The following is a 57,671-nucleotide window of genomic DNA, read 5'->3' on the forward strand; positions in this document are numbered from 1 at the left end:
CAACCATGTTCACATCCTTCATCGGCTCGATTGTCTGAGCATGAAGTCCGAGAGCGAGAAGCGACACCGCACAGGCTAATATATGTTTCATCGGCTCGTCAATTAAAAATCATTTTATTGTTGTACCACGGAATTTGGAGCCTTTCTTCAAGTCGGGGCCGAAATAGAAGCCGGTGCCCGTGGGCTGGTTGTAGGCGACATTCTGGTTTGCGATGCTCACACGATACACCGGATCCTCAAGGAATGTGTGGAATCTATACTCGGTGGGTATTGTCGTCACATATAGCCGCAGGTTTTGGTTGTCGTCGGTGCGCATAAGCACCTCTTCGCGCCAGTCGCCCACGATGTCACCTTGCAGACACGGGTTGGCCTTGGTGCCGTTGTTCCATGTGCAGCCCTCCATCGTCATTAACGTGTCGCAATTTCCGTTTCCCCAGTTGTATTTGCTTATCTCATTTCGGTCGAGCAACTCACGCAACAGGTCGCCGTCCCACCACACAGCCATGTTGACCGGCACCGAAGCCTTAGTTTCGCCTATGAACTCGCTTTGAGGTGAAATCAAGGAGCCGTCAAAGGCTCGCACGCCCTCGGTGTTGGGCGACCACAATTCCACTCCTTCGTGATTGGGGTCGATGTCGGCGGCCATGCAACGGCCTATGTCCTTGTCGCTCGGGAACTGAAACACCACCTTGCCGGTGCGTGCGTCACGTAGCGAAGTTCCGTCCTTGCGGTTTTCGTGACATCCCCACACGTAATATTTTTCATTGTCGACATCGCTCACGAGGTGCAAGGCGTCACCATGGTACATGCCTGTGGAGTAAAGCCCTTTGCCGTCATTGTCGACAGTCATCTGTCCGTATATGATCTCGTCACATCCGTCACCGTCCACATCGGCCACCCGCAGGTTGTGGTTGCCTTGTCCGGCATAAGCCTCACATCCGGGGTCGTTTGAGTCAAATGTCCATCGGTTCTTAAGCTCCTTACCGTCCCAGTCAAATGCGGCAAGCACGGTGCGGGCGTAGTAACCGCGACACATCACGACACTCGGATGAATCCCGTCAAGATAGGCAGTGGCGGCAAGATAACGCTCCGAACGGTTGGCGTAACTGTCGCCCCAATCCTTCAATTGGCCTCGCTGTGGCACATAGTCCACAGTCGCCATGGCCTCTCCGGTCTTTCCGTTGAATACCGTGAGATACTCGGGACCGGCGATTATGCGACCCTTTAGATTGCGGAAGTCGGCTCGGCGGTCACCTATCACCTTCCCTTGACCGTCCATGGTGCCGTCGGCGGTTTTCATTACGATTTCAGCGCATCCGTCGCCGTCGAGGTCATATACCATGAACTGTGTATAGTGAGCGCCCGAGCGAATGTTGTCGCCCATGTCGATGCGCCAGAGGCGAGTGCCGTCGAGTTTGTAGCAGTCAAACAGGGTAGGCCCGGTCCATCCGTCATGTGCGTTGTCATGTGAATTGGTGGGATTCCACTTCAGGATTATCTCATATTCTCCGTCACCGTCCACATCGCCTATCGAAGCGTCATTTGCGTTGTAGAAATACTCCCTGCCGTTGGGGTCGACACCGAGGTCGGGGCGGTCAAGGGCGATGTTGATGTAACCGCACGGAGCATTGGCGGGGAGCGTAAACTCACCTGCGCGGTCGCCTTTGGCGGGCTTGACTGTGTACACCGCCTGTGAATCCGATGTATTTTTGTCCTTGAAGAAGGTGCCTTCGGTTATCGGCTTGCTATTTACTTTCTTACCGTTGCGATACACATCAAAAGCCTGATTCTCGGGGTCGGACGACAGATAACGCCACGACACCATTACCGTGGAAGGGTTCTCGCGCACGGCAACAACACCGCGGCCAAGTGACTCACGCTGCAGGCGTGAATAGTCGTAGGCTCCTTGTGCCGAAGCAAGCGTAACGGCTCCCAGTGCCATAAGTGACAGCAAATTTTTTAATTTCATGGCTGTGAATGGATAATGATTTGTTTATGGATGCGTAAAGTTAATAATTTTTGATGTAACGGCATATAAAATAACACAAAAGCCACGGCAAGGAGCTACAATAACCCTTACCGTGGCCTTTGTGATATATGTCTACTTATTGCGTTACTTCAAAACTGGTTGACAGAGTGCAGTCGCTGTCGCCCCCGATCCATAACGTGAAGTCGCCGGGCTCGACCTTGCGCTCCATTTCAAGGCCGTAGAAGGCAAGCTCGCTGACGGGAAGCTCAAATGTCACTTGTGTCGATTCGCCGGGAGCCAAGGTAACTCGCTTGAAGCCCTTGAGTTCCTTAACCGGACGGGTTACCGAACCCACCATGTCACGCACGTAAAGCTGAGCCACTTCGGTAGCCTCGCGCTTTCCGTTGTTGGAGAGGGTGACGGTGGCTTTTATAGTGTCGTCAACACCGTAGGATGATTTGTCTATGGCAAGGTCGGAATAGGAGAAATCGCCATAGCTCAATCCGTAACCGAAGGGGAAGAGCGGTCCGAATCCGGCATCAAGATAGTAGGAGGTGCATCCGAGCGATGTCTGACCGGCCTCGGCGGGTATGTCGTTCAAAAGCGTTTCATGACCCGATGCCGGGCGGCCGGTGTTTTTCTCGCTATAGTAAACCGGTATCTGTCCTACGCTCTTGGGGAATGTAACGGGAAGTTTTCCGCTCGGGCTGACAACGCCGAAGAGCAGGTCGGCTATTGCCGGGCCACCCATTGTGCCGGGATGGAAGGAGTAAAGCACGGCATCCGACTCCTCGACCTGCTTGGCGATGGTGAGCGGTCGGCCGGCGATGAACACCGTCACGAGCGGCTTGCCTGTGCGCGACAACGCCTCGATGAGTTCGCCCTGTGCACCTAAAAGGTTGATGTCGGCAAGGCTGTGCGCCTCGCCCGAGAGGATAGCCTCTTCGCCTACTACCGCAATTACGGCATCGGCATTTCTTGCGGCATTTACCGCCTTGGCGATTCCTGCGGTGTTTTTGTCACGACTGTATCCAAGTCCGGGTTCGTAGATTATCTGCATCTTGTCGCCGTAGATGTCACGCAGGGCATCGAGTACGGTGACTGTGCTGTCCTTCTCTCCGTCAAACGCCCACGTGCCGAGCTGGTCATGCGGAGCATCGGCCATGGGGCCGGTAACCAGGATGCGCTTTATGTCGGCCGACAGAGGCAGTGTGCCATTGTCATTCTTAAGCATCACCGTTCCTTCGGCAGCCGATTGACGAGCTGCGGCAAGATGCGCCTTGTCATACTTGACCGACTGCGGGGTTCCGGTATAGGGATTCTCAAACAATCCGAGCTTGAACTTCACGCGCAATATATTGGCAACCGAACGGTCGATGTCGTCGATGCTCACCTTTCCCTCCTCGACAAGCTCCTTAAGATAGCGTATATAGGTTCCGCTCACCATCTCCATATCCAAGCCTGCTGTAAGACCCTTCATTGCTGCATCCTTGGGGTCGGAGCAGAATCCGTGGCTCACCATTTCGTTGACACTCGCCCAGTCGGATACGACAAAACCGTCAAATCCCCAGTCGCCGCGCAGAATATCGGTTAGCAGATGCTTGTTGCCCGATGACGGCACACCGTCATTGTCGTTGAACGATGACATGTAGGTGAGGCAACCGGCCTTGCAAGCCTCCTCAAACGGCGGGAGATACACGTTGCGCAGCTGTCGCTCGGTAATGTAGGTGGAGTTGTAGTCACGCCCGGCCTCGCTCGCGCCGTAACCGGCAAAGTGCTTGGCGCAGGCTGCTATCGATGAGGGCGATGTGAGGTCGTCGCCCTGAAATCCGTCGACCATGGCCTTTGCCATGACGCTTGTGAGGTAGACATCCTCACCGCAACCTTCGGCAATGCGTCCCCAACGAGGGTCACGTGCTATGTCGATCATGGGAGCAAATGTCCACCTGATGCCGTCGCTCGACGCCTCGGTGGCGGCAATGCGTGCGCCAAGTTTTACAAGCGCCGTGTCGAATGTGGCGGCCTGTCCCAGCGGAATCGGGAATACTGTCTTATAGCCGTGGATTACATCGCGAGCCAGCAACAGAGGTATTCCAAGACGGGAACTGTCCATTGCCACTCGCTGAAGGCTGTCGGACAGGGCAGCTGTGGGCACATTGAGCAGCGAGCCCACCTCGCCTCGTGACACAGCGTCACACAGATTCTCAAAAGCGCCCTCGCCATAGGGCATCGACAACTGGTTGAGTTGTCCTATCTTTTCCTCTAAGGTCATTTGCGACAACAGGTTATTCACTCTTGCCTCAACGGGTTGTGACGGGTCGCGATAGAGTGAGTCGACATCGCCCGACTTGCCACACGACTGCGTCATAAGAATTGTTGCCACAAGTGCCGGCAACATTACCATTGCAAAAGCGGCTTTTGAAGAAATGAATTTCATGATCGGTATAATTTAATAACGGTTATTGTAAACAAAAATAGCAAATTTATCACAGAATCCCTATAATCACTCTATAAAATGGGAATGGGCCTGTTATTCATTGACCCAAGGCTCATCAAGCATCTTTCTTGAGCGTGTAACGGTAAATGAGCATTCTTGCAAATCAGCTTTAACATACATATTCGAGGTACACAGATTGGTGCGCTCTGCATCCAAATGCATAATGCCCTTGGTCGATAAATATTGGCTTTTATATTTCGCTATTGCCTTTTCTCCAATCTTTTCAAAGTCGACTAAATCATTGGATTTCACATCAAATATGTCGGCAACATGATTGATAATATTTTTTAATTTATGATATCCTTCATCATTCAATTTCCGATTATCTTTATCATAATTCTGATTTTTATCAATATACATGTCTTTATATTTAGCCAAATCGTTAAGACAATCTACAAGTTGTCCCACAAATCGATTTCGGACATCGGGATCTTTTAAAGTTCTGGAAATTTCATTGACAATCTCTTTCCCCTCTTTATTGTCGACATTCCTGAATGTTATATTACCTTCATTCAATGGTATTATAGCTTCGGCTTTTCCATGCTTCTTACACGCTTTATTAAAACGCTTATGGAGGTGCAAACCACGATCATCAATATCTATGGCTTGACCTGCCGAATGGTTGTCGATTTTAATTGTTTCTCCTTTTATCAATCCTTTTATTGACATAACGGTTATTGTTAATGTGAATTTTCTAATAATCGAGCAGTCGGCCGCAATCGTTCCAATCGCCAATCATGACGCACCGCTCGCTTGCCTCAATAAGCTTCATGAGGCGACTTTCAAAAAGCTCCCGACTGGTCTTTTTGCGCTGAATGTTGTCGATTCGCACCCGTTGATAGAGCGGATGGAATGAACGGAAATTACTCCATGCCACAGGATTGGCCATGAAAGCATCCAATATATCACGGTCTATCACAAATTCCTTATCAAGGTCGGGGCACACCTTTCGTCCGCTGTCGGTCATCATTCCAAGTGATTCAAGCCGTCGACACCGCTCCTTGTTCAGTTCGGTCCAGCATCCGCTATTGCGCCTTGGCCCGAAACGTTGCAGGGCTACGCCGTTGACACACTTAAGCGTGGAGTCAATCCATCCGAAACATAAGGCCTCCTCCACGGCATCGAGATACCACAGGGCGTCATCAGGAGGAGTTTTGCCTCGCTTGACAGCTATCCAGCACTCGCGTTCAACTGAATGGTTGTTTTCAAGCCATTTGCGAAACTCATTTCGGGAGGTGATCGGTAGAATCTCCTTAACTGTCATCGCTTGGACTGTCTGATGATTATTTGCGTTTCATGGTCTGGCATTTAAGGAGTGCCATCTCTTCGGCGAATGCCTTTTCACCATGCTCCTTGATGTAACGGATGCAAGCGGGGCGGTCGGACTTGAACAGCAGCGCAAACACTTTTGAAATGAAATTGGAGTAGGTCTTGCACTCTTCAACCGCCGTGGCACACTCGGCGCAGGTGTTATATCCGTGTTTACTGACACATTTACGAATCTTGCACCATGACGCTTTCTCATTACGATGACATCCAGGACACTTGTCGGTCAGATACTTGCGACATGCACCGCAGTAAAGTCCGCATGACGCTATCAATTGAGGATTGGCTTCTATTGCTTTCATATTTTTCAAATTGCAAAAAGTTACTTGGTTGAGCAGCTGGTGATGAATTGAGCTATGGATTCAAGCACCTCGGGAGAAATTGTTTCACGAATGTCGCCGTATTCACCGGCATCGCCTGTAACGGCATGTTGCATCAGATGATTCAACCCGGGCATAAGCTTGATTTGGGCTTGCGGGACAAGCTCTTGTATCACCGACAGATTGTCGGGGTAGACCTGAGTGTCCTTATCGCCGTTGATTGCCAACAGGGGGCGTTTGACCTGTTTGAGATAAGTGCGCGGATTTAATCCGATGAAGGCATCAATCCAAGGGCTTCGTTGTTGCTGAGTCATTTTGAGCGATGATGCGATAAGAGGATTTACAGTCAATCCTGACTCTTTCACTATCGAGTCAATGTCGATTGCCGTTGACACTCCCTTTAGGTTCTGCTCGTGCATCGTGTCAAACACACGGCCAATGAGCGTGAGGATGCTCTCCTTGTCATCATCGCCAATCGCCGTCTGGTCAAGCCGGCGACCGTTTTGTCGAAGAAGTGTTTCCTTACCAGAGATTGCCATTCCGGCCAGTGAAATCATGAAATCGGGCACATTCTCGGCACCGAGCATGAAAGCGATTGTGCCGCCTTCGGAGTGTCCGAGCACGCCTACTTTCCCAATACGGTCAAGAGTGTGCAGGAAGGCTATGCCGCTCTTGGCATCGTCCTTTAGCGTATAGGTTGTGGCGGTGAGGAAATTTCCGGTTGATTGTCCTGTGCCTCGGTCGTCATAACGCAACGAGGCGATGCCGTTGCGTGCAAGATAGTCGGCAATTACGGCAAACGGGCGATGATCCATTAACTCTTCATCGCGATTCTGCGGCCCGCTGCCGCTCACCATCAGTACGGCGGGAACCTTATTGCCCGACAACCGCTCGGGCATAGTCAATGTAGCGCTCATTACAGCACCGTCGGGGGCCACAAATGTCGTGTCGATGACTTCATAAGGGAATGGCGGGCGTGGTGTCTGCGGACGACGCTCTTCAATCGGGGCTTCAGGCAACAGATCGAGTGGAAACGAGTAACCGCGCTGGCTGAATGACCCTTTAATCGCATCATGCATAATCCGTCCACTGTAGGATGCTCCGATGGCGTTGCAAGTTAGCGATATGGAGTCGGATGTGCAATATGCTACCGTGGCGGGAATGCCTTTGGCACCCTGTGCCGGGGAGTCGAGTGTGCACTGAGTGGAGCCGTCGCCGCTTTCCGAGAAATTGAATACAATCGGAAGTTTTGTCGCACCCAATGTGAGTTCACCTTTCCAGGAGCCGGTCAATCCATAAGCTTGAAATGAGAATAATGAAGCTATCGCCACCATGGCAAACAGCAATTTCAATCGACTGTTCATAACGGATGTAGTTTGTATATTAAAAGCCGGCTGATACCAGTTGACGGCATAGGCGCAAATGTACAAAATAATTTCAAAATTGCGGTCTTATTTCAGCATTTCAATGCCGGTATATGTATTTATCAGAGTGGGGGATATAATTACATGGATTGTCCTGAACAAGCCCGTCTGAATTTGGGTTCTAAATGGTATAATTAATCATCAATATGGACATTAAAAATCTTTTCGACCTTTCAGGAAAGGTCGCAGTTGTTACAGGAGGTGGCGACGGCATAGGTAAGGGCTGCTGCGAAATACTGGCTGCAGCAGGCGCATCGGTAGTAGTGAGCGATATCAGCGCCGATAAAGCCAAGGCTGTCGCTGATGGAATAGTTGCTGCCGGAGGAAAAGCCATATCAATGGTTTGCAACGTACTTGAGGATGCCGATTTGGTAAAACTTATTGACACGACAGTTAAGACATTCGGCACAGTCAATATACTTGTAAATAACGCGGGTCTTGGAGGCGGTGGCCGCGAGAATCCGTTTAAGATAGACATGAATTATGTAGATCGCATCTATCGTATAAATGTTTTCGCTCCGCTGCGTCTGAGCCAGCTTGCAGTGCCCGGAATGGGCAAATCGGGCTACGGAAGCATTGTCAACATCACATCGATGAGCTCGATCGACAAAGAAGCCAACATGTGTGTCTATTCGTCATCCAAGGCCGCGCTTAATCACTTGGCCGCCAATCTGGCCTACGATTTCGGTCCTTACGGAGTGCGCATCAATAACGTTGGCCCGGGTGCGACAAAGACCGCAGCCCTTGCATCGATTCTTACTCCCGAATTGCAGGAGAAGATGCTGAAACACACCCCGATAAATCGACTCGGCGAGGTGTCGGATATAGCTCAGGCAGTGTTGTTCTTCGCGTCGCCGGCATCGGCATGGATCAGCGGACAAGTAATATTTGTCAATGGAGGCGGAAACCAGACATTGGACTGATAATGTAATGAATTTTAATAGAATACAATAATGAATCCAGCAAATGAACTGTATGACTTTTCAGGGAAAGTCATACTTATAACCGGGGCTGCAGGTGCCATAGGCAGCGAGGCGGCTCGCCAATTCGCGATGCTTGGCGCCAATGTTGCCCTCACCGATATAAATGAAGAAAAGGTAAAAGCTGTAGCTGCAAAGATACAGCAGGAAACCGGCAGCGAATGCATAGGCATAAAGGCTGATGCTACCAACGAAGCCGATCTCAAGAGCCTTGTAGAACAGGTAGTGGCCAAATTCGGCAAAATCTCAGGCCTTGTCAATAATGTGGGCTGGGGTAAGGCGACACCGCTATGGGGTTCGGATACGGAGGCGATGGTAGCTTCCTACAAGCTTAATACGATCAGCGCCTATAACGTGACGAAGTACTGTATGCCTTATCTGCGCAAGGAGCCAAATGCCTCGGTGGTCTTCTCCGGCTCGATGGTCGGTGTCACTCCGTCGCCTGAATTTATCGAATACAGTACGGCTAAGGCCGGCTTAATAAACATGGCCCACAGCATGGCCGTCGCTTCTGGACCTGAAGTGCGCTTCAATGTTGTTGTTATCGGTTCGGTCGATAACGGCGATGCCACGCTTGAGGCCGGTTATGACCCCGCCATGCTGAAAAAGATATCTGACGCGATTGTCATGAAGCGTCGCGGCACTCCTGCCGACATAGCTCACGCTTTCGTGTTTCTCATGAGCAATGCTGCGTCATGGATTACCGGCATCAACCTCATGATGGACGGCGGCGGAATGTATGAAAGCAAAATGCCGAGCTAACCTAAACATTACTAAACAACTATGGGGCTGCGCCAATTTTGACACAGCCCCATAGCTATTTTAGCGCGGTTAATGTAATCGTAGGGAATATGGTCGATATCTGAGATTTTGGGAGGATTACCGAGCAAGCTCCATTGGCTATTTTCATCTTGACAACAGGTGTGGACAGAACCCGTCCATTTATGCTTATTGCAATGCGCTTTTCAATATTGCGCTCGGTTATTTCGGCATACTTTGCTGTATCAGAAAGGTTGAATGGAATAGTTATTCCGTCATCTCCGGGATAATGAATCAATTCAGAAACATGTACAGTATCTTCCAAAAGGCATGGCGAAATGGCCTCGACAGTATCTCCATTATCGATTGTAGGATAAATGGCGACTATGATATCCTCGTCAACATTGATTTTGGATGGATTTTGAGCATTGCCGGAGCATGCGATGGCACAAATCGCGACAAGATTTGCCAACAGAACTGAAAATAGGGAATTTAGTGCTTTCATATATTTGGTGTTTAAATTGTTAGCAGTACGAATATTGCCGGGAGATTATTGAAGATGTGCATTGCAACGCCCCACCAAAAGCCAAGATTTACGCGATAGTAGGTAATGGCGCATCCTGCCGCAAATGGCACCGTGACAACACACAGCATGTATGGCACGAGCATGAGGCTATAATGGGTAAAAGCAATAAGATGTATCAAGCCGAATGCTATTGCCGTGCCCCATACTGCGAATCGGAAATACTTTTGTTTCAGCTTTTGCCAATAGGATTCAGTTGTCAGTGAATATATTAAGATGAACGCGGCAACAATGGCAACAATGTACATCGTGACCGAGAATGCGGTCAGTGAGGTGAATCGTTGCCAAAGAATATATGCGGGGATGGAAGCCACGGCAAGCGCTATTTGCCATTTTTTGAAAGATAATCCGAGTCGAAAGATGCACTCTTCAAGCAACGGAGCGACGATGCATACCGTTATCAACACATAGGTCAGGGAACCAATATTTTTTGCCGTTTCCGGGCTGCCTGCGAATCCGGTCATGGATTCCGGGTTGATGCCGAATGCGTTATAGACAGCCACACACCCGACAACCAGCAACATTGCGAATATACGGCTTACTATCCAGAACAGCAATCCATACCCTACGATCCATTTCTTGGAATGGATCTCACGGTCATCAGTACGCGAAAGAATGAATTTCATACTCATTACTCCTTTTCCCAATTTACAAGATTATTTAATTGTTTTATGTTATTACGATACCATAAGTATTCAAGGCTGAATGCCAACACGGTAATACCCCATGTGAAAAACATTCTCCAGCTATGGATAAACATCGGTGTAAGTGAGAGCCATATTAACAATGGGATTAAAACTATTGCAGTGGCAAGTTCAACATTGCGATATAGTCTTTTGACCGACAAAATGACTTTCAATATCTCATTGTTTGAGTCTTCCCATAGATTAATTGCCCTAATGGAGCGGTAAATCCTGATGCCATATAGATTAGTAACAATAATGGTTGAACAAAACACCGCAAGCCACCAGTACGGGAATTTCATGGGCGACCAAAATGGACTTAAAGTCATAAGAATAAGACAAATCACTGTGATTATCCCTTCCCAAATTGCTCTTTTCAAAAGTCTTGATTTTATGTCACTTCTTTTTGAAAGTACCCCGTTTGCCACATCATCATTGATTTGCGAGTCAATATGAGGCTTAACTGACTGCCAAGTTGTTTTCAAATCTTCAAGTTCCATATTCAAACCTCCTTTCTTGATGATAGTTTTTCTTTAATACGATATAGCCGTGAAGCGACCGTGTTTCTCGGAATGCCCATATTGGAGGCGATGTCATCGTAGCTCAGTTCATCAAGCCACATCAGAATCAATGCTTTATCCATCGGGTTTAATTGGGCAATCAAGGCATACAGCCATTCGATTTTCTCGCGGTATTCATTGTCGTTTTCATTTTGAAAATGGATTACGGGAATTTCATCCAATGAAAGCGTCTTTATTTTGGGCGACAGCCGCCGTAAAGAAAACAGGCATGTGTTGATGCACACCTTATATACCCAAGTGGCTTCGGAACATTCATTACGGAAATGGCGGTATCCCTTGAATAAGGAGATTAAAACTTCCTGCTTAATATCGTCAAACGGAACATCGTTATTGGCATAGAAGAAACAGACACTGAAAATTATCTTTTCGTGCCGCCTGACCAAAGAGGTAAAGGAACTATTGTAGTCAGAACATCTCTCCATTTGCATTTACTATTTACAAAGTTAGATGCTATATTCCACAAATAGTTCCCTGTGGCGATAAAAAATCGGAAATAATGCCCGCCCGATAAATTCCCTCTCAGCCGGGCGGGATGTTCATTGTTGCGTGTCGGGGGATTTCGGAGCGGGATTTTTGCCTTCCATTGCTTCGATTTCCCAAATCATCCGGTTGTTGGTATCCTGGATTGACAGGTAGATTACAGCAATGCCGACGATGGCGATGATAATTACCACTCCAACGGCTATAAATTTGGTGGTGTTGTCGACGATGATATCGCCAAACAGCTTATAGTTGCCGATGTATTCGAGCAGGAACCATGCAAGCCATATTACTGATAGTGGAAGCTCGATTGCCATTTGGATGGCGCGTTGGCGTTTTTGGCGGAGAAGGTAGGCTTTGAAGTCGCGGAGGCTCAGTTGACCGATCAGTTTACTCGGTACTCTCACGGTCTTGAAGTCGAATATAGCGCTGATAATACATCCGACGGCCATTGTTATTGCAATCCACATCGACATGTCGAGTACATAGCACAGGCCGAAGAAGAAGAGGCACAGGAATGGAATCAATATTATTTCACCGATCACTAATCGGTTAAGGCCTTTAGAGCGCTCTTTTATTACGGTGTGCATCAGGTGGGTGTTGATTATCGCGTAGCTGTCGAGGCTGCTTTTCATTTTGGCCATTTGGTCGCGAAGTGCTTTTATTTCGTCCATAGCGTTGATCTTTTTAAGAGTTGGAGTTTAGTGATATAAGTTTCTGGCGTATTCTCGTGAGCCTTACGCTGAGGGCTTTTACGGATATTCCTACAATGGCGGCGATTTCCTCGTAGGTCATATCCTCGAGCCAAAGAAGGATTATTGCTCGGTCGAAGGGCTCGAGGCGTGTTATTCGCTGATGAAGGAGGATGTTGTTGCGGCCTTCGGGAGTAGTGTTGCTGAACACTTCGGGAGAGATGTCGAGCGGTACGGTCTTAATGCGTTTCTTTCGCTTCTGTGTTAGGCAGGTGTTGAGGCTGATGCGATAGACCCATGAGCGGATGCTGCTGTCGCCGCGAAAAGTGTCGAATCCCTGCCACAGGTTTACGAGCGTTTCCTGGAATAGGTCGTCGGCTTCCTCCTTGGATGTTGCGTACATGTAGCATACGGAGTAGATGGTGGATTTTTGCTCCATCACTATACGTTGGAAGTCGCGATTGTCGTTGTTATCTGATTTTTTCATCTGTTGATTTAGCGTTTCTGTACATAGGACGCAATAAGTACGAAAAAACTACAACAAATACCAAAAAATATTGACATTTTTTTTAGAGGTGCTCGATTTTAGACGCCGTTCCCGATATTTTGTTGACACCGGAAGCTTAGGCCGATGCTTCCGGATTGCAGGTCGTGCCGTTATGTGCGGTTGCCACGGTTAATGGCGACGGTGTTTCTTGTGGTTGTGACGGGAGTGCTTGTGGCGCAGCAGTTTCTCGAGTGTGCTCTTGCCGGGGCTGCTTTCAGTTGTTGTCGGGGAGGGGGATGCTGTTATTTGAGGTTGCTCGCAAGGTGCTGACTTGGGCTGCGCGGCCTGTTGCTTGACTGCGGGCGTGGATTGGGATTGTTGTTGGTTTGGGGCTTGTTGAGCCGGTGTAGGCTGCGTTACATTGTTCTGACAGGATGCACAGCGGCTTGATTGAGCGGATTTTGCATCTGATTTGCGGGCGCGTGCAAGGCGACGCAATTCACGTGCGCGATAGCGGCGGCGGATTGTGGGCATGATGAGCATGAATATGGCCCGTGGCACGCCGGGTGTAACCTCGATTACAGTCAAGTCGCGCTGATAGGCTTCGATTGCGGCGCATATTTCGTCGCGGTAGTGCTTGGGCAGACGGTCGACTGCGTCCTTCCATTCCTGATCAAATTTCAGACTTTTGCCTCGGCGGCTCGGTGAGTTAGTTGCTGTATTTTCCATAATTACTTTTTTCCAGCAAATATAATGCGCCGAAATCCCGGATTTCACCCCATAATGTCGCGAAGCACAAAAATAATCCAAATATCTTAGAATGGAAGGTCATTTCCATACATCGGTTCGGATTCATTTGCATGATGTATGGTGGATATATAGTTCAAATCATGAAGTTTACTAATATATTTGCGTTTAACATCAATTTGCTCTATTTCTATTCTACGCGCTGTGCTAAGGGATGCAAACTCATTTATTTTTTCAATGCCCAAATATCTTCTGCCACATAGGTTTGCAGCAATTCCGGTTGTGGATGATCCTGCAAAAGGATCGAGAATCCAATCATGTTCATTTGTATTTGCAAGTATAATTCGAGTGAGTAATGCCAACGGTTTTTGTGTTGGGTGTTTGCCACATGATTTCTCCCAACGCCCTATTGCAGGAAGTCGCCAAACATCTGTCATTTGCTTGCCATTATTAATCGCTTTCATAAGTTTGTAATTATACTTATGAGGAACTTTCTTACTCTTTCTCGCCCAGATAATGAATTCTGTAGAATGGGTAAAGAATCGACATGATATATTAGGAGGAGGGTTGGTTTTGGCCCAAGTTATTACATTTAGAATTTTGTAACCAAGTTCAGTTAACAAGTTCGCGATAGCAAAAACATTATGGTGAGTACCGGAAATCCAAATTGTCCCATTATCCTTTAGCTTTTCGCGGCATAGTTTTAACCATTTCCGATTAAATTCTATAATAGATTCAAGATTACCCCCTTTATCCCATTCCCCTTTATCAACACAAACAACTTTACCAGCTTGATAGCTTATACCTCCGTTAGAGAGGAAATATGGAGGGTCGGCAAAAATCATATCAAACTTAAATTCAAACTGTGGAAGCACATCAAAACAGTCGCCATTGACAATGGTGAAGGCTCTGTCATCTGATTTGTAAAATGGGATTATCATTATGTTATTAACTAACTGTAGGAACGGGTAATCCAAGTTTTTGGAGAGGAATGTACTGGAAATAATATTGACATCCAACTGAAATAATATAATCCAGCACATCTTTATATCGTGGATTTCTGAACCAATCATCCAGAATATAAATATATTGTACCTCTATGTTCAGAGGAAAGAAAAGCTTCTGATATTGTTTTTTCTTAAAGTCACATGTTTGGAGTTTCTCATCAACGCTTCCGCCGACATTTTGAGTTTTAACCTCGATTATATAAACTGTATTGTTGATGATAACGTAAATACCATTATCAGGCAGCAATTTCGCAGAAATACAATTTCTCCAATCTACGCCACGAGGTTTTAAAAACAGGGAATACAATTCATGTTTTTTGAAAATCTGCCCAACTTCTTCGTACTGATAAAACACATGACTTCCATCAACACGGTAGCCCGGTTGTTGATTAAGAAAAGTCTTTAAATCGACTTTCCCTTCATAGACTAACCCAGTCAAGGTATTAGCTCCGCCTGTTCCTCCTTTTATCATTTTAGTTTCTCGATGAAAGTGTTGATATTTGTAAGGTTATACACACTGGGAATATGCGCAAATGCTTCTTCAAGCTTATTCCGCGCTGATTCCCAACCTATGCCGTCTGTTATCCATACAAATTCAAATCCGGGGACCGCGTTTATCTTGGGGGCAAGTTCGGAATAGGAACGTGCAACTTCATTGAGTTTTGAGCCTCCACCTGTGTAGAAGTTCGCCTCAATGAGATAAACCTTCTGCGGAGTGCGGATAACGAAATCAAATCGTTTATTGTCGGCCCCTAATGCCCTCACAATTTCAGGGAACTCCGTGTAATAAACTTCTTGCTCGAATGGGATTCCATTTGCTGTCAGAATATTTGCAACAAGTCCCTCCATGATGTGTCCACCTCGATTCTTGCGTGCATTGGAATCAAGCCCTACTTCTACGCCAAAGACATAGTCCACAAGATTTTTGATTTGCTTTTTCTGAAAGACTTCGGTTAGACCGGTTTCATCAAGAAACGTCGTTACCTGTTCCGGAGAATTGAAGTAATCGCTGACAAGATAGATATTACCATAGGCATCAATCGCTTTTTTCCTATCTTTTGCCCGAACAGCGATGAGTACATCCAGCACTGTAAACACCTTTGGGTTCTCTTCCCACAATCTCTTCACTGCAGCCGCCATGTCTTCTTGTCCAATAAGATAATTTAGCTGGTTCAGCTTAATTGAAATCGCGTCTACATTGGCTGCAACTTTAGGGAAATCTACATAATCTTTTAGCGAAAAGTGGGTTTCTTTCAATGGTTTCATGAAGTCTGAAAATCTGTCGGACATGGCTTTAGCTGTTAAAGAGGTTTGTGGGTTCACCCTGATAATTTTCGTAGTTTCTAATTAGTAATTCTGTTAGAGTTCCGCGTTTGGTCGCATTGGCATTGATACACCTTTTGGCATATACTCTCTCAATGAAGAAATCTTCATATAATTTATCAAAGAAGTCATCTTCCACATTGCGACCTTTGCAGTCTGAATTACTGAGCATTGCAAAACACCCTCCTGCCGAGAGGTTTGAGTAAAAATCTTTCAGGCGTATTTGCTCGTTATCGTCAAACGATTCCTTTACATAAGAATTGAAGCTTGATGTGGCATCAAGAGGACGATAAGGTGGATCAAAATAAAAGAATGTATATCCTTGAACATGTTCCGCAGTATGCGAAAAATCCCCGTTTAACAGTTCAACTTTTTGCAAGAGTTCACTATCCGCGAGAATCAACTCTTCATCGCAAATTGTCGGATTGGCATATCGTCCAAACGGAACGTTAAATCCACCTTTGGAGTTCTCTCGATATAGGCCGTTAAAACAAGTGCGATTCAGGAATATCATATAGGCAGCTTCTTCGACATCAGTCAATTGCGATTGGTTAAATCGGTTTCTTATATTGAGGTAAAAATCTTTTTGTTGATCATATTCAACAAATGACTTAAATGTATTTTGGAGTTCATTTAGGGTGCCGATTAATGAAAAAGGTTCGTCACGGATGACGGTATAGGTCTTTATAAGATGGGGGTTAATGTCATTGACAATAGCTCTTTTGATATTGGGATACTTCTGAAGCATGAAAAAAAGCATAGCGCCTCCCCCCACAAACGGTTCGATGTAGGTTACATCATATTCGTGACGGAATGTTTCCGGCAAAAATGAGTCTATGGTAGGAAGCAACTGGGTTTTGCCTCCTGCCCATTTGAGAAAGGGCTTTGCCTTTGTTTTTGTCATAGTTTGTACTATCATTCAGTTCCAAGCGAATAAACGAAAAGCTCCATACGCAGTTATTTTTTAGTTTTATAGTGTTTGAGTCTGCTGCTTTGGAGCTTAATAGTTCTGTATCTTTATCAACGGCATTGAAATTTCTGCCATTTTTTGATTTTGCGGTTGTTATAATGCAAAATTACGAATAATTTCCGAGGCGTCAATTGAATGTGTTGAGAAACATATTATGTCCTTATTAATCACGGCCAGTTATTATGTTGAGGGCAAAGAGTATCGGGTGATTATCTTTGGGTGATTGAGAGTGAATTCTATTGAATAAAGGTATCTAAATGTATTTAGAATGAAGGTATGTATCGAGGCTGCCGGGGTGCGTGGTTGGCGCTTCGGCAGCCTCGTGTAGGCGTGGGGGAGAGGAGGGGGTTACATGACTCCGTGTAGCTCAATCTCGAATATGAGGGTTGAGCCGCCGGGGATGCCAGGCTGGGATAGGCGGCCATAACCCATTTCGGCAGGGAGGTATATTTCCCATTTGTCGCCGACATGCATTTGCTGCAGGGCTATGATCCATCCTTGAATCAGCTCACGCAGTCGCATGGCTACGGGAGCGCCTCCCCGGCTGCTGTCAAATTGCTTGCCGTTGATTGTGCGTCCGGTGTAGTGGACGGTCACGACGCTGTTGCGATTGGGCGAAGGGGAGTCGGGGCGGCCACGTTTCAACACTTTATAGTAGATGCCCTTGTCGATAGGGAGTACGCCGGGTTCATTGGCCTTGTTTTGGAGCCATTCGCGGTTCTTTATGATATACTCTTGTTTAGCCATCGGAGTCTACGTTATTCGGTTGTAACGGGGAGTCCTTGTCGGTTCCAGCTCAGTATGCCGCCTCTCATGTCGTAGACGGTCAATCCGAGTTTCTGCATCTTCTCGGCAGCATTGTGACTGCGGCGTCCGCTGCGGCAATAGATATAGTAATGCTTTGTCTTGTCAAGCTTCTTTATGCCTTCGTCAAATGCCGGCTCGTCAAGAAAATCAAGCAATTGTGCGTTTTTAAGATGCCCCTCGGCATATTCCGACGGTTTGCGCACATCAATCACGACAGCCATCGAGTCGGTGTTTACGGCATCGTTGAATTGCTGCGGAGAGAGTTCGTTGACATCGGAGGCCGAGCAACTTGTGCAGATGCCCAATGCGGCCAATATCGCCATGAGTATACGTTTCATAATTTTTCGGTTTTTATTGATGTTTTTGGGTTCACGCCATCAGCGCTATTACAAATTTAGGCATTTTCGTTAAATCGCGCTTACTGTGGGGGAAATATTTTGTTGTTGTGGTTGTTGCCTGAATTTACTATCTTTGTTGAACGTGAAAAAATTGAAAACTGATCAAATAATCCATTTATCCATGAAGAAAGAACGTGCAGCTATTGCTTTGATGCTTATCGTGACATCCTTAATGCTCAATGCCCGCGAGATCATAGACTTGAATCGTGACTGGCGGTTTCATCGGGGGGATTCTAAAATGTGGCAATCACCCGATGTCGATGATGGCGATTGGGAAGTGATCAATGTGCCTCATAACATAACGAGCGAGGCGGATGACGACGGTAAGTTCGGTGCGGTAGGTATAGCTGAGGCTGATGGCTTTTGCAGGTATAATATTGTTTGAACCGTTCGACGATGCGGTAAATTCCCTTCGTAGAGTGTGTAGAGGAAACTTTGATACAGGGATTATATTTTTATAAAACTAGCGAATGGCTATTTAATGAATTTTAAAACGCCATGGAATAAATATTGAAACATGAAATATGAAGCTACGACAGGTTTAACACCCTCTATTTTTCTCAATATTATCCATTGATTTTTGATCATATTGAATTTATTAGATGATCGGCTATTCGGTTGCTCTCGATAAAGGGCTAAAACTTGCCCAACATTATATGCGATGACTTCTTTCTTAAGAATGTCCAGCCAAAAGACAAAATCTTCCTTTGGAATGTGTTTGAATCTCGTATCGCCTATTATTTCCCTCTTAATCAATGCTGTTAAGCACGGAATTGTGCATGTTTCTATTACATCCCAAAAAGAAGCAGACTCGGGCATCTTTACTATTCGATTATTCCTTTCCCCTAAATGATTTATTTTTTCATAATCTGAATAAATGAAAGAATAATCATTATTCTCTATAAACTGAATTTGTTGTTCAAGTTTATTTGGTAGCCATATGTCATCGGCATCAAGAAATGCTATGTATTTTCCACAAGCATTGTCTATGCCAATATTCCTTGGCAAAGAAGGAGAACCGGATTTCTCATTAGTCTGGAAATACTTAATTCTATGATCCCGATCAGCATATTCCTTTATTATTTCAGGAGAGCTATCATTGGAACAATCATCTATAATTAACATTTCCCAGTTTTGAAATGACTGATTTATGACTGATTCAATAGCGGTTACAATAGTCCTTTCCGCATTATAACATGGAGTAATAATGCTCACGAAACTTTTATTCATTATCATGAAAATCTAATTAGCTAATAAAAACTGAATAGGTTATAAATCCCAATTGTAGAATCGATTTTCGTTGTAACCCATTTAAAATAGGACTTTACCAATAATAGGCTGATGCTTCCTGATAGAGCCGTCCTCTCCTGCAGCACTTATATATATGACATCAACAACAAGTCGTTCAAGCAACAATTCCAACTATTACGCTGCGTATCTGATTCCCGCCGGTAATGGGATAAATGAAATGAGATGATATAACCAAAAGTCTTTTATTCAGAGGCAAGTAACTTCTCCCATTGTTTCATTATATAATCCGGGGCATATTTCGAAGCTCTTTGAAGCCCCCTTTTTGCATATTTTTCTCTTAATTCCAAATTCTCCGCCATAGATAATATAGCATTAGAAAGCTTATCAACATCTTCCGGCGGAATAAGTATCCCGACCTCCCCTTTTAATAGTACCCCAGGACCTTCAGGGCAATCAAATGACACCACAGGAACTCCTTTTGCCATAAATTCTAATATAGCCATAGAAAATCCCTCAAATCGAGAAGGCACAACGGAAAAAGCATACCGATCATAATCAATATCATTGGAATATCCCATCAATTTAATTATATGCCCGCACTGATTATTCTCAATTAAACCGGTAAGATATTCCTTCTGGCTACCATCGCCATATATATGGATTTCCCAACCGTCCATCCTATCCTTTATGGTGGCAACTGCATTTATGAGCAAATCAAATCCCTTTTGATTCTCCAGCCTTCCTACGCATAGAATTCGGCGCGAACATGAAATGCCTTTGGAAATTTCGTCATTAATCTTGAACGGCACCATATTTGGAATCGTTTTAGCATCAATTCCTTTTCTTATGAATTTATTGGCATCTTCATCAGTTAATGTTACAACATTCTTCATGCTTTTATATATCATTAGCCGCAATTTAAGCACGAAATAATTGGTGTAAAGTTCATATTTAAAATGTTCGCATACGATGGTTTTATTTGCATATCCGCATAGCCATAAGAATAGTGCAGGCAATAATCCTTGAGCGATAAATAAATCTGAAGAATCTGACTTGAGAAAATTTTTCAGTTTTCTAAGAATTAGGAACTGGGTAAGAAGACGCTTTGCCATTTGTTGCTGCCTATTGTATTTCCCTTTCAGGAGACCGAGAGTTTCCACATTATTGTCCAGCAAATATGTCAAATTAGGATTCTCCTGTATAAGGGATACGACTTTAATATCGTATCCTCTGCTTACCAATTGATTGGAAAGATTTGCAGTGACTCGTTCCATTCCTCCTCCTTGGGACATATCGGTGATAAAAAACGATATTTTCATTGTTTTTATGATAAGATTGATTCGTACAAAGCAAGATATTCCGATGCCATCTTTTCACTTGTGAAATTTAGCGCTTGGCTATAGCCGTTTTCTATTTTAGAATTTCTATAATTATCGTTCTCAAGCAGTTGTTTTAGTATGATAGTAAGTCTTTCCACATCACCTGGTTCAAACAAGAGATCCTGATCTCCAATCACCTCTTTAAGTCCGGGTACATTTGTTCCTACCGATGGAATGCCTGCTGTCATATACTCTGCTGCCACAAGCCCAAAACCATCCCAATAGGAAGACAAAACTCCGACATCACAACCCTTAAGAATGGTTTCCGGATTTGTGACATTGCCTAATAAATGCACACGATGCTTCATATTAAGAGCTTTTGTCGAAGCTTCAATCTGAGTTTTTAAATAACCATCACCACAAAAGACAGCGTGGACATTATTGGGTAGATTCTTTATTGCTTTTATTAAGGTAATAGGATCCTTCGGATGCTCCAAACGTCCGACCATTACAATATATTTATTGCCGTCAGTACATCCAACATAATCTTCTAAATTGTTTATCGCATTTCTGTATTTGTTTATGTCTATGCCATTAGTTATAGTAGTTATCTTATTGATGAGTCTGTCATTGTCAAGCCACTTTACAAGAGAATCATAAACAGGTGGCGATATGCACACTATTTTATCATAATTGCTGTACATCCACCGGTCAAAATATTTCAAAAGTTTATAATTACGCCTGTTGTTCCATGTACTATGTTCAGTTGTAATTACCTTCGGGATATTATTCGGAGATTTTAACATTGATGCCAATGCCCCATATAATTGTTCAGGGAATTGATGCACATGAACAATGTCGTATTCCCGCATAGTTTTTATCAGACTCTTAAGCTGGCGATAAGTATATCTATTTGATGTTGGAGAAATGAAAGTCCTTACTCCAATGTCCTCATATTTCCCTGATGAATCGATCAAGTGTGGCTCATTGCACATCGATAATTGATCAACATTATGTCCTCGGGATGTACAATATTTAGAAAGTTCATAAACTATCGACGCAACACCCCCAATTGCAGTAGAACCTGTAAAATGTAAAATTTTCATTGGTTATTATGCTTTTATAAAATGTTTTCCCATTGCGACTTTATTGCTTCGGGACTATATCTTTTCAAAGCATCAATTCGCGCCTTTTCACCTGCGAGTCTAAGAGTATCAATGTCCTTTAATCTCAGCTCAATCTCTTTAGCTAAAGCATCAATGTTTTCCGAAGGCACAAGCCATCCGTCGATTCCATGACGGATTACCTCACGGGGCGAATTCGGACAATCGAAACATATGCTCGGGAGGCCCATTGTTTTTGCTTCAATCAAGACCAGGACAAGGCCTTCATATCGTGACGACAGCACAAAACATGACGCATTTTGAAACTCCTCAACGATATTGGGGGTTGACGGTTTGAAAATCACGGAATCTGAAATACCCAGTTTCTCTGCAAGATCAATATTGTCTTCTTTAAGCTTTCCGTCGCCAACTATAGTCAGCAACCATCCCTGAGGCTTTGACTTGGCCCAAGCTTTTAGTAAAAGATCGAATCCTTTTTGTTCGGAATGTCGCCCGACGGCAAGAAGCACCTTATTTTCTATTCTTGAAGGATTGTTTGATCCTATAGAGGTAAAATTGGGTATCACGATTATGTCAGGTGCCTTTTTCTTTCGATAATCAACGGCATCAGCTTCTGTCAGGACTACGGTCTTGTCAACAAACCATGGTGCAACTGACTTGAATAATGTCCCCGCCTTTGAGCCGGCAAATATATTAAAGTGTTCCCAACCTATATTTCTTATCCCGAGTCCGATAATTGCTGGAGCTGAAATCCGTATGAGAGGTGTCGCAACAGTAATTATAACCTCAGGGTACAACTCTTTACATATTTTTCTGAATAATCGGATATTTCTTATATTCAGACTTTTCAGTGATGAGAAAGTTTTATTGAATGAGGAGTTTAATGACATTATTTTGACTTTTGGCGAAACTGCATAAGGACATTCCTCAGCTTTGAACAGGTCAATAGTGACGATAGATACTTTATAATCTTCACTAAGCAAATTGGCCAACTCTACAGTCATTCGCTCAATTCCGGCACGATTCCTCAACGCCTCACAAAATAGCAGTATTTTTTTCATATTATTTATTTTCTCCAAGAAAATATATTCTACAGAATCTACTTTTTTTCATCACAGAGATAATTGTAAGGCATAGAATGATAACGATTATATTATAGGAGCAGTTACAAGATTGAATAAGCCCCATGAAACATTGGAAAAGTTGAGAGTCTTCATCATGAAGTGTTCTAAAAGTATTGCCTGAATAAGATATATTCCTAAGGTTTCAGAACCCCATCTAGATATATACTCCCCATATTTTGTATCATTATATTTCTGTCCGATACCTACAAATAACGAAATTACTGAAAGAGAACCAAAAATTCCCATTGTTATTATATATGCTTGAATTGACAGGTAAAAGCCTATTCCCGGCGATTTTATGTATTTATGCAGCCTTAAAACAGGATATGAAAACATTTCGTAATCATCAAAGCAGAACAATATCATATAGCATATTAGACATACTAAAAAAATTCTTATCCAATATTTTTCAATATATTATACTCTATGACTATATAAGTAGGCTCCAACCAAAAAGGATGGATACATTTCATTTACTTTATAAGCAAACACAAATTGACTAATGACTAGTGTAAGAATAATTCCAATAGTTACGTTTGGCATTTTTCTACATACCCAATAAAGCAAAGAGAAACAAAATAGGCTCTTTAAAAACCAATAACACCTGACAAGAGTCCCTACGTAACTGCCCCCTCCTCAACAAAATAACACCATGAGATGCCAAACAATACACCGAATGAGATTGACGGTACAATTAACCTTTTCCATTTCTTTGCAACAATATCAGAAAACTTTAGGTTAAATATTTTTGATCCAAAATAACCTGAAATAGCCATAAACAATGGCATGTGGAAAGAAGAAACAAATCGATATATGATGTTCTCTTTAATATCATAACTGTAATTCTGCAGGTGTAAAATGCAATGGCCATATACGACAAGAAATATGGCAAAGAGTTTAATGGCGTCAAATGCAAGTAACCGCTTATTATTCTGACTCATAGTTTTGATAATAATGTGAAATAATTTAAAGCTCTAAAATGGGAATGGGTTGATTTAACAATACATTACTCTGATAGAACACTAAACCAGTTATTTGAAATTTCGAAAATTTCTTTAACCCTTCTCAAACCAGGATAACTTTATCCATATCATTATGATTGAAATATTTTAGTTATGTATTGGTATGCTTTTTCACGTAGGGGCCCCAATTTTTCATTAACGCCAATATAGTCAATTGAATTAGAGAATATCTTATCAATTGAGTTATCTTTACTTACGAGTCGATCAGTGAGGCCGTAAGGCTGAAGCATTGAAGTGAGTTTTGGCAATGCAGATTCTCTGCCGATAGTAGCAAATTGACGTTCGGTAATAATGGAGAAAATGGTACCATGGAATGTTTCTGATATTACCAAATCCGCATTCTTGAACCAACTGAACAGTTCGAGCGGAGTTGGAATTATTGCCCTGTCGCACCAGTCATATCTTGACATAACGCATATTAGTTTTTTTCCGGTCCTCTTTGCAAAATCTTTGATTGCTTTAATTTCTTTCTTATCGTTGATACGATCCGGATAGGAATAAAGTAGAATATAATTATTCTCGTCCACAGGACCCGAATTGACAATCTCTTGTTTAAAACCGTAAGCCAATACAGGATCAAGATTTATTTCGGCTTCTCGTCCCGTCAAATTCTTTACTATCTTATGGGAGTTATCATCTCGAACAGAAATATATTTCATCCTGCGAAGACTTTTTGCAATCTCTTCTCCAATACCGAGCCTAAATATGTCTTGAAGTTTTGTTCCTCCGAAAGAAGCTGCGTAGCTGACAACTTCTTTTGCTTCTTTAATATTTCCATATAGTTGGGTTGTGAAACCCCATGAAGTGGATTGACAACAATGAAATACTTCATCACTGCCAACTACTGCTAAGTCTACCGGAGGATAGTAGGGATAGTCTTTCAGCCCTAATTCTTTCCAAGCTTCTTGAAGTTTTTTTGATACCTGCTTCATAAAGCATAGAGTTTTTCTTTTCTCTATAATTCTTCCGGCAGCAATAATCTTCAACAAAGCTTTCAAACGGCTCAGATAGTATGGGAATCCTGAAGATTGGTAACCCTTAAGGTTTTTTCCTCTTATGATGTCAATATATTCGACAGATGTCGCACCCTGTTGTAGCAGTAACTGTTTTAGGGCATAAGCTTGAAGATAGGAGCCATAGTTTATTACTCTTTGCATAGAGAGGATCCCGACTTTTTTCATCGATTAATGGGAAATAAGTTTAATACCTAATTTATAGCTTATCAGATTCATTATCCGTTTTGGAATAGTGAGCAACCTGTATGGCTTAACAATGTGGTTGAAGGTCTTTTGTAAAGGCTCATCCTTACCAAGAGCTTTTAATAAATGTCGATAGATTAATGGGAGAGAAGGACATTTTTTCATTTGCCCTTCCACACAAGTGTTAGTTGCAATAGGTGAAAGGTTGCATTGTTTTAACTGTTCCAGAATTTTTGCCCCATTTTCCGTGAAGACAATCACTGCATTAGTGCCTAGGTTTTCATCTTTAAAAGTTTTCCCCCATAAATCTCCTATCCGGATATCCGCAGATGATAAAAAACACTTGTATTTGCAACTCTTATAGCAACACTTATTGAGACAATAATTGCTTAAGAAAAATTTATAGAATAAATCTCCGCCCTTCCATCGGGATTGGTAGAAGTGTTTTTTTTCCAATATGTTGATATTATATGAATTATGCCAGTCAATGTCATTGGATTCAACAGGGTCAACATTCATATTCCATGAATCGTGCCAACCATTTGTTTTATTTCTCCAAGAAACAAATCCTGCTTTACCTATTTCTTTTTCTACGTTGTGAAGATAATCGCGCCATAACAACATAGATGGGACTCCATGACAGAAAAAATCGAGCAATATAAAATTATCTTCTATTTTGAGATGCCGGATATATCGTCGGAATGAGTCAATCTGACAGGGAGTGCCTGACACAAAATACTTTTCTTTCCTTGATATTTCAGAGAATGCCGTTTGTGAAAAACTTTGTATATACTTGCTGCCAATGGAGGGAGTATATTCTTCCACAGAGGAGGCTATGAAATGTTCAGCTCGTTCATTACTTATATCATATCTTACTCCACATGCCTTATATCCTTTTTCGATTAAGAATCTTGCTATTTCAAAACCGACACCACCGGAAGAACATCTCTGCCTAATAATGTCATTCTTGCTATATCCGGCATAACTTTTAGGAATAGCATTTTGAAGGGAAAGTTCCTTATGATTGAAGGCACATACTTTTAGGCATAACTCACAGTTTATGCATTTTTCTTCATTGGAGATTTGTGGAGAATAGAATCCTCCAGCATTTTCTTTAAGATTGATTATCTTAACAGGACAGACGGCTGTGCATACTCCGCATCCGTAGCAGTCTTTTAGTTTACCAATGTTGTTCTTCATTATAAATTCCTTAAATATCGCTTTACTTTCCGATATATCCCAAAAAGAAAAAGCACCGAGTAATCAAACAGGGGAAGTTTGTTCTCCTGTTTCCATAGGTTAAAACAATGTTGCCTTACCTCCTCAGAACTGAATCCCCTGCTTTTCTTGATTTGATTCATTCGGAAACCAACTATTAAGTTTCTATACAAACCTTTGGCATATCCCAATTCTTGCAATCGGGAGAAAACAATCTTAGACTCTTCAAAAGCTTTTCCTGAAGCATAAAGTCGGGGTGTTACAGTTGTGGAGGAACGCCGGAAATAATCGAGTTTATCTGGGATTTCCACTGTCTTTCCCTGGTTAGCAATTTCAACCCAGAAAAGATAATCACCTGATGCTTTTAGCTTAGTGTAATCCTTGGGAATCTTTGATATGATATCTTTACGAAAAATGGCAGAACTTGCGTTTAATAAATGGTTGCCAATAAGCATATTTTCTCGGATAAACTGCTTAGAGGAATATTTACGGATATATTTAGATTTACTTATACTTTCATAACCTAATGTTTTGCCATCTTCATTAATTAGGGTAATTCCTGTAGCGGCAAGAACTACTCCTTTATCACCGGCAATAGCATTAATTAAATTTTTGAGAAAATCAGGATGGGCAATATCATCGCTTTCGGCTATCCAGATGTATTCACCTTTTGCTAAAGAAAATCCTTTTTGCCATTGCTTGAACGTGGAGCCGGAATTTTCTTCGTTATATACTATTTGTGATATTCTGGGATGACTACGATAAACTTCGATAACCTCTTTTGAATTATCCGTGGATTTGTCATCCAGAATAATGACTTCAAAATTATCATAGGTCTGGTTCAATACACTGTCAATCCGCTCCTTTAGAAAAGGGGCATGATTGTAGTTGGGAATAATAATACTAACAAGTGGATATGAATTCATTCCTTTACTTAAAAAAAGTAATCGATATTTATCTGTTTAATAAGGTTTTATTTAAATACTCACGCTCAATATGTTTTGCTGAAAAAATTGAGCAGTATGGATACCATAATGTATATCTTTTATACATTATATATGATGAACCATAAGAAATAGCTATAATAATAATAATAATAGTAGCATAGTTGCGGATAATATATCTTTTAGACCGTAAAAGATCAACGATTATTGTTGCTATAGATAGGCTAAAGAATAGTATAAAGTAATTTGTTAGTCTACCAAATATAATTGGATTAAAAAAGCCTAATAATCCAATCAAGGAAAAGATAGCTATCATATTTTCAAAAGGCATTTTGCGTTTAAGACCTTTCTTAATCATTAACGCGAATGTAGTAGGAATGATAAAAGATCTTAATAAATTCATTAAATCAGCGAGAAGTCCATGAGATGTTTCATCTATATATGAATTGATAAGATCAATTGATAAGATTGATGATATATTTATAAGGAGATTCCTAAAATTTAAAACAAGTAGTAATTCTATAAATACCAAGAAAATGAATACTGCATTGAATCGTATCCAACGCAAAAATGGTATAATTACAAGGAAAATGGCGGATAAATGAAACATAAAACATAAAAGAACACCAGTGTAGTAACTAAGCCATCTCCTATTGATAAGATTTTTATAATTTAGTGAAAAAATAAGGACAGCTATAGATTCTCTTAGTATCTCGGTCGAGAAATAAAAATAACAAGTTAAAAATATTATACCAAGAGATGTATATACATATTTGGTATTATTTTTAATAAATAAAAATAACAATGTGTTCAATAGCGCTGAATGGATTAATTGAAAAACATAAAAGTCAGGTGATATACTTTTTCCTAAAGAGCACAAAATAATATAACCGGGTTGAAATTTATCATTAAATGATAATTTGTATTGTGACAATGGAACTCTCCAATCATAGTCTCCCATATAATTTATTGTATCTCCACCTACCTCATAGCGCAATCCAATCAATAATATCAAGTAAACAAATAAAAAAAGTAACCCATATTTTTCCCATATGTCATTCTTTCTGTTTATGTCATATTTAATAGACGAAAGAATCGTTAAAACAAACGGAATAATATAGAGTAGCATTTACGTTTAATTTTGTTCTAGGTGTCTTAATTTATACATATACGTCTAACCCTTTATTTCAAAAATATCAGCCAGCGCTGAATCGAGAAGTCTTTGCAGATATTGCGCAATTCATGTTTCTCAAAACGGCCTTCTCCCTTTCTAGCTTTTTTATTTTGAGCGCTAGTAGAATCCCCCTTTATAAAATCTTTAAATCTATAAAATTCGAGTGAGCGACTCCAATAATGATTGATGTAAGCAACCTTATCAACGCCAAGAGAAGAAACAAAATGGGTGGAGCGATAAGGACTCTTGTTGGCAAGCACTCCAAGAATCGGGAATGAGAACAGTCGTGATGTATGAAAATGTACACTTACAGAGTGGGAGGGGAAATTATTATTAATAAATCCTTTACCGGTAGAACTAAGATTTGCCCAAGCCTGTGTATAGCGTTCGATGGTAAATTCATCAGGATTTTCTTTCAGATGACCGGAAGTACCAAACATTCGCCAATTTAGATATACCGATGGGAAATTTTTATATTTGTCAAGTAAATCTTTGAGGGAGTCGTATTTGATTAGGTTTATATACTCATCAGCATCAATATAGCCTAACCATTCTGTTTCTGTATGAAATGTTTCATAGCAATGACGGTAAGCTTTAACTTGTGCATATTTTTCAGGGAAATCAATAAGCGTTACTTTACCTTGTGCAATATATGGAGATAATACTTCCATAAAGCGGTCGGAAGAGTTATTATTATAGAGATAAAAGTGATCTACTCCAATAAGAATATGATAATCGATCCACTCCTTGAGATATGGCTCTTCATCCTTGAATATCAGGCATAATGAAACTTTGTGTCTGAATTCATGTTTGGTAGAACGGAGTCTATGAATAAGAGATAATGTGTATGACACAGGCGCATACAGCAAAAGAGGTAACTTATATTTGACAAATTCACTGATAGGTTTTGGGATAGGCTCGTTGTTTAACTGATAATGCTGAATTTTCATGATTTATCGAATGAATATCGTTTTTACTTTTCTAATTACTGTTTGTCTTTTATCGTTATCTAGAACAACCCCCCATACTGTAATCACAAGTAAAAGCTCAAAAATGAGTGTTGACCCCAATAAGCCAATCCAGGAATCTGAGAAGGATATGTAGGAGCATATAGCAGCAGCTATTCCGCAAGAGAGAAGACTGACTACAAGAAGAGGGAGTAGCACTTTGCGTACTACTATACCAAACGAAATGCCGACCCGAGACAAAAATAATAGGCGTGTGAATGTAATCATCACTTCTACTAATAGTTTTACTATGAATGCTGATATAGGGCCATATGAGAGTCGGAATAGAATATAGCATATTACTATGTTGAGAAAGATTTCTCCGCTGAGCCAAAGCTGATATGATTTTATTTTGCCAGTGGCGAATATGGCTGTGTCAATAGGGCCTCCTAATGCAACGAACAACATCTGCAAAAGAGTTAATATGCTGAATATGCTTGCAAATCGAGGTACATCATTACCAAGCCATATCGTAAGTATAAAATCGATGTTCCAACATAGAGGAAACACAACAACAAGAGCAAGGATATAGGAAAAGGTTATTATGCCGAACGTGAGAGAATGAAACCGTGCGGTATTGCCAAGTGAGTAATTTTTCACTATCTGTGGGTCGAATGCTTTCTGTAGATTGCCAATAAGGAGGTTTATAGCCCCCCTAATCTGAGTCGCTATACCGAAAGCGGCATTGACAACTACATTAAAAAAAATATTTAGCAGGACATTGACACCTTGATTAGCCGTCATCGAGGATAGACCGCCAAAAAGATTCCATCCGGAAAATACTGCTATCTCTTTTGCCTGTTTTCTATCCCAGCAAAGACGAAACTTACAGCAGGAGAATCGTCGATGACAATAAATAATATAAATGAGAAACTCTGTAACATAGAGAACTAGATTCATTGCTCCGTACCAGATTAATTTATTGTCAGAAATATCGCACTTCAGCATTATAGTAATAACCAATAGGACAATAACCTCGAAAAATGCGATATAGGCATAAAACGACATCTTTTCATGAGCAATCACAATCGATTCAAATGGCTTTTGAACAAGTTGAAATACAAGGCTTAAAATAGTTAATTGGTATAATAGTTCCACGGAATTGGCACTTTCCGGAGGAAAGTTCATCTTGTGCTCTACAAACCAAAGACCTGCAGTCTCAAGCACTATAGTAAGCAATATGCTCACAATTAGTATAAGCTCAAAACTTAGATTGAAGATAGAGGTGAGTCGGTTTCCACCCTGTCCCATATCGTAGTTGAGAAATCGTTGTGTAGAAACTACTATGGGAGCACTTATAAATTGAAAAGATATCACAAACGATGCAAGCAGATTCCATACTCCATATTCCTGTACTCCCAATGCCTCAAGAAGTACTCGAGCTATGTAGAATTTGACAATCATAACAACTGCCATGCGAAAATATAAGAATATAGTATTCTTGGCTATACGTTTATTATTTCCGGCATTTATATTGCTCATGCAACTGTACAATTATTCCTTAGAGAAAATATTTAAAGTTATTGAGGTATAGGGATGGTTCAATAAATTGGGGTTTATGATTCGGTCTGGATTTATGTTAATTAGTCTATTCCTTCCCATTGTGTATCTGGAATTGTACGACCTTTGCCTTTGTATTGCCATTTCATGCAATCTAATCCGAATCGGAGCATCTCTTTTCCTAATGGAGAGAGTCCATATTTGCTTCCTCCGGTATTTACGTCATCAGCATCGTATTCACCTACATCAATTACTGTTTCACGAATAAGTCCATTTGCAAACAGAATCTCTGTCGATGACGGTTCGTAATAATCTACTGTATAATGATATAATTTTTTTATCGAGATATGTTACATTTGCAATTATCCAGCAATGACGAAGGTAATTTGACCTAGAAATATCTCCTCTTATATTAATGACGCAATATGTTGGCAAGAATAACTGTTTTATTTATGTTGTCAATTCTTTCGATAATATCCATCATGGATTCGAAAAATGATTCTTGATTCATTTTGTCAATCTCACGAATTATTCCGTCAAGAAGCCTCGTGATGTTTAACCTTGAAGCATGTCCTGAGCAATGTTGACAGTGTATTGTATGCCTTTCAGTATATCTCTTTTTTTATTAAAGATGACCGTTTGAAATTTAATTTGCAAACGGCTTGATTCGACTAATCCGTTACTATTTCTTTGTTGAATTCCAGCGCCAGGCGGAATGCTTAGCGGTCGTAGGGGGCGAGGTTGGGGCGTGTGGAAAGTTCCGCTATAATGCGATTGTTGAGCTCCATCTTTTCATCGAAGTCGAGCACAGTCGGGAACAGGGAGCCGATGAAGCGGCGATAGTTGCGGAGTATCAATGAGCCAAGCGTCGAGAGGTCTTCAACCCGGTTATGTTCATACCATCCGCGTTTCGTTTCATTTGCCTTGTCCCCAAGTTCCCGGGAACTGTGCGAACTGGTGAGCATGTGTGTAGTAACCAAGGTCGGCTGTTCGGAACACTTTGCCGATTACTATCAGGCAAACATTCTGGTATATCGTATCGATGATTCCGCTTATCGCCAATTTGGATCCGAAACCGAATTGTGTTTCAGTGATTCGGGCATGGCGGTTGGCGCCTGATGCGGTGGTGGGGCGGGGTTAGGGGATGACGGTGAGGAAGGTGGCGGGGATTTCGGCCTTGACCATGAACTGCAGGTTGAGCAGTTCGACGATGAGGTTGTAGCGTCGTCCTTCTTTTATTACGAGGCCTTCGTATCCGGCAAATGTGCCGTCGGTCACGCGCACTCTCGTTCCTTCAGCGAGGTGGCAACGGCGTTCTTCGTCGAGCATCGTCATTTCGGCGCATCGTGATATGATCCATTTGAAGCGCATCATTTCGGCTTCGGGGATTATGGCATATTCGCGTGATGTACCGGTAGATGATGTATATATTGCCGCTGTTCCAAACAGGTTGCTGCTTAATGACTTGACCTCTTCGGAGGTGGCGCGCAGGAATATGATGTTGCGTATGACGGGCTGTGTCTTGACGATGCGTTTCTTGCCTTGCATCTTGACCACCTCTTCGACGGGATAGTAGGTTTCTACGTCGATTCCTGCGGTTGACTCTATCTGCTTTAGTACGGTGTCGACGGGGGAGAACATGCGCATGGCATACCAATGGCTTTCGATGTCACACACTGATGATGCTACCTGACGCACGGCTGCGTCGATGTCGTCGCGGTCAACGGGCATGTCACGACGGTCGGCGAATTGAAATATCGAGGCTTCGGTGTTGCTGACACATTCGGCAATGACCGAGAGGTCGATGCCGCACTCTCTTGCGCATGATATCCAGCCGTTGAGCGCGGAGTCGGGGTTGAGCTGACGCTGTAGTTGCAGGTTGCGGCTGACGATGCCCAGTCGTGAGGCGTATTCGTCGAAGTCAAGTGTATCGGCAAGGGGGAAGAGTGGGGCGTTGCTGTCGGATTTCTTGTCGGGTAGCAGGCGGTCCATGCATGAGAGCCTGATTATCTTACGCCCGTCGGGAATGTTTATGTAGTCGTCGGTTATGTCGTTGAGCGTCATGAGCTTCATGCGCTCAAACGATGTGCCGCAGGTGTAGAAGCTGAACATGAACATGTCGCGTACTCGTGCGAGTGCCGGATATTGACTCATCGAGGCGTTGGCTACGGTTAAGATGTCGTCACGTGTCGTGAGGTTGGTTTCGGCATCGTTTTTCGACGATACGTTGGCAAACACCTTGTTTCCGTCGTCGACCGAGTTGTTGAAGATGGCGCGCAGCGTCATCAGATAGAGTTTTATCGTTGATGCCGACTTTTTTTCATCGACAAGCCACGTGGCAAATCTCGACAAGTCGTTCTCGTCGAAATCGGTCACATCGATGGTGTCGTTTCCCAGGAATTTACGGAATGAAGAGATGCATGCCCGATAATATTTTACCGTTGACGGTGTCTTTCCCTCGATGCTCTTGGCCAGGAGTTGCGACAGGTCGACAATTTGTTCTGCGATTTCGTGCATATAGTCGGGGGTGAAATTAAAACCTATATAATCCTGGGCGATGCTAAAATTCCCTCCATCGGCGTTATGAGTTTAGCTGACAGAGGTTTAGGACTAATTACACTGCGCAATAGCGCGACCATACCAAACATTTTCAATTACTTCTCCACAATTAAAAGCTTCGAAGCTGTGTCCGTTGTCGTTTGACGGCGACTTTGGATTTGACTGCAAAAATAGAAAATATTATTGAACTTTACAACTGTACTGTCAAATTAGGCGTGTTGATGTGGTCAATGGACGATAACGTATTTTTGAATTGAGGGTATCGGGCATAGTTAATTTTTGGTTAAATGGATGGAGTTCCGACGGTTTGTTGCTGTATTTTGATACTTTTGCAAAATATATCTATTAAAAATGTTATAGTATGAAAAGGACTTTTATCACATTTCTAATCGTGTTGATTGGCGTTGTTAATGTGTATGCTCAGCAGGTTAAGATGGAGTATGACAACAAGGCTCTGTCGTTGCCCGAGGTTATGCAGCAATACTTCAGGATAAAGGGCGTTCAGTGCATAAGTGCCACGATGAAGGGTGACTTTAACGGTAAGCGCGGCAAAATTAAGCGTATTTCATGTCACAACGGTGAGTTTTCCGAAAAGGAGATGATGTCGGAGTTTATTCATTTCGTGTTGACCGACAGCGTGGAAACGCTTGATTTCATGGCCGTGCCGATCGATAACGGCAAGATGTTGCTGGAATGCGTATATCCTGTTAACGGTCAGCCGATGTTTTCCGACACATTGGATATCGATAAAAATAAAATCCTTATGGAAACTTATACCGCCGACGATGACGCGGCATTCCCAATCTTGGCTTACTCTTCGGGAATTAAAATTGACAGTGAAATAGGCACTATGATTTGGTTCTGCGGTCTGCGCGATTCAGGCGTTGCACCGCGTAAATGGCGTGATGAGCACGGCATAGACGATTATGTCTATTATACTGTTACGCTTGAGGAGGACACGCCTCCCGGCGACAATGATCCGGTATACATGAAAGTGGCCAAGGAAGGCGGAGGAGCTTTCCACCGGCATTGACGGTTGCTTGTCGTGATATAAATAGCAAAAACAAAGGCTTGCTTCTATGCTGAAGCAAGCCTTTGTCGTTTTGTATAAATCAAATCATTTATAAGAAAACTGCAATGTCGATTTTATGTCGGTGCTTGACGAGCCTATGTAAACTTTGAATTTGCCCGGTTCGGCAATCCATTCGTGAGCCTTGTCGTCAAAGAATTTCAGGTCGTCGGGTGTTATCTCAAATTTCACGACCTTGGTTTGCGAAGGGTTCAATTCCACTTTTTTGAATCCCTTCAGCTCCTTGAGCGGACGCGGAAGCGACGACTTTTCGTCGGCGATGTAGAGCTGTACCACCTCTTTTCCGGCAACTTTGCCGATATTGGTAACCGGTACAGTGACGGTGATGCTCTTGTCGCCCTCCATAAGGTTGGATGAAAGTGAAGCCTTGTCGTACTCAAATGTGGTGTAGCTCAGTCCGTGGCCAAACGGGAACATGGCCGGAATTTTTTTGGTGTCGTGCCAGCGATAGCCTACCAGAATGTCCTCAAGATATTGCTGCTGAGGGCTCTTGCCTTCGCGCTCAATTCCGGGATAGGATTCGGCACCGAATGAGTGGGCTCCGTTGTCCTCAAGTCGCTTGGGGAATGAGAACGGAAGCTTGCCGCTCGGATTGGTCTTGCCTGAAATCACATCGGCCATCGACGGGCCTATCATTGTGCCGAGATACCAGCTTTGTATCACGGCCGGCACCTTGTCGAGCCAGGGCATTGCATAGGCGTTGCCGGTGACATTGGCCACTATCACATTGGGGTTGACTGCAACCAGCTCCTCGATTATCTTGTCCTGTCCCCAGGGGAGGTTGTACTCGCGGCGGTCGGTCGATTCGCAATCCTGGAATGCATTCTTGTTAAGTCCACCTATATATATTACTGCATCGGCATCTTTGGCCATTGCCACGGCTTGATTGCGCAACGAGTCCAATGTGTTTTGCGTTATGCGGTCTTCGCGCTCATACATGGCGCGTCCCGAGCGATAGCCTTCGGCGTATGTCACGCCGTTGCCGTAGGTGTTGCGCAGGGCGTCGAGAGGGGTGAACATGTCCTTGACTTTTAGCTCTGACGAGCCGCCACCCTCGTTGAGGAATCTGACGGCGTTTTCGCCAACCACGAGCACCTTTTTGTATTTGGCCGGGTCGAGCGGCAGTATGCCGTTATTTTTAAGGAGCACGATTGCTTCGTCGCCGATGCGCTTGGCTGCAGCGTAGTGTTCGGGTGATGTGGCCGAACCGAAGGGGCGGTCGGGATTCATCGCCGTGCGGAAGATGAGTCGCAAAATGTTGCGGGCCTTGTCGTCGACTGTCGATTCGGGCACCTCGCCGCTGCGTATCATGTTGAGGTAGGGATTGGCGAGATAGTAGTCGGAGTAGGGCGACTTGCTTTCGCTTGTGAGGCCGTTGGTCCAGGTTCCCATTTCGATGTCAAGACCGTTGAGGGCCGCCTGCTTTGTGTCGTGAGCGCCGCCCCAGTCGGTAATGACTGCGCCGTCAAATCCCCACTCTCCGCGCAGAATGTCGTTGAGCAGGCGTGAATTGTGGCAGCAATGCTCGTCCCACACCTGGTTGTATGCGCCCATGATGCTCCAGGCACCGCCGTCGACTACGGCCTTCTTGAATGCCGGGAGATATATTTCATAGAGTGCGCGATCTGAAAGCACCACATTTATGCTGCCGCGCCAGCGCTCCTGATTGTTAAACGCGAAATGCTTGACGCATGCAGCCACGCCGTTTTTCTGCAGCTCCTGGATGTAGGGGACTACCATTTCTCCCGAAAGGTAGGGGTCCTCGCCCATATACTCGAAGTTGCGGCCGTTGAGCGGTGTGCGATATATGTTAACGCCGGGACCGAGCATCACGTTCTTGTCGCGATAGCGGGCCTCTTCGCCGATGCTCTTTCCGTAGATTGCCGACATTTCAGGATTCCATGTGGCGGCAAGGGCCGTGAGTGCCGGGAATGCCGTGATGGAGTCGTTGGTCCAGTTGGAGTATCCCCAGTCGTTCCAGTTGATTTCGGCACGCACCCCGTGAGGGCCGTCGCTCATCCTTATTTCGGGGATACCGAGGCGCGGAACTCCTGCGCTTGAAAATTTGCTCTGGGCATGGCACATTCTTACTTTTTCTTCAAGTGTCATTCGTGAGAGGGCATCCTCCACACGCTCCTCAATGGGCTTTGTCTTGTCAAGATAGATCGGCTGTTGGCCTGAGGCCAATATCGATGTGCCGATTGCTATCGACATCAGTGTCGTTTTAAGTTTCATGTATTATAAGTTAAATTTTTAAGTTAAGTCAAATGTTGGCGGTCACTTTCTCACCGTTGTATTTCACAAGCTGTCCTTTGGCCTTTATGGCGTTGGGCGTTGCATGATTGCCGTCGACCTTTACTACGTTGAACAGCCTGTCGGCTTTCATGCCGGGGTATTGTCCCTCGCGACTCTCTATCGTCAGGGTAGAGCCTGCGTCGTCATATCGGAACCTTATCTTGGAAAATTCATCGCGTTCGTAGCCGTAGTTTGTGCCTTCGTCCTCATAGAGGGTGAAATCGCCGTCATTTCCGCCGTAGACAACGATAGTCATCGGTTCGTCGGACTCCTCGGCTGTCGACATTATGTCGCCGCCTGCGGGAATGATCGAACCTGCGCGCACATAGAGCGGCATCCTCTCGTAGGGCGCGTCGACAGTGATGTCGCGGCCGCCTTCAATCATCTTTCCGCTGTAGAAGTCATACCACCGGCTGCCTTCGGGGAAGTAGACGCTGCGGCTGCGTGCTCCATATTTATATACGGGGGCTACGAGAAGTGCCGGACCAAACATGTATTGATCCTTGATGTCAAATGTGGCTTTGTCGTCGGTGAAGTCCATCACCATGGGGCGCATGATGGTGTAGTCGTTGAAGTAGGTCATGCCGGCAAGCGAGTATATGTAGGGCATGAGGTTGTAGCGCAACTTTGTGTAGGCCGTTATCGACTTATAGGCCTGATGCGATTCGGGGGCGATGTTGAACACCTCGCGGAAGGGCCATTGGCCGTGGGCGCGGAAGAGCGGGGTGAAGGCTCCAAACTGATACCAGCGCGTGTTCAGTTCACGCCACTCCTTGAGGTCGTCGTTTTCTTTGCCGGTGAAGTTGTACTCCCGTTGGGCGGCTACAAAGCGGTCCTCGACACAGAAGCCGCCAATGTCCATGGTCCAGTAGGGGATTCCGCTGACCGAGAAGTTTAGTCCCGCCGATATCTGCGCTTCCATGTCCTCCCAGCGGGTTGCGATGTCGCCGCTCCATGTGGCGGTCGAGTAGCGCTGAAGACCCGAGAATCCCGAGCGGGTAAGCAGGAACACGCGCTTGTCGGGCTCGACGCCTCGCTGTCCGTTGTAGATGGCCTCGGCGTTCATCAGAGCGTAGGCGTTGAAATATTTGGCCGACGGGCCGAGTGCCGTTGGTGTCGACAGATATTTGCGATACTCGATGTCGGTGCAGTCGCGAATGTTGGGCTCGCTGGCATCCATCCACCATGCATCAAATCCGAGCGGCATGTAGTGGTCGTTCATCTGCTCCCAGAACAGCTTGCGTGCATCGGGGTCGTAGGCATCGTAGAAGGAGCCGAGATAGCCGGGGCCGACCCAGTCGCGGATGCTGTCGCGAATGGCTCCCTGGTACATCCATCCGTTTTTGTCAAACTCTTTGAAATGCTCGGTAGTGACATAGAATTTTGGCCACACCGAAATCATTACGCGCCCGTTCATTGCATGGATGGAATCGACCATACCTTTGGGGTCGGGGAATCGCTTGCGGTCAAACTCATGGCTGCCCCATGCGTCCTCCTCCCAGTGCTGCCAGTCGATGACTATGTTGTCGATGGGTATGCGGCGTTTGCGGAATTCGGCTAATGTCGACAGCACTTCGTCCTGAGTGTTGTACTTTTCGCGGCTTTGCCAGTAGCCCATGGCCCATTTCGGCATTATGGGCGATTTGCCGGTGAGAGTGCGGTAGCCGCTTATCACATCGTCCATGTTGTCGCCGTAGATGAAGTAGTAGTCGATCATGTCCTGCATCTCGCCCCACCATGTGAGTTGATTCTTCTTGTCGTCGGGTGTCGGGGCATATACGCGAAGGCCGCAGTAGGCCACGCCGCCGTTGGGCTCCCACTCAATCCTTATAGGGGTGCGCTTGCCTTTCTCAAGATCTACCGAAAATTTGTAGCTGTTGGGATTCCATGCCGTGCGCCATCGCTGTTCCACTACCGGCTTGTTGTCTATGTATATGGTCTGGTAGCCCGAGTAGTACATGATGAAGTCAAATGTGCCGCTCTCACGGGGCTCGATCTCTCCTTCGTAGACAACTTTTGAACCGTAGAAGTTGAAGTCGCGTGGCAGGTTCACCACGTGGTTGAGGTCGCCTCTTATAAGATGCTCGAAATATATCATGGGTTCCTGACGGGTCATCGTGTCGCCCTTTGCGTCGGTATAGATTCCGGTCAATGCGCCTTCGCGGCCTTCGTTGTCGTAGAGCGTGAATATGTTGCCGAGCTGTCTGTAGTCATCGGGATTTCCCCAGCGGCACAGCGAATAGCTGTCCCACAGGATGCCGTAGTTGCCGGTCGACACTACAAAGGGTATCGACACCTTGGTGTTGTACTGGAAAAGCTCCTCGTTCTTGCCTTTGTAATTGAACTCGTTGCTTTGGTGCTGGCCGAGGCCGTAGATTCCTTCGTTGTCGTCGAGCGAGAGGAATGACTGCGTTACGGTGTATCCGCCGGTGCCTTCTACGGTTATCGGCTTGAACGAGCGGCTTTCGTCGTTCTCCTGAAGTATCTTTTTACCGTTTTTGTCGAGGAATGTCACGGCTCCGGTGTGCTTGTCAACGGCGGCTTTGAGCTGCGATGTCGTGAGATACACACTGTCGTCGGTCTGTGTTACTGAAAATTCGGGGATTTCATTGACCGGCAATGCCACAAGGCTTGCGTCATCGGGAAACTTGCTGTCGGGCGATGCCGACACTCTTATTATCTTGTCGGTTACTGCTTTAAGCCTCACATTGGCTGTTGGGGTTTCGATAGTGACCCCGTCCGACAATATTTCAGTTGCCGAACTTTTGGTGCAGCTTTGGGTTGATGTGCCGATTGTCAACGCTACGGCAATCCAAAACAGGTGTAATGATTTCATGTTGCAGTATTAAATATTTTTTCCACTTACCTAAGTTGCGTCGAGCAATACTCTCCTCCATTTCTTATGCGGCATTGCGGGCCTGCGCCGATTGTAAGGGTGTAAAAGAAAAAAAGACCGCATTTGTGCGGTCTTTCGGGCCAATTGGCCTAATTATCTTGTTTGTGGTGGGGAATCGTTGTCCTCTCGACAATTATCGGCGTTTTGCCTTCAGATTCCCAACTCTTCCGAGATTTCGGTGCCTCTCTTTCGGGGAAAGGCTTAGAGCCACATCTTTTATATTACAAAATTACTATATCTTTGCAAGCGATGCTTTCGTTAATGGTAATGATCGTATGCTTTACTTATAGGAACAATCTCATGGTTGTCCTACGTGTTGCAAAGATATACAATTGATATTGCAATGGTGTTACATCTGAGTTCCAATTCTGATAATTTTGGCGCTTATTTCTGCTTATTTGGATTTGCGGTCCATTTCATAAGCGAAAATCTGAATTCCAGGCCGTGGGGCTTGTAGTTCTGAACCCTGATGTAGCCGCCGAGAACGTTTATCGTATTCTTCACGATGGGAAGTCCGAGGCCGGTTCCTCCCACCTTGCGTGAGCGTCCCTTGTCAATGCGGTAGAAGCGGTCAAATAGATGCGGAAGGTGCTCCTCCTCCACGCCGTTTCCGTTGTCGTAGAATGAGAATACGTATTCGCGCGAGTTCTGCTTCACTATCTTTATGCCGCAGTCGGTGCCGTGGGAGTGGAAGTCGGCGTTTCTTATAAGATTTATGAGCATTCCGTAGAGCAGGTTGTAGTTGCCCACGACATAGCAGTCGAGCGGAATGTCAAATGTGAACTTGATGCCGTTGGTGAGGTTTATGTTCTTAAGCTCGGCCGCAACGTTGAACACGAGTTCGTGGAAGTCGACGCGCTCTCTCATCACTCCCGAGCCTCCTTCTTCGAGGCGGGTAATTGTCGACAGGTCGTTGAGCATGTTGCACAGTCGCTCCATGTGTTCCTGGGCTTTGCCTATGAAGCGGGTGCGCGATGCCTCGTCCATTTCGGGATGGTCGGCAATCGTGTCGAGGTAACCTTTGATTACGCCCACGGGGGTCTTGAGCTCGTGGTTTATGTTGTTGGTGAGCTGCTTCGTTACACTTATTTTCTCCTCGGTGGCCTTTATGGCTATCCGGTGCTCGCGCTCCGAGCGTTCGTTGGCCTCCATCTTCTCGCGATAGAGGCTTATTATCTGTCGCGATATGTCGCCGAGTTCGTCGTGCGGGAAGTCGTCGTCGATGTTGAAGTCCTTGTCGTTGGCGGCTCGGTTGGCGAAGTCGTGCAGCAGCGATACGTTCTTGCCGAGGTATCGTGTTGTGAAGTAGGCTATTACCGAAACGATTGCCGCGAGGGCTATGATTATTATCCACAGGCTTTCGTCGACCGACATTGACTGAGCCAACGATAGGGTGTAGGGCATCGCCGTGTGCACATATATCTTGCCGTCGGAACTTGTGCGGGCTCCGAAGTAATAGTAGGGGTTGTCCTTATCGTTTTCGTCGCTGCGTCGGAATGCGGTTCCCGCTCCCTTTTGGGTGGCGTCGGCCAACTCGGGCGGAAGATTCTCCGAGGTGTATCTCGGGATGGGGGTTCCTACGCAATAGAGCAGTTCGCCCCGTTCATCGTAAATGGAAACTCTTATGCCGTTGAGCACGGAGTTCTCATAGTATTTCGCGATGAAGTTCATGAACGGAGCAAGATCTATGTCTTGATCGTAGGAGGCGATTATACGCGAGTTGATAAGTCGCAACTCATCGTTTACGCGCTGGGTTCTATAGGTCTTCTCCCTTTCGTATTGAAACAGAGCAAGAGCGATGATGATAAACCACAGCATCGCAACGAGTGGAATAAACAGTCGCCACTGATAGCTAATTGGTTTCCTTAAAGCCATATCCGAAACCTAAGCGAGTTATGATATTGTTGCCGTAGGGATCGATTTTCTTGCGCAGACGGGTTATATTGGTGTCGATGGTGCGGTTGGACACAACTACATCGTCGGGCCACACTTCACGTATAATCTCTTCACGCGAGTATATGCGATTGCGGTGAGTGAGGAAGAACAGCAGGATTTCAAACTCCGTCTTGGTCAGCGTCACGGGCTCGCCGTTGAGGAAGCAGCTCTTCTCGTTGCGGTCGATACGGAGTGTCTTGAAGGTGATGTCGGGCTCGTGGATGCTCTTTGAAAGGTTGTAGGCATATTGCTGCGACACGTGCGACCTGCGCAGCACGGCACGTACCCTCGCAAGCACTTCGCTGATTACAAAGGGCTTGGTGATGTAATCGTCGCCTCCGATGTTAAGACCCATGACGGTGTCATCTTCTCCGTCGAGTGCCGAGCAGAAGATTATCGGGGTATTTTCGGTGGCTATGTTGTTCTTAAGCCTTTTGGCAAAGTCAAATCCGCTAATCTTGTCCATCATTATGTCAAGGATGAACAATGAGTAGCTTGAAAGGTCCATGGTAAGAGCTTTTTCACCTGATAGTGCATAATCTACCTCATAGCCGTCGAGTTCAAGGTTGTATTTAAGTATTTCGCATAATGACTCTTCGTCATCTACGACCAAAATTTTAATTCGCATTGATGTCTGGTTTTTTAGTTATGCTAAGGTAATCAGAAAATATGGATTTTAATGTTAATGTGTGTTAAATGTGCATATACCGTGAACCATTCAACCCCGGGGGTGTTCTAAAGGTATAATTACTATATTTGCACTGTGTTTTTCATGGTATTAGATTTAAGGTTAATTATAAAGGGCGAGTCGTGAGACTGGCCCTTTGTAATTTTTATGACATGATGTTGATTGTAATCAGTGAATTAGCTTGGGAAACCGTGATGTAGTGCGTAGTTGCCATTGTCCGTTTTCGTCGGCTGTTACAAACAGGGCCGACACATTGTCGAGGCGCTCAATCATGTTGACGGCGCTGTCGATGTTCATTACCATGCATGCCGTGGCAAGTGCGTCGGCGGTAATGCATTCGGGGGCTACTACGGTTACGCTCAACGTGCTGTTTTCGGCCGGTCGTCCGGTGTTGGGCGATATGCTGTGGCCGTATATCGCTCCGTCGACATTGCGGAAGTTGCGATAGTTGCCCGATGTGGCTATGGCGCATGAAGTCACCGATATTACGGCAATGCCGTCATGTAGTATTGAGTCATGAGCCTGCAGGGGGGCGTCGATCATTACATTCCAGTCGGTGCCTCGCGGGCTGTTTCCGTCAACAACAATCTCTCCGCCCACCTCTATCATGAAGTTCCGGCATCCGTTTCGTCGCATCATGTCGGCTATGGCATCGCAGCCGTAGCCTTTGGCTATCGCGCTGAAGTTGAATTCGGTGTCGGGGTGCTTCTTAACTATTGTGTCCGACGGTGTCAGGAAACATTCGTCGATGCCCATTAGCTGCAATGCGCTGTCGATCTGGAGCTGTGAGGGAGTGTGTTCGGCTGCCTTGCCGCTGCCAAATCCCCAAAGGTTGATTACTGGGGCTATCGTGGGGTCAAATGCGCCTTGGCTTATGTTGTTGATATGCTTTGACTTAAGAAATACTTTGCGAAACATCGAGTCGGTTGCCATCGATTCGTTACGGTTGATTTTGCTTATTATCGACGAATCGCAGTAAGGCGATATCGACAGCTCAACTTGTCGCATTATGTCGTGTATTGAGTCGTCAAGCGATGCCGACGATGAGTATATTATGTGGAATGTAGTGTTCCACGCGACACCTTCAAGCATCTGATAGGGTTTGCGCGTGGTGCATCCGGCAATGACGGCTATTGCAGCCGCTATTATGAGTAATTTCCTTTGCAACATGATAGGACGATTAATTCTTCAAAATTAATCTATTTTATTGGAAATTTGTACTTTTTCGCCGATTTTTTCATCCTACACCGATGTAAATAATCCATGTTTTACTTAAATTTGCACTTCATACAATAAATAATGTTATGCAACCGATATTTCTTGTAGGCTATATGGGATGTGGAAAGTCCACTCTCGGACGCACGGTATCGGCCATTACCGGATGCAGGTTCATTGACCTTGACACATATATCGAAGGCCGCTATCATCGCACCGTAAAGGAGCTTTTTGCGCTTCACGGTGAGAGCGGGTTCCGTGACCTGGAGCGTAATATGCTCCATGAAGTGGGGCAGTTTGAGGATGTGGTGGTGGCCTGTGGCGGCGGCACACCATGTTTTTTCGATAATATGGATTGGATGAATGAGGCCGGAACCACCGTGTTCCTTGACACATCGGTCGACAAGTTGCACACGCGATTGATGCGCGGACGACACAAGAGGCCGTTGATAGCCGACAAAAATGACGAGGAGTTGCGCCGATTCATCGTGGATGCGCTTGAGTCGAGAATGCCTTACTATTCAAAGGCCAAGGTGGTGCTCAAGTCCGATTTGCTCGACTCGGAGTGCGAGAAGAGCGAAACCGCACATAGATTTATAAAGCAACTTAATCTTGAATGACCATGATGATAGGAGATGCTTCCCATACCCCTATGCCGCAACCTGTCGATGTGACGGTGAAGCCCCACCGAATTGCAATAGGCGTGCCTTCATGCGCCACGCTGACCGACCGTCGATTCCCCCTCACTCCCGAGGCTGTGGCAATGCTTGTGGCTCGTGGATATTGCGTGAAAATTCAGGCCGACGCCGCGTCGGTGATTCACTACTCCGACTCGCAGTACTTGCGCGCCGGAGCCGCCATAGTCGACCGCGATGAGGCGTTGCGGTGTGACATCGTGTTGCATCTTGCGCCGGTGAGTGCCGCCGATGTGAAGCGCATGCGCCGTGGTGCCATGCTGCTGTCGCTGCTTCATGCCGAACAGCAGTCGGCCGACGCTGTAAGGGAGCTGCTCAACCGTCGCATCGTGGCCGTTGCCGTGGACTTGATTCAGGATCCGAAGGGGCACACCCCGTTCTATGACATACTTGCCGAAATCGACGGGCGCGCTGCCATTGCGCTTGCTTCGTCGCTTCTTGCCCATCCCGACCACGGGAAGGGAATACTTCTCGGCGGAATCGCCGGCATAGTGCCGTGTGAGGTGACGATAATAGGCTCCGACATTGCCGCCTGTGCCGCCGCGTCGTCGGCATTGGGCATGGGCGCGATGGTGCGAATGTTTGACAACGATGTCTACCGGTTGCGTGAGGCATCGCGACTGCTCGCTCCCGGGCTTGTCACTTCGGCCATACATCCGCGTGTCCTTGAAAATGCGTTGCGCACGGCCGACATTGTGATAGCCTCGCAGGTGTCGCCGCGTTATCATGTCGATTCCGACATGGTCGATGTCATGAAGAAGGGTGTCATCGTCATGGACCTTGACTACGACTGCGGTGCCGCCTTCCCGTCGCTGCCGGCCGTTGACATATCCACGTTGTCGACCTCCAATGCCGCACTCGCTTCGGGCGGACGGATATGCTACACCTGCCCCGGAAATGCCGTGCCGCGCACTGCCGCCATGGCCCTTAGCAACACATTCCTGTCGTTGATGAACGACATCTTGTCGTGTGAGGGCGTGACCAATGTCGTGAGGATGCTTCCCGGAATGCAGCGTGCCGTCTACACATTCCTCGGAAAACCGGTCAACCGTCGCATTGCGGCGATTGTCAATATGCGTTCGGTCGACATCGCGTTGTTGCTTAACTGTTCCTAATAACGCCGCCAATGAATCAACGTAAATTTTATGTAGTGTGGAGCGGCAACGCTCCGGGCATATATGACTCCTGGGAGGAGTGTAAGGCTCAGGTCGAGGGCTATCCGGGTGCCCGATACAAGGGATTCAACTCGCTTGAGGATGCCACGATGGCTTTCAGGGGCGATGCCGAGGATGAGCTCTATGCGTTACGTGCCATAGCTGGTCACGGCACTCCTATAGTCAATTACGAGGCGTTTCCCGAAATTGAGCGTAACGCCATTGCCGTTGATGCCGCTTGTGCCGGCAATCCGGGACGAATGGAGTATCGCGGTGTGGATGTAGCGTCGGGTGTCGAGCTTTTTCGCTTCGGACCGGTCGATGACGGGACCAACAATGTGGGCGAGTTTCTTGCGCTTGTGCATGCGCTCGCTTTGTGCAAGCAGCAGGGGTGGACAATGCCCATATACTCCGACAGCCGCACGGCTCAGGCGTGGGTGCGCAACCGTCACGCCAAGACTTCGCTTGCCAAGACTCCGCGCAACGCCAAGCTGCACCAGCTCATAGCGCGTGCCGAGGCTTGGTTGAACAATAACACCTATCCCAATCGCATAATAAAATGGAAGACCGAAGAGTGGGGTGAGATTCCCGCCGACTTCGGTCGTAAATAGTTATTGCTTCATGTTGAGTGCGGCTATGAACCGCTGCACCACTTCGGGCTTTCCCGTGTATTTGCCCCAGTCTTCGCTAAGCTTGCAGGTGTCGTTGTAGAAGTCCCACGCTTCGGTGATTTTTACAGCAACAAGCTTTATCACGATGTTAAGCGGCTTCAGTCCAGGGAAGTCGTTGGTGAAGTGCGTGCCTATGCCGAATGAGGGCATGCAGTACTTCTTCGCATACTTATGCAGCTCGATTGCGCTGTCGGTGTCGAGGCCGTTACTGAATATGACCTGCTTGGTGAGCGGGTCGATGTTGAGCGACCTGTACTTCTTAACTATGTTATCGATCTGCTTGTAGTTGTCGCCGCTGTCGACACGCAGCCCCTTGAACATGTTGGCGAAATCTTCCGAGAAGTTCAGGCTGAATATGTGCCATCCGTAGGTGTCGTAGAGAAATGTTCCGAGTGCTCCGCGGAATGTGTTGCGCCACTTGTCCATGGCTATATGGTTGGCCATCTGCGGGCCATACATTCCACCTATCGCGCACACCCATTCATGAGCCATTGTGCCCATAGGCGTGAGGTCGTGCTTCATGGCGAGATACACGTTGCTCGTGCCTACAAACTTTCCGGGATGACGACCTCTTTCGTCACACTCCTTCATCGCGGCCACAACCGTGTCTTCGGCCTTGAACGATGCCCGTCGGCGTGTGCCGAAATCGCTGTAGACGCATCCCGCGCCGAGGATCCTCTCGGCTTTGTCGTAGGACTTCCGGTAGTAGGCGTCATAGTCGATTGTTTCGGCCTTGCCGGTCATGATGTAATAGAGTTCCGACACTATTGCGAGTATCTTTACCTCGAGCAGTATCGTGTCTGACCAGTTGCCTTCGATGTCGATGTGAAGGTGACCTTCACGGTCCTGATGCGCGCTCACCCATTCGCGGCGGTAGCGGAAACCCTTCAGGTAACGGTAGAACCACTCCGGGATGTAGCTGCATTTTCGTTTCATGAAGTCGATTTCACGGTCGGTGATGACGAGCTGCTCAAGCATGGCTATCTGCTCGTTGAGGCGGTCGGCGAATCCTTCGGGATACACCAGGTCGTTTCGGTCGATGAATGTGTATTTCACCCTTGCACGCGGGAAGTTCTCTATTACCGCGCAGCACATGGTGAATTTATACAGGTCGTCGTCGGTGAAGTGTGTGATTATCGGTTTCATTTGTTAGTCGATGTTACCGGTTAAACATTTGGGCCTGCAGCGGTTGCCGCAAGCCCAAACGGAAAATCATTGTCGTTATGGTCAGTCGAGAGCCATGTAATGTTCACGCGGATGGTCGCAGGCGGGACACACTGCCGGTGGCTGTTTGCCTTCGTAGATGTAACCGCACACGAGGCATTTCCACTTGATGGGTTTGTCGCGTTTCCACACTGTGCCGTCCTTTACCTGCTGGAGATAACGCTCAAATCGGTCGCAGTGATGTTGCTCTATCTCGGCGATTTCGCGGAAGTGGCGTGCTGCATCGGGGAATCCTTCCTCTTCGGCTACCTTGGCAAAGGCTATGTAGGCTTTTACGCCTTCCTCTTTTTCCTCCTTGATGGAGATTTCAAGATTGGTGGCTGTGTCACCGATCACACCGGCATCGGGAGTAAGGGCTATGTCGACAGTGCCGCCTTCAAGCATCTTCAGGAATATTTTGCCGTGACGCAATTCGTTGGATGCCGTATCACGGAATATCTCGCCGATGGGGAAATACTTCTCCTTATCGGCCTGCTGGGCGTAGAACGTGTAACGCGCATAAGCCTGGGCCTCGTTCATGTAGGAAATCGCGAGGTTCTTCTCGGTCTGTGTGCCCTTGATGCTTTTTGTTTTGTTAGCCATAAGTTTATTTGTTTAGGATTAAAATTACTTTATCATATATCTAAGAACATATATGGTAATGATTATGTTTAAGCGCGTCGTGTTAACTTTAGGCTAAAAAAGAATCTCCGCACCCATGTCGTATCAATGGATGCGGAGATTGTCTTAGGCGATTTTGGTTACTGTACTTTTATTACGAATCCGCCTCTCGGTTGCATATTTATCTTTTCAGGGAGTGAGGTTACGGTGCTTATCGACCAAGGGCTGTCGGGATTGCCGCTGTCGGTGAACATTATGCCGCTTATCTCGCCTTTATTGACGTGCGAATAGTCGGGTGTCACTTCCATCGGTTCGTCGGTTCCGTTGATGCCCGCGATGTACCAGTCGTTGCCTTTTCGGCGCGCTATCACGGTGTGGTTGCCGGGATAGCCTGCGAGCAGCTTGGTTTCGTCCCATGTCGACGGCAGCGTCGAGAAGAATTCGAGCACTTCGGCAGGTTGTGCGAGGTAGCTTTCGGGACGGTCGGCCAGATGCTGTATTCCCGATTCAAAGAGCACTGTCAGCGCCAGCTCGTGGCCGTGGCTGGTGATGTGGGGATGTTGCGAATCCGAGAATGTGCAAGGTGTATAGTCCATCGGGCCTATGACATTGCGGGTGAAGGGGAGTGTGGCGTTATGTGCGGCCGCACGATTGGTAAGTATGGGGGCGTTGTTGTACCACTCGGCTCCGTACACACCCTCTACCGACATCAGGTTGGGGTAGGTGCGCTGCCATCCGCGAGGCACTGTAGCTCCGTGAAAGTTTACGAGCAGATGATGCTTTGCCGCGCTTTCGAGCAGGTCGATGTAGTAGCTCATGGTTTCCTGGCCGTCGCCGGGGAAGAAGTCGATTTTGACTCCGGCAAAGCCGTTATCCTCAAGCCATGCAAACTCTTTTTCGCGGTCTTCGGGCTTGTTGAGTCTGAATTTCGGGCCGGGGGCTCCGTTGATCCATCCGGTGCTTGAGTTGTACCATATCAGCGGTTTTACACCTTTTGAGGCTGCGTAGGCCGCAACATCATTTATGTCGCCTCCGTTTGACATCTCGTCCCATTCGGCGTCAATGAGCGTATAGGGGAGGTTGAGCGTGTCGGCGAGGTCGATGTATTGTTTCAGAATCTGATAGTCTTTCGATCCGTGGTTGTAGGCCCAATATATCCATGAGGCCACTCCCGGCTCAATCCATGAGGTGTCGATGCGTGCCTCGGGGCTCACATCGGTCACGAGCGTCGACTCAACGATGTTGTTGAGGCTGCCTATTATCACAACTCGCCAGGGGGTGGCGGTGCATGAGGCTGACGATGCCCACTCTACGGCATACTCCGACTCGTTGTCGGTGGCTTTCAGCAGCGAAGCGCAGTTCTCTTTTTCGATGGCCGCCTCGGTGAATAGTCCCCAGGTGCTGTCGTTGAACTCTACAAGAGCGGGGTAGCCCCAGCGGTTGTGCTTTTGGTCATGTCCCGTCTGCTCGGGGAAGAAGCGCTCGTAGCCGGGGTCATACTGCTGCATCCAGCGTTTCTTGTCGGCGTCGATTGTGTATTGTGTAATCTCACCTACGATGGGTGAGTCGGGCGTGGTGACATAACGCAACGTGACGCCGTCGTTGTAGATTCGCAGTATCATCGATACACCCTCGATGTCGGTGGATGCAAACTCATATTCGTTGTACTCGTTGGTGCACACGCTCTTCTTGCCGGTGAGCATTGTGTATTCGCTCTTTACGCCGGGCGTTGTCTTTTTTAATGAAAAGTTGTTGCTGACATTTGCGCTGTCGGAGGTCATTACTCCTAATGACGATATCGTGAACAGATTTTCTGAAATGTTGCCGTTGACATATTTAACGGTCAACGTGGTCGTAGAATCTTGGTTGATGTCAAGGGCTATCTTACCGTTGGGCGAGGTAAGATGTGGTGTGCCGGCGCAGCTTGTAATCAGGAGTGCTATCGACAGAATGGCGAGAATGCGGTTCATGATTGATTAAAGTTTTAATGTCGTTTTATTTCCGTTATAGTCTATTGTGCGTGACGGTTGGCCGTTGACCGTTATGTTGAACTTGCGGTTCTTGTTCATGCCGGGATAGCTTCCCTTGCGTGACGCTATCTCCAGTGTGCGTGACTTGTCGTTCCACTTCATGTCGATGGTGCTGCAGGCTCCATTTTCGTAGTTGTAGTTGTCGCCTTCGTCTTCATAGAGCGAGAACTCTCCGTCGTTTCCGGTGTATATCGCTATTTCAAGAGGCTCGTCCTTCAGGTCGCCGGTGTACTGCTTGTCGTGCGACATGGGTAGTATGCTTCCTGCCTTTACGTAGACGGGGATGTTCTCCATCGTCACATTGATGTTGTGCTCACGGCCTCCGTCAAGGTGCGAGTTGTCGTAAAGGTCGTACCATCCGCCTTTGGCTGCGGGCAGATAGGCGGTGCGTGATGTTATCGAAGGTTCCGTAACGGGAAGTATGAGCAGGTTGCCGCCGAGCATGTAGTCATGCTTTACGGCAAGTGCATTCTTGTCGTCGGGGTAGTCAAATACGAGCGGACGCATCATCGTGTAGCCTTCGCTGCTCACCTTGTGTGACAACGAGTAGATGTAGGGCAGCAGCCTGTAACGCCACTTGATGGCATTGCCTATTATGCGTTCGGCTTCGGCTCCGTAACGCCACGGTTCGGTTTCGCTCGTGAATCCGTGCACGCGCATCAGCGGCATGAATGTTCCTGCCTGGATCCAGCGTATCATGCGCTGTATGTAGTCGTCGTTGGTGTACTGGTCGCCGGGACGGAAGAATCCGCCTGCATCGTAGGTCCACCAGGGCATTCCCGAAGCCGCCATTGAGAGTCCGCTTGCAATCTGCCGGCGGAATGTTTCCCAGTCGTTGCCCACATCGCCGGTCCACATTGCGGCTCCGTAACGCTGTATGCCGGGAAATCCGCAGCGGGTGAGTATCATTGTACGCTTTTGGGGCATGTCGGTGCGACAGCCTTCATATACCGTGCGGTTGACAAGCAGGGGATATACGTTTCTGAACAATTCGCCGCGGTAACGTCCGTTCATTACACGGCGGCCTTCAAGGTCGTCGTTTTCAGGCTCGGTGGCGTCCTGCCACCATGCGTCGATTTCGTAGGGCATCAGGAGTCGCTTGCTGAAGTTGTTCCAGTAGAATTGCGACGCTTCGGGGTTGAAGAAGTCGATCCAGTCGGAGCCGGGGATGTAGTAGCCTTTGGCATCGGCCTCTTTTCCCACGGGTGAGTTCTTGTCGATTTTCGACCACACCGAGAGCATCAGCCTCATGTCCATTCCGTGCAGACTGTCGACCATGGCTTTGGGGTCGGGATATGCATCTTCGTCAAATTGCATTGAGTTCCATCCGTGCTTGCCCCAATATTGCCAGTCCTGTACTATGACATCGACCGGAATTTCGCGCTTGCGGAATTCGGCGGCGTTGGAGAGCAGTTCGTCCTGTGAGTGGAAGCGTTCGCGGCAGTGGATGTAGCCGAGCGCCCACTCCGGCATCATGGGTGCGTGACCTGTGGCCGAGCGGAATGAGGCTATGATTTCGTCGGGCGTGCCGGTGAATACGGTGAAGTCGGCTTTGGCGGGCATGGGTGAGCGCAATGTCGATGTGCCGTCGAGCTTCTTCAATGTCACGGTGGGGTTGTCGCCGCGTTCAAGGTTGGCCGACAGTTCATGCTTTCCCTTTGTGAGCGTGACGATGGACGATGATGTGGGAGGAAGCCAAAGGTTACGCTGGTCCATTATCGTTTTGCCGTCGATTGTCAGATTGTGACGGCGGGCCATCTTTTGTCCCACATCGAGCAGTATCGAGTAGTCGCCGCTCTCGGGAATGTCGATTACGCCGGTAAACGTGTTGTCGCGACGCACTTCCATGCGTGCGCCTTCAGTGGTCGTGATGTTGACCTCGCGGGCGGCTCCGGCCTTTTCGCTGCGTGACAGTGTCACGGTGGTGGAGCCGGGATTGTATTCGGTGAGTCCGTAGTTGTTCCACAGTATGCCGTAACCCTTGTTTGACAGTATGAAGGGTATCGATATCTGTGTGTTGACCTGGGTGAGGCGGCGTGACAATCCCTTTATGTCGGTGAATCCGTCCTGGAATTGTCCGAGTCCGTAAAGATGCTCGTCGGCACTGTTGTCCCATGACAATTGTGCGCCTGTGTCACGCGTTCCGTCGGGGTTGTCGGTTGAATATAGAGTGATGTCACGCGTCGTGAACACGGGTCGGCCCTGTGCGTCGGTTATGGTGACGGCTCGTTTGTTGCGGTCGATGTCGGCCTTGATTTTGCCGGCCGATATGCGCGTGATTCCGTTTTGCAGTTCGGTTTTGTTGAGCTTGCCTATGCGGGGCGATTCGTTAACGTAGATCCATTCGGGGAGAGTGTCGCTGAACTCTTTGGCGTATTCCACTCTTACCGCATTGTCATTCAGGAATGTCAGTCTTATCGACCCTTCTTGAAACGGGATAATGGCTTGGTTGTCTTTGGCCGGGGCTGCAGCTGTCGCACATAGCACAATCAAGCACGATATAAGTGTTCTTATCATCGCGGATGAGGTATTAATTAGGGATTTTAGGCAAAAATAGGCACAATAAATTTATCGGAGGGTGAAAAAATCGTTATAATAGTAGGACAAAATCGATATTTTACACCTTAGAGCCGGTACGACAATAAATGTTAACGGCAGGGCGGTCAATTGTTGAGTGATTTTCTTTAGCTCTTGAGGGAGCGATGGGGTTCCATCGTGACCGAAAGAGCTAAAGAAAAGCGCCAACGAGTGGCCGAGGCGAAGGTAACTTTCGTTCCATCAAATAAATATTAGTGACATAATGTAATCGTCAGTCAGCAGTACCGGAGCATGAAAGTATCGCGGCAAGATATGTCATTGCCCGAGCCGAAGACAGGTATCGCTCATAGTTCCGGCATAGTCGCCGATAGTTTTCGAGCCAATAATTTGTGCGTTCCACCATCTAACGGCCGACAAAAACTTACGGATGCGCTTCCGCTGGCAATGCTTAAACTTTATTTTCATGAAGCCAATAATTTATGTTACTGAGATATAACACAAATCAAACCTTTTTTCCTTTTGGTTGAACCGAAATTACCATCGCCTCGCATATTGCGGGCGCTTTTGGGCCTGTTTGTCAGTCGTGTACATCCAGTACACTCCTTCCTCGCAGACCAAAAATCGATCCGCACTATGCGACCCTGCCGTTAATATTTATTGTCGAACCGGCTCTTATCGTGCTCAACTATTTTCCCGGCCTCGTCGCTTGCGATTGAGCGTTATTGCTCTTTACGAGCCTTTCCGGCGAGCATTCCGCAGGCGGCGGCTATGTCCTCGCCTCGTGATGCGCGTATGGTTGCCGTTACGCCGTGTTCGTTGAGCCTGTCGCGGAAGGCGGTCATCGTGTCGGTCGATGATGTGCTCAGGTCGCTGTCGGGTATGGCGTGGAAGCGGATGAGGTTGACGCGGCAGTCAAGTCCTTTAAGCAGTCGTGCGAGAGCGTCGGCGTCACGCAGGCTGTCGTTTACACCGCGCCACATGATGTACTCGAATGAGAGTCGGCGCTGGTGGGCGAAGTCATATTGTCGCAACAGCGCGATGACATCGCGTGAGTGATAGGCGCGTTCTACAGGCATGAGCGATGCCCGTTGCTCGGGATAGGGGGAGTGGAGGCTCACGGCAAGATGCACCTTGGTGGTGTCGAGCAGTGTTTTCATCTCGTTTATTTTGCCGATGGTCGACACGGTTATGCGCTTCGGGCTCCATGCCAGTCCCCAGGGCGATGTGAGCACCTCGATTGCCTGAAGCACGGCGGGCAGATTATCCATCGGTTCGCCCATACCCATGAATACGACATTGGTGAGCGACCGGCTTTGGGGTATCGCTATGATTTGGTTGATGATGTCACACGCCGTCAGGTTGCCGTGGAAACCCTGTCGGCCTGTCATGCAGAATTTGCATCCCATGCGGCATCCCGCCTGTGACGACACGCACAGTGTGGCGCGATCCTTGTCGGGAATGTAGACTGCTTCTATGTCACGACCTCCTTTTCCGTCAAACAGGTACTTGACCGTGCCGTCCGATGATTCGGCCGCCGCTTTGGGGGGCGTTACGCCTATGCAGTAGTCGGTTGAGAGGCGTTGACGGGCGCTTTTCGACAGGTTGGTCATCTCGTCGATCGATGTGACGCGTTTCTCGTAGAGCCATTGTGACATCTGCTTTGCGGCAAATGACGGCATTCCGCATTCAGCGGCTACGTTACGGAGTTGTTCGAGGGTCAGTCCGGTAAGCGGTTTTTTGATTGTCGTTTCCATAGAGTGCAAAGTTACGCTTTTTTTGATGTTGTGATTGCTATGTGATATGTTAAAATGATTTGGGTGTAATAAAATCTTTTCAATCCTGTTAAATAATTGTGTGATATTGTTTTTTTATTCGAGAAATTTGATTATGTTTGCGCATTAGCAAAGTGTAACCTATGGAAAGACTGATGCAATACGTATGGCAGCATCGGCTGTGGCCCGTTAAGGATATGTTTACAGTCGATGGCCATCGTGTGCATGTCATAGACCCGGGTTGCCTGAATCATGATTCCGGGCCCGATTTTTTCAATGCAAAGATTCGCATAGGCGATGAAATGTGGGCGGGTGATGTGGAAATCCATGTGAGGGCAAGCGACTGGCACCGTCACGGACATGACGGCGACAAGGCTTACGATTCGGTGATACTTCATGTCGTTTCCAAGGATGATGCGCCGGTGAGGCGGAGCGACGGGAATGTGATACCTCAGATGAAAATGTCATGTTCGCCTTCGTTCAACGAGAGTTACAGGCGATTGGTGGCTTCGGCGGCCGACGACCTTCCATGCCATGAAGAGTTCAAGACCATCGACAATGTGCGGCTGTACTCATGGCTCGACAATCTCGCCTATGAGCGTCTTTACAATAAGAGCGAGCGCATCAACCGTTACCTGTCGCGATTCTCGGGCGACTGGGAGTCGACATGCTATGTGACCCTTGCGCGCGCACTTGGCTTCGGGGTTAACAGTGAGCCGTTTGAGAGGCTTGCGTTAAGCGTTCCGTTGCGTTTCGTGGGCAAGCACAGCGACTCGGCATTGAGCATAGAGGCTCTGCTTTTCGGACAGTCGGGACTGCTTGACGAGGTAGGCGACGGTGACTCCTATGTGGAGCTGCTGAAAAAGGAGTATGACTATCTTGCCCGGAAATTCTCGCTCGAACGACAGCCGAGGCTCGGGTGGAAGATGTCGCGGATGCGTCCGGCCAATTTTCCCCACAGGCGCATTGCATTTCTTGCGGCAATGCTCTTTGGCGGATTCAGGCTGATGTCACGCATTGTGGATGCAGGGAATCTGGCGCAGGCCTATAAGCTATTTGAGGTTGAGCTTGTGGGTTACTGGGCGAGTCACTACACCTTCAACGGCTCTCTTGAGGCTGCACGCAGCGTGGCGTTGAGCCGAGGCTCGATAACGGTGCTTATAATAAATGTAGTGGTGCCGCTTCTCTATGCCTACGGGTTGTCGCTCGACGACAAGTCGATGACCGACAGGGCGGTCGCCATGTTGCAGGAGATGAAGCCCGAGAGCAACTCGGTGGTCGCGATGTTTGTAGGTGCCGGCGTAAAGTGTGACGATGCGTTCACCTCACAGGCGCTGATTCAGTTGCGTCGCGAGTACTGCGAGGCTCGCAAGTGCCTCTACTGCAGGGTGGGGCACAGGATGCTGTCACGTAGTGTAAAGGCTTGAGGTTAGGAAAAGGAAATAATAATGACTCTAATATATTTTGTAATCTAAATGTATTTAGGAATGTGATCTTGGTTGTCTAGTGGTAGGACTTTGTGGGATTAGTCTTTCGGTTTAATTTGACCCATGAAGTCACTGGTGGAGCCACCCTTGCACTGTCTGCGTTATTGTAGACACTGTAACGGGTGGCTCTGCCATGATTGTAGTTGCCCACTACTGTTAATAATCCGTAAAGTGCTTGACGCGCCGATATTTGAGCGATAAAAAAGATTGGGATGTGGTGCATTACTTAATTGATATTTATGTATCTTTGTGGAATGATAATATCCAACATTAAAAGAATTGTCGCATTGCTGATTTTCTCGGCGCTTATTCTTTCTACCTCATTTATAGCCGATGCCGCTGAAGTGACTGTGGGCGCTGCGAGGATTGACCTTTACAAGCCTTGGCTTGAAGGGCGCCGGGTGGCGTTGCTGTCCAATCACACCGGCATGGTCGGCTCCAAGCACACTCTCGACCTCCTGCTCGAAAACGGTGTCAATGTGGTGACGCTCTTTTCGCCCGAACACGGATTCCGTGGTACTGCCGATGCCGGACAGCATGTGGCAAGCTCGGTTGACGAGGTGACGGGAATACCCATCGCGTCGCTGTATAACGGCGGAAAACGCGGCCCGTCGCCCGAGGTGATGGCCGGTGTCGATGTGATTCTTGTGGATCTTCAGGATGTGGGAACACGATTCTACACCTACTACATAACCATGCTTGAGGTAATGGAGGCGGCTGCCCGTCACGGCAAGAGCGTCATCGTGCTTGACCGTCCAAATCCGCTCGGAATGTCGGTCGACGGCCCGGTGCTTGACATGAAACTGCGTTCAGGCGTGGGACGACTTCCCATTCCGGTTCTGCACGGACTCACTCTCGGCGAGATGGCCAAGATGGCCGTAGGCGAGGGATGGTTGCCCGGTGCTTCAAGCCTTGACCTGAAGGTTGTGCCCTGCAAGGACTACACCCACTCGACACGTTATGCACTTCCCGTGGCTCCGTCGCCCAATCTGAGGAGCATGAAGGCCATATACCTTTATCCGTCGCTGTGTTACTTCGAGGGAACTACCGCCAGCGTGGGACGCGGAACCGATATGCCGTTCCTCGTTTACGGTCATCCGCTCATGAAGGCTCGTGGCTTCTCGTTTACGCCCCGTAGCGTGCCGGGTGCCAAGAATCCGCCTTTGCGCGACAAGCGGTGCAATGGCGTAGACCTGCGCGAGGTCGATGACGATGCTGCGATTGACGGCGGTGTCGACTTGTCGTACATAATCGATGCCTACAACTCGATGACACAGGGAAAATCACGTTTCTTCAACTCTTTTTTTGACAAACTAATAGGCAACACCAAGATTCGCCCGATGATAGAGGCCGGCCGAAGTGCCGATGAGATAAAGGCCACATGGCGCGACGAGGTGGCGCAGTTCAAGAAGCTGCGCAGCCGCTACTTGCTATATCCCGAACAATGACCCCTACGATAGTTATAATAACCGTGCTGGCTTACTTCGCCGTTCTGTTTGGCGTAAGTCATCTCACATCCCGCAACAGTGACAACGCTTCGTTTTTCAACGGCAACAGGCGCGCCCCGTGGCCGTTGGTGGCTTTTGCCATGGTGGGTGCCGCCATATCGGGCGTAACGTTCATCAGCGTTCCAGGAATGGTGGTCGACAAAGGCTACAGCTACCTGCAGATGGTGCTCGGCTTCATCGTGGGCTACTGGGTGATAGCGTTTGTGCTTGTGCCGCTCTTCTACAAGCGCAACCTGTTGTCGATTTACGGTTATCTCGGCGAGCGTTTCGGTTCATCGACTTACCGTACCGGGGCATGGTTCTTCTTCGTTTCAAAGATGCTTGGCGCGGCGGTGAGGTTTTTTGTCGTGTGCATAGTGCTTCAGACTCTTGTGTGCGACCCTCTCGGTATTCCGTTTG

Annotated in this window: 55 protein-coding genes (2 of these 55 cut by a window edge); 10 read left to right on the forward strand and 45 right to left on the reverse strand. The window is 46.7% G+C overall.

Going from position 1 to position 57,671, the window contains the following annotated elements; all coding sequences use genetic code 11:
- The 7 genes from E7746_RS00505 to E7746_RS00535 form a co-directional block, all read right to left on the reverse strand.
- Positions 1 to 22, reverse strand: the 5' portion of a protein-coding gene (locus E7746_RS00505; RefSeq protein ID WP_136411267.1) for a rhamnogalacturonan acetylesterase. The gene continues 1,526 nt to the left of window position 1, outside the view; the window shows 22 of its 1,548 coding nt (coding positions 1-22); the start codon lies at positions 20 to 22; its stop codon lies off the left edge, out of view.
- Positions 23 to 109: 87 nt separating this feature from the next.
- Positions 110 to 1,969, reverse strand: coding sequence for a rhamnogalacturonan lyase (locus tag E7746_RS00510; RefSeq protein WP_136409482.1), 1,860 nt, complete (start codon positions 1,967 to 1,969; stop codon positions 110 to 112).
- 136 nt (positions 1,970 to 2,105) lie between these two features.
- Complete coding sequence (bglX, locus tag E7746_RS00515) at positions 2,106 to 4,406, reverse strand: beta-glucosidase BglX (protein WP_136409483.1); 2,301 nt, start codon at positions 4,404 to 4,406, stop codon at positions 2,106 to 2,108.
- Between the two features lie 93 nt (positions 4,407 to 4,499).
- On the reverse strand, positions 4,500 to 5,135 hold the full coding sequence (locus E7746_RS00520) for a hypothetical protein (protein ID WP_136409484.1): 636 nt from the start codon (positions 5,133 to 5,135) through the stop codon (positions 4,500 to 4,502).
- Between the two features lie 25 nt (positions 5,136 to 5,160).
- Positions 5,161 to 5,730: a YdeI/OmpD-associated family protein gene (locus E7746_RS00525; RefSeq protein WP_136409485.1), complete on the reverse strand. Its 570-nt coding sequence runs from the start codon at positions 5,728 to 5,730 to the stop codon at positions 5,161 to 5,163.
- A 19-nt stretch (positions 5,731 to 5,749) separates the two neighbouring features.
- Positions 5,750 to 6,094 (reverse strand): DUF3795 domain-containing protein, encoded by a 345-nt coding sequence (locus tag E7746_RS00530; protein WP_136409486.1) that lies wholly within the window; start codon positions 6,092 to 6,094, stop codon positions 5,750 to 5,752.
- A 20-nt stretch (positions 6,095 to 6,114) separates the two neighbouring features.
- On the reverse strand, positions 6,115 to 7,476 hold the full coding sequence (locus E7746_RS00535) for an alpha/beta hydrolase family protein (protein ID WP_136409487.1): 1,362 nt from the start codon (positions 7,474 to 7,476) through the stop codon (positions 6,115 to 6,117).
- Between the two features lie 206 nt (positions 7,477 to 7,682).
- Here E7746_RS00535 and E7746_RS00540 point away from each other — a divergent pair, with 206 nt between their 5' ends.
- On the forward strand, positions 7,683 to 8,459 hold the full coding sequence (locus E7746_RS00540) for a glucose 1-dehydrogenase (protein WP_136409488.1): 777 nt from the start codon (positions 7,683 to 7,685) through the stop codon (positions 8,457 to 8,459).
- Positions 8,460 to 8,489: 30 nt separating this feature from the next.
- Complete coding sequence (locus E7746_RS00545) at positions 8,490 to 9,278, forward strand: SDR family NAD(P)-dependent oxidoreductase (protein ID WP_136409489.1); 789 nt, start codon at positions 8,490 to 8,492, stop codon at positions 9,276 to 9,278.
- Between the two features lie 55 nt (positions 9,279 to 9,333).
- On the opposite strand, the gene E7746_RS00550 is transcribed toward E7746_RS00545, so the two are convergent.
- From E7746_RS00550 to E7746_RS00610, 13 genes are all read right to left on the reverse strand, one after another.
- Entirely contained in the window at positions 9,334 to 9,780 is a 447-nt protein-coding gene (locus E7746_RS00550) for a SecDF P1 head subdomain-containing protein (RefSeq protein WP_136409490.1), read from the reverse strand.
- Between the two features lie 11 nt (positions 9,781 to 9,791).
- Positions 9,792 to 10,484 (reverse strand): CPBP family glutamic-type intramembrane protease, encoded by a 693-nt coding sequence (locus E7746_RS00555; protein WP_168184265.1) that lies wholly within the window; start codon positions 10,482 to 10,484, stop codon positions 9,792 to 9,794.
- A 5-nt stretch (positions 10,485 to 10,489) separates the two neighbouring features.
- Positions 10,490 to 11,041: a hypothetical protein gene (locus tag E7746_RS00560; protein WP_136409492.1), complete on the reverse strand. Its 552-nt coding sequence runs from the start codon at positions 11,039 to 11,041 to the stop codon at positions 10,490 to 10,492.
- Between the two features lie 2 nt (positions 11,042 to 11,043).
- On the reverse strand, positions 11,044 to 11,544 hold the full coding sequence (locus E7746_RS00565; protein ID WP_168184266.1) for an RNA polymerase sigma factor: 501 nt from the start codon (positions 11,542 to 11,544) through the stop codon (positions 11,044 to 11,046).
- 114 nt (positions 11,545 to 11,658) lie between these two features.
- Positions 11,659 to 12,276 carry a hypothetical protein gene (locus E7746_RS00570; RefSeq protein ID WP_123395132.1) on the reverse strand — a complete coding sequence of 206 codons (618 nt, stop codon included), beginning with the start codon at positions 12,274 to 12,276 and terminating at the stop codon, positions 11,659 to 11,661.
- Positions 12,277 to 12,289: 13 nt separating this feature from the next.
- Complete coding sequence (locus E7746_RS00575) at positions 12,290 to 12,781, reverse strand: RNA polymerase sigma factor (protein ID WP_136409494.1); 492 nt, start codon at positions 12,779 to 12,781, stop codon at positions 12,290 to 12,292.
- 189 nt (positions 12,782 to 12,970) lie between these two features.
- The gene (locus E7746_RS00580; protein WP_136409495.1) at positions 12,971 to 13,510 is read right to left on the reverse strand and encodes a hypothetical protein; all 540 of its coding nucleotides are present in this window, start codon (positions 13,508 to 13,510) and stop codon (positions 12,971 to 12,973) included.
- 86 nt (positions 13,511 to 13,596) lie between these two features.
- Positions 13,597 to 14,469, reverse strand: coding sequence for a DNA-methyltransferase (locus E7746_RS00585; protein ID WP_202877162.1), 873 nt, complete (start codon positions 14,467 to 14,469; stop codon positions 13,597 to 13,599).
- Positions 14,470 to 14,476: 7 nt separating this feature from the next.
- Positions 14,477 to 15,007, reverse strand: a complete 531-nt coding sequence (locus E7746_RS00590; RefSeq protein WP_136409496.1) for a PDDEXK family nuclease — start codon at positions 15,005 to 15,007, stop codon at positions 14,477 to 14,479.
- Positions 15,004 to 15,801 (reverse strand): type II restriction endonuclease, encoded by a 798-nt coding sequence (locus E7746_RS00595; protein ID WP_238337274.1) that lies wholly within the window; start codon positions 15,799 to 15,801, stop codon positions 15,004 to 15,006. Before E7746_RS00595 ends, E7746_RS00590 begins: the two co-directional genes overlap by 4 nt.
- A gap of 28 nt (positions 15,802 to 15,829) precedes the next feature.
- Complete coding sequence (locus E7746_RS00600) at positions 15,830 to 16,762, reverse strand: DNA adenine methylase (protein WP_136409498.1); 933 nt, start codon at positions 16,760 to 16,762, stop codon at positions 15,830 to 15,832.
- 414 nt (positions 16,763 to 17,176) lie between these two features.
- Positions 17,177 to 17,575, reverse strand: coding sequence for an FKBP-type peptidyl-prolyl cis-trans isomerase (locus tag E7746_RS00605; RefSeq protein ID WP_136409499.1), 399 nt, complete (start codon positions 17,573 to 17,575; stop codon positions 17,177 to 17,179).
- An 11-nt stretch (positions 17,576 to 17,586) separates the two neighbouring features.
- A complete protein-coding gene (locus E7746_RS00610) occupies positions 17,587 to 17,973 on the reverse strand; it encodes a rhodanese-like domain-containing protein (protein ID WP_136409500.1) in 387 nt (128 codons plus the stop codon).
- 181 nt (positions 17,974 to 18,154) lie between these two features.
- Between E7746_RS00610 and E7746_RS00615 the strand changes: the two genes are divergently transcribed.
- Positions 18,155 to 18,418, forward strand: coding sequence for a hypothetical protein (locus E7746_RS00615; protein ID WP_136409501.1), 264 nt, complete (start codon positions 18,155 to 18,157; stop codon positions 18,416 to 18,418).
- Positions 18,419 to 18,507: 89 nt separating this feature from the next.
- Here E7746_RS00615 and E7746_RS00620 read toward each other — a convergent pair whose 3' ends face one another.
- The 15 genes from E7746_RS00620 to E7746_RS00690 all read right to left on the reverse strand — a co-directional run bounded on the left by E7746_RS00620 (position 18,508) and on the right by E7746_RS00690 (position 33,432).
- The gene (locus E7746_RS00620; RefSeq protein WP_123395416.1) at positions 18,508 to 19,263 is read right to left on the reverse strand and encodes a glycosyltransferase family 2 protein; all 756 of its coding nucleotides are present in this window, start codon (positions 19,261 to 19,263) and stop codon (positions 18,508 to 18,510) included.
- A 263-nt stretch (positions 19,264 to 19,526) separates the two neighbouring features.
- Complete coding sequence (locus E7746_RS00625) at positions 19,527 to 20,603, reverse strand: glycosyltransferase family 4 protein (protein WP_123395138.1); 1,077 nt, start codon at positions 20,601 to 20,603, stop codon at positions 19,527 to 19,529.
- A gap of 5 nt (positions 20,604 to 20,608) precedes the next feature.
- Positions 20,609 to 21,709, reverse strand: a complete 1,101-nt coding sequence (locus E7746_RS00630) for a glycosyltransferase (RefSeq protein ID WP_136409502.1) — start codon at positions 21,707 to 21,709, stop codon at positions 20,609 to 20,611.
- 14 nt (positions 21,710 to 21,723) lie between these two features.
- On the reverse strand, positions 21,724 to 22,788 hold the full coding sequence (locus E7746_RS00635) for a glycosyltransferase family 4 protein (protein WP_123395140.1): 1,065 nt from the start codon (positions 22,786 to 22,788) through the stop codon (positions 21,724 to 21,726).
- An 87-nt stretch (positions 22,789 to 22,875) separates the two neighbouring features.
- Positions 22,876 to 23,217, reverse strand: coding sequence for a hypothetical protein (locus E7746_RS00640; protein ID WP_123395141.1), 342 nt, complete (start codon positions 23,215 to 23,217; stop codon positions 22,876 to 22,878).
- A gap of 251 nt (positions 23,218 to 23,468) precedes the next feature.
- Positions 23,469 to 23,792, reverse strand: coding sequence for an acyltransferase family protein (locus E7746_RS15355; protein WP_123395142.1), 324 nt, complete (start codon positions 23,790 to 23,792; stop codon positions 23,469 to 23,471).
- Between the two features lie 152 nt (positions 23,793 to 23,944).
- Positions 23,945 to 25,030: a polysaccharide pyruvyl transferase family protein gene (locus E7746_RS00650; RefSeq protein ID WP_168184267.1), complete on the reverse strand. Its 1,086-nt coding sequence runs from the start codon at positions 25,028 to 25,030 to the stop codon at positions 23,945 to 23,947.
- Between the two features lie 27 nt (positions 25,031 to 25,057).
- Complete coding sequence (locus tag E7746_RS00655) at positions 25,058 to 26,272, reverse strand: Coenzyme F420 hydrogenase/dehydrogenase, beta subunit C-terminal domain (RefSeq protein ID WP_136409503.1); 1,215 nt, start codon at positions 26,270 to 26,272, stop codon at positions 25,058 to 25,060.
- The gene (locus E7746_RS00660; protein WP_136409504.1) at positions 26,272 to 27,216 is read right to left on the reverse strand and encodes a glycosyltransferase family 2 protein; all 945 of its coding nucleotides are present in this window, start codon (positions 27,214 to 27,216) and stop codon (positions 26,272 to 26,274) included. The genes E7746_RS00655 and E7746_RS00660 overlap by 1 nt, the downstream gene beginning before the upstream one ends.
- 28 nt (positions 27,217 to 27,244) lie before the next feature.
- A complete protein-coding gene (locus tag E7746_RS00665; protein WP_136409505.1) occupies positions 27,245 to 28,363 on the reverse strand; it encodes an EpsG family protein in 1,119 nt (372 codons plus the stop codon).
- A 53-nt stretch (positions 28,364 to 28,416) separates the two neighbouring features.
- Entirely contained in the window at positions 28,417 to 29,358 is a 942-nt protein-coding gene (locus E7746_RS00670) for a glycosyltransferase family 92 protein (protein WP_136409506.1), read from the reverse strand.
- Positions 29,359 to 29,361: 3 nt separating this feature from the next.
- Positions 29,362 to 30,897 carry a lipopolysaccharide biosynthesis protein gene (locus tag E7746_RS00675; protein ID WP_136409507.1) on the reverse strand — a complete coding sequence of 512 codons (1,536 nt, stop codon included), beginning with the start codon at positions 30,895 to 30,897 and terminating at the stop codon, positions 29,362 to 29,364.
- Positions 30,898 to 31,634: 737 nt separating this feature from the next.
- Positions 31,635 to 31,880 carry a hypothetical protein gene (locus E7746_RS00680; protein ID WP_136409508.1) on the reverse strand — a complete coding sequence of 82 codons (246 nt, stop codon included), beginning with the start codon at positions 31,878 to 31,880 and terminating at the stop codon, positions 31,635 to 31,637.
- Complete coding sequence (locus tag E7746_RS00685) at positions 31,831 to 31,977, reverse strand: oligosaccharide flippase family protein (RefSeq protein WP_238337275.1); 147 nt, start codon at positions 31,975 to 31,977, stop codon at positions 31,831 to 31,833. The genes E7746_RS00680 and E7746_RS00685 overlap by 50 nt, the downstream gene beginning before the upstream one ends.
- Before the next feature lie 75 nt (positions 31,978 to 32,052).
- Complete coding sequence (locus E7746_RS00690; RefSeq protein ID WP_136409509.1) at positions 32,053 to 33,432, reverse strand: UpxY family transcription antiterminator; 1,380 nt, start codon at positions 33,430 to 33,432, stop codon at positions 32,053 to 32,055.
- Positions 33,433 to 33,835: 403 nt separating this feature from the next.
- On the opposite strand from E7746_RS00690, the gene E7746_RS00695 reads away from it, so the two are divergent.
- On the forward strand, positions 33,836 to 34,507 hold the full coding sequence (locus E7746_RS00695; protein ID WP_136409510.1) for a hypothetical protein: 672 nt from the start codon (positions 33,836 to 33,838) through the stop codon (positions 34,505 to 34,507).
- Positions 34,508 to 34,591: 84 nt separating this feature from the next.
- On the opposite strand, the gene E7746_RS00700 is transcribed toward E7746_RS00695, so the two are convergent.
- The 5 genes from E7746_RS00700 to E7746_RS00720 form a co-directional block, all read right to left on the reverse strand.
- Complete coding sequence (locus E7746_RS00700; protein ID WP_136409511.1) at positions 34,592 to 36,799, reverse strand: glycoside hydrolase family 3 C-terminal domain-containing protein; 2,208 nt, start codon at positions 36,797 to 36,799, stop codon at positions 34,592 to 34,594.
- A gap of 28 nt (positions 36,800 to 36,827) precedes the next feature.
- Positions 36,828 to 39,695 (reverse strand): TIM-barrel domain-containing protein, encoded by a 2,868-nt coding sequence (locus E7746_RS00705; protein WP_136409512.1) that lies wholly within the window; start codon positions 39,693 to 39,695, stop codon positions 36,828 to 36,830.
- A 444-nt stretch (positions 39,696 to 40,139) separates the two neighbouring features.
- On the reverse strand, positions 40,140 to 41,630 hold the full coding sequence (locus tag E7746_RS00710; protein ID WP_136409513.1) for a sensor histidine kinase: 1,491 nt from the start codon (positions 41,628 to 41,630) through the stop codon (positions 40,140 to 40,142).
- Positions 41,608 to 42,318: a response regulator transcription factor gene (locus E7746_RS00715; protein ID WP_123395154.1), complete on the reverse strand. Its 711-nt coding sequence runs from the start codon at positions 42,316 to 42,318 to the stop codon at positions 41,608 to 41,610. The genes E7746_RS00710 and E7746_RS00715 overlap by 23 nt, the downstream gene beginning before the upstream one ends.
- A gap of 228 nt (positions 42,319 to 42,546) precedes the next feature.
- Positions 42,547 to 43,548 carry an FAD:protein FMN transferase gene (locus tag E7746_RS00720; RefSeq protein WP_136409514.1) on the reverse strand — a complete coding sequence of 334 codons (1,002 nt, stop codon included), beginning with the start codon at positions 43,546 to 43,548 and terminating at the stop codon, positions 42,547 to 42,549.
- Positions 43,549 to 43,682: 134 nt separating this feature from the next.
- On the opposite strand from E7746_RS00720, the gene E7746_RS00725 reads away from it, so the two are divergent.
- Genes E7746_RS00725 through E7746_RS00735 form a run of 3 tightly spaced genes read left to right on the forward strand, consistent with a single transcriptional unit; the run spans position 43,683 to position 46,053 of the window.
- Positions 43,683 to 44,213, forward strand: a complete 531-nt coding sequence (locus E7746_RS00725; RefSeq protein WP_136409515.1) for a shikimate kinase — start codon at positions 43,683 to 43,685, stop codon at positions 44,211 to 44,213.
- A gap of 2 nt (positions 44,214 to 44,215) precedes the next feature.
- Complete coding sequence (locus E7746_RS00730; protein WP_168184268.1) at positions 44,216 to 45,403, forward strand: Rossmann-fold NAD(P)-binding domain-containing protein; 1,188 nt, start codon at positions 44,216 to 44,218, stop codon at positions 45,401 to 45,403.
- Positions 45,404 to 45,414: 11 nt separating this feature from the next.
- Positions 45,415 to 46,053: a ribonuclease H1 domain-containing protein gene (locus E7746_RS00735; RefSeq protein WP_136409517.1), complete on the forward strand. Its 639-nt coding sequence runs from the start codon at positions 45,415 to 45,417 to the stop codon at positions 46,051 to 46,053.
- Here E7746_RS00735 and pncB read toward each other — a convergent pair whose 3' ends face one another.
- The 5 genes from pncB to rlmN form a co-directional block, all read right to left on the reverse strand.
- Positions 46,054 to 47,259 carry a nicotinate phosphoribosyltransferase gene (pncB, locus tag E7746_RS00740; protein WP_136409518.1) on the reverse strand — a complete coding sequence of 402 codons (1,206 nt, stop codon included), beginning with the start codon at positions 47,257 to 47,259 and terminating at the stop codon, positions 46,054 to 46,056.
- Positions 47,260 to 47,340: 81 nt separating this feature from the next.
- Positions 47,341 to 47,919 (reverse strand): rubrerythrin, encoded by a 579-nt coding sequence (rbr, locus tag E7746_RS00745; RefSeq protein ID WP_136409519.1) that lies wholly within the window; start codon positions 47,917 to 47,919, stop codon positions 47,341 to 47,343.
- Positions 47,920 to 48,077: 158 nt separating this feature from the next.
- Positions 48,078 to 49,907, reverse strand: a complete 1,830-nt coding sequence (locus E7746_RS00750) for a glycoside hydrolase family 97 protein (protein ID WP_136409520.1) — start codon at positions 49,905 to 49,907, stop codon at positions 48,078 to 48,080.
- Positions 49,908 to 49,913: 6 nt separating this feature from the next.
- Entirely contained in the window at positions 49,914 to 52,484 is a 2,571-nt protein-coding gene (locus tag E7746_RS00755) for a glycoside hydrolase family 31 protein (protein ID WP_136409521.1), read from the reverse strand.
- A gap of 740 nt (positions 52,485 to 53,224) precedes the next feature.
- Positions 53,225 to 54,259 (reverse strand): 23S rRNA (adenine(2503)-C(2))-methyltransferase RlmN, encoded by a 1,035-nt coding sequence (rlmN, locus tag E7746_RS00760; RefSeq protein ID WP_136409522.1) that lies wholly within the window; start codon positions 54,257 to 54,259, stop codon positions 53,225 to 53,227.
- Positions 54,260 to 54,420: 161 nt separating this feature from the next.
- Between rlmN and E7746_RS00765 the strand changes: the two genes are divergently transcribed.
- The 3 genes from E7746_RS00765 to E7746_RS00775 form a co-directional block, all read left to right on the forward strand.
- Positions 54,421 to 55,704, forward strand: coding sequence for a DUF2851 family protein (locus E7746_RS00765; RefSeq protein ID WP_136409523.1), 1,284 nt, complete (start codon positions 54,421 to 54,423; stop codon positions 55,702 to 55,704).
- 299 nt (positions 55,705 to 56,003) lie between these two features.
- Entirely contained in the window at positions 56,004 to 57,212 is a 1,209-nt protein-coding gene (locus E7746_RS00770) for an exo-beta-N-acetylmuramidase NamZ family protein (RefSeq protein WP_238337276.1), read from the forward strand.
- Positions 57,209 to 57,671, forward strand: partial view of a sodium:solute symporter gene (locus E7746_RS00775; protein WP_136409524.1) — the 5' end (the start) only. 1,028 nt of this gene lie beyond the right edge of the window; 463 of the gene's 1,491 nt are visible here — the first part of the coding sequence; the start codon lies at positions 57,209 to 57,211; its stop codon lies beyond the right edge, outside the window. The genes E7746_RS00770 and E7746_RS00775 overlap by 4 nt, the downstream gene beginning before the upstream one ends.

The organism is Muribaculum gordoncarteri, assembly GCF_004803695.1.
GTDB classification, from domain to species: domain Bacteria; phylum Bacteroidota; class Bacteroidia; order Bacteroidales; family Muribaculaceae; genus Muribaculum; species Muribaculum gordoncarteri.

Coding starts and splice junctions, on each gene's coding strand:
- E7746_RS00510 (WP_136409482.1), bottom strand. CDS start 1,969: ATGAAATTAAAAAATTTGCTGTCACTTATGGCACTGGGAGCCGTTACG.
- bglX (WP_136409483.1), bottom strand. CDS start 4,406: ATGAAATTCATTTCTTCAAAAGCCGCTTTTGCAATGGTAATGTTGCCG.
- E7746_RS00520 (WP_136409484.1), bottom strand. CDS start 5,135: ATGTCAATAAAAGGATTGATAAAAGGAGAAACAATTAAAATCGACAAC.
- E7746_RS00525 (WP_136409485.1), bottom strand. CDS start 5,730: ATGACAGTTAAGGAGATTCTACCGATCACCTCCCGAAATGAGTTTCGC.
- E7746_RS00530 (WP_136409486.1), bottom strand. CDS start 6,094: ATGAAAGCAATAGAAGCCAATCCTCAATTGATAGCGTCATGCGGACTT.
- E7746_RS00535 (WP_136409487.1), bottom strand. CDS start 7,476: ATGAACAGTCGATTGAAATTGCTGTTTGCCATGGTGGCGATAGCTTCA.
- E7746_RS00540 (WP_136409488.1), top strand. CDS start 7,683: ATGGACATTAAAAATCTTTTCGACCTTTCAGGAAAGGTCGCAGTTGTT.
- E7746_RS00545 (WP_136409489.1), top strand. CDS start 8,490: ATGAATCCAGCAAATGAACTGTATGACTTTTCAGGGAAAGTCATACTT.
- E7746_RS00550 (WP_136409490.1), bottom strand. CDS start 9,780: ATGAAAGCACTAAATTCCCTATTTTCAGTTCTGTTGGCAAATCTTGTC.
- E7746_RS00555 (WP_168184265.1), bottom strand. CDS start 10,484: ATGAAATTCATTCTTTCGCGTACTGATGACCGTGAGATCCATTCCAAG.
- E7746_RS00560 (WP_136409492.1), bottom strand. CDS start 11,041: ATGGAACTTGAAGATTTGAAAACAACTTGGCAGTCAGTTAAGCCTCAT.
- E7746_RS00565 (WP_168184266.1), bottom strand. CDS start 11,544: ATGGAGAGATGTTCTGACTACAATAGTTCCTTTACCTCTTTGGTCAGG.
- E7746_RS00570 (WP_123395132.1), bottom strand. CDS start 12,276: ATGGACGAAATAAAAGCACTTCGCGACCAAATGGCCAAAATGAAAAGC.
- E7746_RS00575 (WP_136409494.1), bottom strand. CDS start 12,781: ATGAAAAAATCAGATAACAACGACAATCGCGACTTCCAACGTATAGTG.
- E7746_RS00580 (WP_136409495.1), bottom strand. CDS start 13,510: ATGGAAAATACAGCAACTAACTCACCGAGCCGCCGAGGCAAAAGTCTG.
- E7746_RS00585 (WP_202877162.1), bottom strand. CDS start 14,469: ATGATAATCCCATTTTACAAATCAGATGACAGAGCCTTCACCATTGTC.
- E7746_RS00590 (WP_136409496.1), bottom strand. CDS start 15,007: ATGATAAAAGGAGGAACAGGCGGAGCTAATACCTTGACTGGGTTAGTC.
- E7746_RS00595 (WP_238337274.1), bottom strand. CDS start 15,801: ATGAAACCATTGAAAGAAACCCACTTTTCGCTAAAAGATTATGTAGAT.
- E7746_RS00600 (WP_136409498.1), bottom strand. CDS start 16,762: ATGACAAAAACAAAGGCAAAGCCCTTTCTCAAATGGGCAGGAGGCAAA.
- E7746_RS00605 (WP_136409499.1), bottom strand. CDS start 17,575: ATGGCTAAACAAGAGTATATCATAAAGAACCGCGAATGGCTCCAAAAC.
- E7746_RS00610 (WP_136409500.1), bottom strand. CDS start 17,973: ATGAAACGTATACTCATGGCGATATTGGCCGCATTGGGCATCTGCACA.
- E7746_RS00615 (WP_136409501.1), top strand. CDS start 18,155: ATGAAGAAAGAACGTGCAGCTATTGCTTTGATGCTTATCGTGACATCC.
- E7746_RS00620 (WP_123395416.1), bottom strand. CDS start 19,263: ATGAATAAAAGTTTCGTGAGCATTATTACTCCATGTTATAATGCGGAA.
- E7746_RS00625 (WP_123395138.1), bottom strand. CDS start 20,603: ATGAAAATATCGTTTTTTATCACCGATATGTCCCAAGGAGGAGGAATG.
- E7746_RS00630 (WP_136409502.1), bottom strand. CDS start 21,709: ATGAAAATTTTACATTTTACAGGTTCTACTGCAATTGGGGGTGTTGCG.
- E7746_RS00635 (WP_123395140.1), bottom strand. CDS start 22,788: ATGAAAAAAATACTGCTATTTTGTGAGGCGTTGAGGAATCGTGCCGGA.
- E7746_RS00640 (WP_123395141.1), bottom strand. CDS start 23,217: ATGATATTGTTCTGCTTTGATGATTACGAAATGTTTTCATATCCTGTT.
- E7746_RS15355 (WP_123395142.1), bottom strand. CDS start 23,792: ATGAGTCAGAATAATAAGCGGTTACTTGCATTTGACGCCATTAAACTC.
- E7746_RS00650 (WP_168184267.1), bottom strand. CDS start 25,030: ATGCAAAGAGTAATAAACTATGGCTCCTATCTTCAAGCTTATGCCCTA.
- E7746_RS00655 (WP_136409503.1), bottom strand. CDS start 26,272: ATGAAGAACAACATTGGTAAACTAAAAGACTGCTACGGATGCGGAGTA.
- E7746_RS00660 (WP_136409504.1), bottom strand. CDS start 27,216: ATGAATTCATATCCACTTGTTAGTATTATTATTCCCAACTACAATCAT.
- E7746_RS00665 (WP_136409505.1), bottom strand. CDS start 28,363: ATGCTACTCTATATTATTCCGTTTGTTTTAACGATTCTTTCGTCTATT.
- E7746_RS00670 (WP_136409506.1), bottom strand. CDS start 29,358: ATGAAAATTCAGCATTATCAGTTAAACAACGAGCCTATCCCAAAACCT.
- E7746_RS00675 (WP_136409507.1), bottom strand. CDS start 30,897: ATGAGCAATATAAATGCCGGAAATAATAAACGTATAGCCAAGAATACT.
- E7746_RS00680 (WP_136409508.1), bottom strand. CDS start 31,880: ATGCTCACCAGTTCGCACAGTTCCCGGGAACTTGGGGACAAGGCAAAT.
- E7746_RS00690 (WP_136409509.1), bottom strand. CDS start 33,432: ATGCACGAAATCGCAGAACAAATTGTCGACCTGTCGCAACTCCTGGCC.
- E7746_RS00695 (WP_136409510.1), top strand. CDS start 33,836: ATGAAAAGGACTTTTATCACATTTCTAATCGTGTTGATTGGCGTTGTT.
- E7746_RS00700 (WP_136409511.1), bottom strand. CDS start 36,799: ATGAAACTTAAAACGACACTGATGTCGATAGCAATCGGCACATCGATA.
- E7746_RS00705 (WP_136409512.1), bottom strand. CDS start 39,695: ATGAAATCATTACACCTGTTTTGGATTGCCGTAGCGTTGACAATCGGC.
- E7746_RS00710 (WP_136409513.1), bottom strand. CDS start 41,630: ATGGCTTTAAGGAAACCAATTAGCTATCAGTGGCGACTGTTTATTCCA.
- E7746_RS00715 (WP_123395154.1), bottom strand. CDS start 42,318: ATGCGAATTAAAATTTTGGTCGTAGATGACGAAGAGTCATTATGCGAA.
- E7746_RS00720 (WP_136409514.1), bottom strand. CDS start 43,548: ATGTTGCAAAGGAAATTACTCATAATAGCGGCTGCAATAGCCGTCATT.
- E7746_RS00725 (WP_136409515.1), top strand. CDS start 43,683: ATGCAACCGATATTTCTTGTAGGCTATATGGGATGTGGAAAGTCCACT.
- E7746_RS00730 (WP_168184268.1), top strand. CDS start 44,216: ATGATGATAGGAGATGCTTCCCATACCCCTATGCCGCAACCTGTCGAT.
- E7746_RS00735 (WP_136409517.1), top strand. CDS start 45,415: ATGAATCAACGTAAATTTTATGTAGTGTGGAGCGGCAACGCTCCGGGC.
- pncB (WP_136409518.1), bottom strand. CDS start 47,259: ATGAAACCGATAATCACACACTTCACCGACGACGACCTGTATAAATTC.
- rbr (WP_136409519.1), bottom strand. CDS start 47,919: ATGGCTAACAAAACAAAAAGCATCAAGGGCACACAGACCGAGAAGAAC.
- E7746_RS00750 (WP_136409520.1), bottom strand. CDS start 49,907: ATGAACCGCATTCTCGCCATTCTGTCGATAGCACTCCTGATTACAAGC.
- E7746_RS00755 (WP_136409521.1), bottom strand. CDS start 52,484: ATGATAAGAACACTTATATCGTGCTTGATTGTGCTATGTGCGACAGCT.
- rlmN (WP_136409522.1), bottom strand. CDS start 54,259: ATGGAAACGACAATCAAAAAACCGCTTACCGGACTGACCCTCGAACAA.
- E7746_RS00765 (WP_136409523.1), top strand. CDS start 54,421: ATGGAAAGACTGATGCAATACGTATGGCAGCATCGGCTGTGGCCCGTT.
- E7746_RS00770 (WP_238337276.1), top strand. CDS start 56,004: ATGTATCTTTGTGGAATGATAATATCCAACATTAAAAGAATTGTCGCA.